The sequence below is a fragment of the Bradyrhizobium sp. S3.12.5 genome (assembly GCF_040548225.1).
Classification (GTDB): Bacteria; Pseudomonadota; Alphaproteobacteria; order Rhizobiales; family Xanthobacteraceae; genus Bradyrhizobium; species Bradyrhizobium cytisi.
Window position 1 is genome coordinate 217418 of sequence record NZ_JBEPRF010000005.1, and the last position, 56090, is coordinate 273507.

At 64.1% G+C, this 56090-nt stretch carries 53 protein-coding genes, 1 tRNA gene, 1 pseudogene and 2 riboswitches (2 of these 57 running past the window's edge); of the genes and pseudogenes, 23 read left to right on the top strand and 32 right to left on the bottom strand.

What is annotated here, in order from left to right; translation table 11 throughout:
* From ABIC09_RS09010 to ABIC09_RS09030, 5 genes are all read right to left on the bottom strand, one after another.
* Nucleotides 1–184 carry the 5' end (the start) of an SDR family oxidoreductase gene (locus tag ABIC09_RS09010; RefSeq protein WP_148752841.1) on the bottom strand. 575 nt of this gene lie to the left of the window's left edge, so 184 of the gene's 759 nt are visible here — the first part of the coding sequence; it begins with the start codon at nucleotides 182–184; the stop codon falls past the left edge of the window.
* 24 nt (nucleotides 185–208) lie between these two features.
* Nucleotides 209–967, bottom strand: a complete 759-nt coding sequence (locus ABIC09_RS09015; protein WP_148752842.1) for a proteasome-type protease — start codon at nucleotides 965–967, stop codon at nucleotides 209–211.
* Between the two features lie 102 nt (nucleotides 968–1069).
* The gene (locus tag ABIC09_RS09020) at nucleotides 1070–1918 is read right to left on the bottom strand and encodes a transglutaminase family protein (protein WP_354109047.1); all 849 of its coding nucleotides are present in this window, start codon (nucleotides 1916–1918) and stop codon (nucleotides 1070–1072) included.
* Nucleotides 1919–2015: 97 nt separating this feature from the next.
* On the bottom strand, nucleotides 2016–2960 hold the full coding sequence (locus ABIC09_RS09025; RefSeq protein WP_148752844.1) for an alpha-E domain-containing protein: 945 nt from the start codon (nucleotides 2958–2960) through the stop codon (nucleotides 2016–2018).
* Between the two features lie 4 nt (nucleotides 2961–2964).
* Nucleotides 2965–4383 carry a circularly permuted type 2 ATP-grasp protein gene (locus tag ABIC09_RS09030; protein ID WP_354109048.1) on the bottom strand — a complete coding sequence of 473 codons (1419 nt, stop codon included), beginning with the start codon at nucleotides 4381–4383 and terminating at the stop codon, nucleotides 2965–2967.
* A gap of 276 nt (nucleotides 4384–4659) precedes the next feature.
* On the opposite strand from ABIC09_RS09030, the gene ABIC09_RS09035 reads away from it, so the two are divergent.
* From ABIC09_RS09035 to ABIC09_RS09045, 3 genes are all read left to right on the top strand, one after another.
* A complete protein-coding gene (locus ABIC09_RS09035; protein ID WP_148752846.1) occupies nucleotides 4660–5397 on the top strand; it encodes a competence/damage-inducible protein A in 738 nt (245 codons plus the stop codon).
* 37 nt (nucleotides 5398–5434) lie between these two features.
* Nucleotides 5435–5962: a xanthine phosphoribosyltransferase gene (gpt, locus tag ABIC09_RS09040; protein ID WP_187435030.1), complete on the top strand. Its 528-nt coding sequence runs from the start codon at nucleotides 5435–5437 to the stop codon at nucleotides 5960–5962.
* Nucleotides 5963–6063: 101 nt separating this feature from the next.
* Nucleotides 6064–6681, top strand: a complete 618-nt coding sequence (locus ABIC09_RS09045; protein WP_354033343.1) for a hypothetical protein — start codon at nucleotides 6064–6066, stop codon at nucleotides 6679–6681.
* Here ABIC09_RS09045 and ABIC09_RS09050 read toward each other — a convergent pair.
* The gene (locus ABIC09_RS09050; protein WP_354109128.1) at nucleotides 6678–6911 is read right to left on the bottom strand and encodes a hypothetical protein; all 234 of its coding nucleotides are present in this window, start codon (nucleotides 6909–6911) and stop codon (nucleotides 6678–6680) included. The two genes, ABIC09_RS09045 and ABIC09_RS09050, sit on opposite strands and share 4 nt — an antisense overlap.
* Nucleotides 6911–7933, bottom strand: coding sequence for a methionine synthase (locus tag ABIC09_RS09055; protein WP_354109049.1), 1023 nt, complete (start codon nucleotides 7931–7933; stop codon nucleotides 6911–6913). Before ABIC09_RS09055 ends, ABIC09_RS09050 begins: the two co-directional genes overlap by 1 nt.
* A 205-nt stretch (nucleotides 7934–8138) precedes the next feature.
* On the opposite strand from ABIC09_RS09055, the gene ABIC09_RS09060 reads away from it, so the two are divergent.
* Nucleotides 8139–8747, top strand: coding sequence for a 2-hydroxychromene-2-carboxylate isomerase (locus ABIC09_RS09060; RefSeq protein ID WP_148752850.1), 609 nt, complete (start codon nucleotides 8139–8141; stop codon nucleotides 8745–8747).
* Nucleotides 8747–9724: an NADPH:quinone oxidoreductase family protein gene (locus ABIC09_RS09065; protein ID WP_354109050.1), complete on the top strand. Its 978-nt coding sequence runs from the start codon at nucleotides 8747–8749 to the stop codon at nucleotides 9722–9724. The genes ABIC09_RS09060 and ABIC09_RS09065 overlap by 1 nt, the downstream gene beginning before the upstream one ends.
* A 118-nt stretch (nucleotides 9725–9842) precedes the next feature.
* On the opposite strand, the gene ABIC09_RS09070 is transcribed toward ABIC09_RS09065, so the two are convergent.
* The 9 genes from ABIC09_RS09070 to ABIC09_RS09110 form a co-directional block, all read right to left on the bottom strand.
* On the bottom strand, nucleotides 9843–10733 hold the full coding sequence (locus tag ABIC09_RS09070; protein WP_354109051.1) for a crotonase/enoyl-CoA hydratase family protein: 891 nt from the start codon (nucleotides 10731–10733) through the stop codon (nucleotides 9843–9845).
* Nucleotides 10734–10893: 160 nt separating this feature from the next.
* Nucleotides 10894–12315, bottom strand: coding sequence for an amidase (locus tag ABIC09_RS09075; RefSeq protein WP_354109052.1), 1422 nt, complete (start codon nucleotides 12313–12315; stop codon nucleotides 10894–10896).
* A gap of 2 nt (nucleotides 12316–12317) precedes the next feature.
* Nucleotides 12318–13481: a M20 aminoacylase family protein gene (locus ABIC09_RS09080; protein WP_148752854.1), complete on the bottom strand. Its 1164-nt coding sequence runs from the start codon at nucleotides 13479–13481 to the stop codon at nucleotides 12318–12320.
* A 13-nt stretch (nucleotides 13482–13494) separates the two neighbouring features.
* A complete protein-coding gene (locus ABIC09_RS09085) occupies nucleotides 13495–15000 on the bottom strand; it encodes a M81 family metallopeptidase (protein ID WP_354109053.1) in 1506 nt (501 codons plus the stop codon).
* 213 nt (nucleotides 15001–15213) lie between these two features.
* The gene (locus tag ABIC09_RS09090) at nucleotides 15214–16863 is read right to left on the bottom strand and encodes an ABC transporter ATP-binding protein (RefSeq protein ID WP_354109054.1); all 1650 of its coding nucleotides are present in this window, start codon (nucleotides 16861–16863) and stop codon (nucleotides 15214–15216) included.
* Nucleotides 16864–16991: 128 nt separating this feature from the next.
* Nucleotides 16992–17879: an ABC transporter permease gene (locus ABIC09_RS09095; protein ID WP_148752857.1), complete on the bottom strand. Its 888-nt coding sequence runs from the start codon at nucleotides 17877–17879 to the stop codon at nucleotides 16992–16994.
* 18 nt (nucleotides 17880–17897) lie between these two features.
* Nucleotides 17898–18839 carry an ABC transporter permease gene (locus ABIC09_RS09100; RefSeq protein WP_354083827.1) on the bottom strand — a complete coding sequence of 314 codons (942 nt, stop codon included), beginning with the start codon at nucleotides 18837–18839 and terminating at the stop codon, nucleotides 17898–17900.
* Between the two features lie 183 nt (nucleotides 18840–19022).
* Nucleotides 19023–20333 carry a D-amino acid dehydrogenase gene (locus ABIC09_RS09105; RefSeq protein WP_354109055.1) on the bottom strand — a complete coding sequence of 437 codons (1311 nt, stop codon included), beginning with the start codon at nucleotides 20331–20333 and terminating at the stop codon, nucleotides 19023–19025.
* A 68-nt stretch (nucleotides 20334–20401) separates the two neighbouring features.
* Nucleotides 20402–20529: riboswitch (glycine riboswitch) on the bottom strand.
* A gap of 3 nt (nucleotides 20530–20532) precedes the next feature.
* A riboswitch (glycine riboswitch) is annotated at nucleotides 20533–20637 on the bottom strand.
* Between the two features lie 94 nt (nucleotides 20638–20731).
* Nucleotides 20732–21862: a M20/M25/M40 family metallo-hydrolase gene (locus ABIC09_RS09110; protein ID WP_354083825.1), complete on the bottom strand. Its 1131-nt coding sequence runs from the start codon at nucleotides 21860–21862 to the stop codon at nucleotides 20732–20734.
* 269 nt (nucleotides 21863–22131) lie between these two features.
* Between ABIC09_RS09110 and ABIC09_RS09115 the strand changes: the two genes are divergently transcribed.
* The 3 genes from ABIC09_RS09115 (at nucleotide 22132) to ABIC09_RS09125 (ending at nucleotide 27331) form a co-directional block, all read left to right on the top strand.
* Nucleotides 22132–23742 carry an ABC transporter substrate-binding protein gene (locus ABIC09_RS09115; RefSeq protein WP_354109056.1) on the top strand — a complete coding sequence of 537 codons (1611 nt, stop codon included), beginning with the start codon at nucleotides 22132–22134 and terminating at the stop codon, nucleotides 23740–23742.
* A gap of 126 nt (nucleotides 23743–23868) precedes the next feature.
* Nucleotides 23869–25476: an ABC transporter substrate-binding protein gene (locus ABIC09_RS09120; protein ID WP_354109057.1), complete on the top strand. Its 1608-nt coding sequence runs from the start codon at nucleotides 23869–23871 to the stop codon at nucleotides 25474–25476.
* A gap of 223 nt (nucleotides 25477–25699) precedes the next feature.
* Nucleotides 25700–27331 (top strand): glycosyltransferase family 39 protein, encoded by a 1632-nt coding sequence (locus ABIC09_RS09125; protein WP_502917657.1) that lies wholly within the window; start codon nucleotides 25700–25702, stop codon nucleotides 27329–27331.
* A gap of 9 nt (nucleotides 27332–27340) precedes the next feature.
* Here the strand turns inward: ABIC09_RS09125 and ABIC09_RS09130 are convergent, their stop codons facing one another.
* Both ABIC09_RS09130 and ABIC09_RS09135 read right to left on the bottom strand, forming a co-directional pair.
* Complete coding sequence (locus ABIC09_RS09130; RefSeq protein ID WP_354109058.1) at nucleotides 27341–27481, bottom strand: hypothetical protein; 141 nt, start codon at nucleotides 27479–27481, stop codon at nucleotides 27341–27343.
* A gap of 53 nt (nucleotides 27482–27534) precedes the next feature.
* Nucleotides 27535–28785, bottom strand: coding sequence for a multidrug effflux MFS transporter (locus ABIC09_RS09135; RefSeq protein WP_354033393.1), 1251 nt, complete (start codon nucleotides 28783–28785; stop codon nucleotides 27535–27537).
* A gap of 329 nt (nucleotides 28786–29114) precedes the next feature.
* Between ABIC09_RS09135 and ABIC09_RS09140 the strand changes: the two genes are divergently transcribed.
* On the top strand, nucleotides 29115–30431 hold the full coding sequence (locus ABIC09_RS09140) for a hypothetical protein (protein WP_354109059.1): 1317 nt from the start codon (nucleotides 29115–29117) through the stop codon (nucleotides 30429–30431).
* 1114 nt (nucleotides 30432–31545) lie between these two features.
* Here the strand turns inward: ABIC09_RS09140 and ABIC09_RS09145 are convergent.
* Complete coding sequence (locus tag ABIC09_RS09145; protein WP_283812747.1) at nucleotides 31546–31674, bottom strand: hypothetical protein; 129 nt, start codon at nucleotides 31672–31674, stop codon at nucleotides 31546–31548.
* 59 nt (nucleotides 31675–31733) lie between these two features.
* Nucleotides 31734–31822: transfer RNA gene (locus ABIC09_RS09150), tRNA-Leu, on the bottom strand.
* A gap of 173 nt (nucleotides 31823–31995) precedes the next feature.
* Here ABIC09_RS09150 and ABIC09_RS09155 point away from each other — a divergent pair.
* Nucleotides 31996–32406, top strand: a complete 411-nt coding sequence (locus ABIC09_RS09155; protein ID WP_354033356.1) for a twin-arginine translocation pathway signal — start codon at nucleotides 31996–31998, stop codon at nucleotides 32404–32406.
* An 18-nt stretch (nucleotides 32407–32424) separates the two neighbouring features.
* Here ABIC09_RS09155 and ABIC09_RS09160 read toward each other — a convergent pair whose 3' ends face one another.
* Both ABIC09_RS09160 and ABIC09_RS09165 read right to left on the bottom strand, forming a co-directional pair.
* The gene (locus ABIC09_RS09160) at nucleotides 32425–33627 is read right to left on the bottom strand and encodes an FAD-dependent monooxygenase (protein WP_354109060.1); all 1203 of its coding nucleotides are present in this window, start codon (nucleotides 33625–33627) and stop codon (nucleotides 32425–32427) included.
* Between the two features lie 19 nt (nucleotides 33628–33646).
* On the bottom strand, nucleotides 33647–33892 hold the full coding sequence (locus ABIC09_RS09165; protein ID WP_007602543.1) for a zinc-finger domain-containing protein: 246 nt from the start codon (nucleotides 33890–33892) through the stop codon (nucleotides 33647–33649).
* 307 nt (nucleotides 33893–34199) lie between these two features.
* On the opposite strand from ABIC09_RS09165, the gene ABIC09_RS09170 reads away from it, so the two are divergent.
* Together ABIC09_RS09170 and ABIC09_RS09175 are read left to right on the top strand one after the other, a co-directional pair.
* Nucleotides 34200–35336 carry a hypothetical protein gene (locus ABIC09_RS09170; RefSeq protein ID WP_354109061.1) on the top strand — a complete coding sequence of 379 codons (1137 nt, stop codon included), beginning with the start codon at nucleotides 34200–34202 and terminating at the stop codon, nucleotides 35334–35336.
* A gap of 122 nt (nucleotides 35337–35458) precedes the next feature.
* Nucleotides 35459–36214 carry an alpha/beta fold hydrolase gene (locus ABIC09_RS09175; RefSeq protein WP_148752865.1) on the top strand — a complete coding sequence of 252 codons (756 nt, stop codon included), beginning with the start codon at nucleotides 35459–35461 and terminating at the stop codon, nucleotides 36212–36214.
* Here the strand turns inward: ABIC09_RS09175 and ABIC09_RS09180 are convergent.
* Nucleotides 36095–37576: a hypothetical protein gene (locus ABIC09_RS09180; RefSeq protein WP_354109062.1), complete on the bottom strand. Its 1482-nt coding sequence runs from the start codon at nucleotides 37574–37576 to the stop codon at nucleotides 36095–36097. The genes ABIC09_RS09175 and ABIC09_RS09180 overlap by 120 nt on opposite strands.
* Nucleotides 37577–37852: 276 nt before the next feature.
* On the opposite strand from ABIC09_RS09180, the gene cysE reads away from it, so the two are divergent.
* The 3 genes from cysE (at nucleotide 37853) to ABIC09_RS09195 (ending at nucleotide 40307) form a co-directional block, all read left to right on the top strand.
* The gene (gene cysE, locus ABIC09_RS09185) at nucleotides 37853–38677 is read left to right on the top strand and encodes a serine O-acetyltransferase (RefSeq protein ID WP_148752867.1); all 825 of its coding nucleotides are present in this window, start codon (nucleotides 37853–37855) and stop codon (nucleotides 38675–38677) included.
* 121 nt (nucleotides 38678–38798) lie between these two features.
* Nucleotides 38799–39017, top strand: coding sequence for a DUF3126 family protein (locus tag ABIC09_RS09190; RefSeq protein ID WP_148752868.1), 219 nt, complete (start codon nucleotides 38799–38801; stop codon nucleotides 39015–39017).
* A 96-nt stretch (nucleotides 39018–39113) separates the two neighbouring features.
* Nucleotides 39114–40307, top strand: a complete 1194-nt coding sequence (locus ABIC09_RS09195) for an FAD-binding domain (RefSeq protein ID WP_354109063.1) — start codon at nucleotides 39114–39116, stop codon at nucleotides 40305–40307.
* Nucleotides 40308–40448: 141 nt separating this feature from the next.
* Here ABIC09_RS09195 and ABIC09_RS09200 read toward each other — a convergent pair whose 3' ends face one another.
* Nucleotides 40449–42209 (bottom strand): winged helix-turn-helix domain-containing tetratricopeptide repeat protein, encoded by a 1761-nt coding sequence (locus ABIC09_RS09200; protein WP_354109064.1) that lies wholly within the window; start codon nucleotides 42207–42209, stop codon nucleotides 40449–40451.
* Nucleotides 42210–42457: 248 nt separating this feature from the next.
* Here ABIC09_RS09200 and ABIC09_RS09205 point away from each other — a divergent pair, with 248 nt between their 5' ends.
* Nucleotides 42458–43945, top strand: a complete 1488-nt coding sequence (locus ABIC09_RS09205; protein WP_354109130.1) for an amidase — start codon at nucleotides 42458–42460, stop codon at nucleotides 43943–43945.
* A gap of 249 nt (nucleotides 43946–44194) precedes the next feature.
* On the opposite strand, the gene ABIC09_RS09210 is transcribed toward ABIC09_RS09205, so the two are convergent.
* Nucleotides 44195–44914 carry a hypothetical protein gene (locus tag ABIC09_RS09210; protein ID WP_148752871.1) on the bottom strand — a complete coding sequence of 240 codons (720 nt, stop codon included), beginning with the start codon at nucleotides 44912–44914 and terminating at the stop codon, nucleotides 44195–44197.
* Nucleotides 44915–45139: 225 nt separating this feature from the next.
* On the opposite strand from ABIC09_RS09210, the gene ABIC09_RS09215 reads away from it, so the two are divergent.
* From ABIC09_RS09215 to ABIC09_RS09240, 5 genes and pseudogenes are all read left to right on the top strand, one after another.
* Entirely contained in the window at nucleotides 45140–45469 is a 330-nt protein-coding gene (locus ABIC09_RS09215; RefSeq protein WP_148752872.1) for a DUF6949 family protein, read from the top strand.
* 87 nt (nucleotides 45470–45556) lie between these two features.
* The gene (locus tag ABIC09_RS09220) at nucleotides 45557–46087 is read left to right on the top strand and encodes a gamma carbonic anhydrase family protein (RefSeq protein WP_354083817.1); all 531 of its coding nucleotides are present in this window, start codon (nucleotides 45557–45559) and stop codon (nucleotides 46085–46087) included.
* A 94-nt stretch (nucleotides 46088–46181) separates the two neighbouring features.
* A pseudogene (locus ABIC09_RS37420) lies at nucleotides 46182–47219 on the top strand (PAS-domain containing protein); the annotation flags it as partial.
* Between the two features lie 185 nt (nucleotides 47220–47404).
* Nucleotides 47405–47713, top strand: coding sequence for a hypothetical protein (locus ABIC09_RS09235; RefSeq protein ID WP_354109065.1), 309 nt, complete (start codon nucleotides 47405–47407; stop codon nucleotides 47711–47713).
* 103 nt (nucleotides 47714–47816) lie between these two features.
* Nucleotides 47817–48158 (top strand): hypothetical protein, encoded by a 342-nt coding sequence (locus ABIC09_RS09240; RefSeq protein ID WP_354033364.1) that lies wholly within the window; start codon nucleotides 47817–47819, stop codon nucleotides 48156–48158.
* 232 nt (nucleotides 48159–48390) lie between these two features.
* Here the strand turns inward: ABIC09_RS09240 and ABIC09_RS09245 are convergent, their stop codons facing one another.
* From ABIC09_RS09245 to ABIC09_RS09270, 6 genes are all read right to left on the bottom strand, one after another.
* Nucleotides 48391–48882, bottom strand: coding sequence for a hypothetical protein (locus ABIC09_RS09245; protein WP_354109066.1), 492 nt, complete (start codon nucleotides 48880–48882; stop codon nucleotides 48391–48393).
* 300 nt (nucleotides 48883–49182) lie between these two features.
* On the bottom strand, nucleotides 49183–49914 hold the full coding sequence (locus ABIC09_RS09250) for an aspartate/glutamate racemase family protein (RefSeq protein ID WP_354109067.1): 732 nt from the start codon (nucleotides 49912–49914) through the stop codon (nucleotides 49183–49185).
* A 5-nt stretch (nucleotides 49915–49919) separates the two neighbouring features.
* Nucleotides 49920–50798, bottom strand: a complete 879-nt coding sequence (locus tag ABIC09_RS09255) for an ABC transporter permease (RefSeq protein ID WP_234679077.1) — start codon at nucleotides 50796–50798, stop codon at nucleotides 49920–49922.
* Nucleotides 50799–50801: 3 nt separating this feature from the next.
* Nucleotides 50802–51761 carry an ABC transporter permease gene (locus tag ABIC09_RS09260; RefSeq protein WP_354109132.1) on the bottom strand — a complete coding sequence of 320 codons (960 nt, stop codon included), beginning with the start codon at nucleotides 51759–51761 and terminating at the stop codon, nucleotides 50802–50804.
* Nucleotides 51761–53050: an ABC transporter substrate-binding protein gene (locus ABIC09_RS09265; protein ID WP_354033368.1), complete on the bottom strand. Its 1290-nt coding sequence runs from the start codon at nucleotides 53048–53050 to the stop codon at nucleotides 51761–51763. Before ABIC09_RS09265 ends, ABIC09_RS09260 begins: the two co-directional genes overlap by 1 nt.
* Nucleotides 53051–53093: 43 nt before the next feature.
* Nucleotides 53094–54080, bottom strand: coding sequence for an ABC transporter ATP-binding protein (locus tag ABIC09_RS09270; protein ID WP_354033369.1), 987 nt, complete (start codon nucleotides 54078–54080; stop codon nucleotides 53094–53096).
* Between the two features lie 268 nt (nucleotides 54081–54348).
* Here ABIC09_RS09270 and ABIC09_RS09275 point away from each other — a divergent pair, with 268 nt between their 5' ends.
* Nucleotides 54349–55056, top strand: coding sequence for a GntR family transcriptional regulator (locus tag ABIC09_RS09275; protein ID WP_354083814.1), 708 nt, complete (start codon nucleotides 54349–54351; stop codon nucleotides 55054–55056).
* 18 nt (nucleotides 55057–55074) lie between these two features.
* Here the strand turns inward: ABIC09_RS09275 and ABIC09_RS09280 are convergent, their stop codons facing one another.
* Nucleotides 55075–55284 carry a hypothetical protein gene (locus ABIC09_RS09280; RefSeq protein WP_187435026.1) on the bottom strand — a complete coding sequence of 70 codons (210 nt, stop codon included), beginning with the start codon at nucleotides 55282–55284 and terminating at the stop codon, nucleotides 55075–55077.
* A gap of 378 nt (nucleotides 55285–55662) precedes the next feature.
* Here ABIC09_RS09280 and glsA point away from each other — a divergent pair, with 378 nt between their 5' ends.
* On the top strand, nucleotides 55663–56090 hold the 5' end (the start) of the coding sequence (gene glsA / locus ABIC09_RS09285; protein ID WP_354109068.1) for a glutaminase A. The gene runs 571 nt beyond the window's last position; 428 of the gene's 999 nt are visible here — the first part of the coding sequence; it begins with the start codon at nucleotides 55663–55665; its stop codon lies beyond the right edge, outside the window.

Sequence of the window (56090 nt, forward strand, 5' to 3'; positions counted from 1 at the left end):
TCATGTCGGCGGTGATGCACAGGCTCTTGCCTGCTGGGCCGAGCTTCGCGGTCTCCTCGAGCATGTCGAGCCGGCGCCCGACCAGCACCACGGTGAAGCCGATGTTCATCAGCGCCAGCGACGCGGCGCGCCCGACGCCGGTGCCCGCACCGGTCACCAATGCGATCTTTTTTGCTTCGCTCATCGTTTCCTGCCTTTTCTTCAGTTGTCAGGTTTTCGGTTCTTTTTCGTTCTTGTAGGGCGGACGCGGAATATTCTGATGCGCCGCGCGCAACGCCGCCGACCAGCGCGAGCGCAGGTCGTGGAAGTAGGGCTCGCCTGCCTCGATGCGATGGTTGAGATCGGCGTCGCATGCATCCGCGCGCACCACCAGCACGTCGATGGGGAGGCCGACGCCGAGGTTCGAGCGCATGGTCGAATCCATCGAGATCAGGCCGGTCTTCAGCGCCTCGTAGAGCTCGACGTCGTAATGCATGGCGCGGTCGAGCACCGGCTTGCCGTATTTGTGCTCGCCGATCTGCAGGTAGGGTGTATCGGTGGTGCACTCGATGAAATTGCCGGCGGTGTAGACCATGAACAGGCGCATGCGCGCACCCTTGATCTGGCCGCCGAACAGGAAGGAGACGTCGAAGGAGACGTCCTCGGATTTCAGCGCCGGCCCTTCGGTCGCGTGCACCGCCCGGATCGCCCGGCCGATGCGCTGGGCGGCCTGGAACATGGTCGGCGCGTTCATCAGCGTCTCGATCTCACCCGTGTCGGGGTCTTCCAGGCCCTCGGTCAGGGTGGAGAGCACCGACTGGCTGATGGCGAGGTTGCCGGCGCTGGCGATCGCCATGATGCGGTCGCCGGGCTTGGAGAAGATATGCAGCTTGCGGAAGGTCGAGACATTGTCGAGGCCGGCATTGGTGCGGGTGTCGGCGATCATGACCAGCCCGTCCCGAACCAGGATTCCACAACAATAGGTCATTTCCAGTCCCCGACGCGTTTTGGCTCAAGCAACAGCTAGTTGCGCGGAATTACTAGCCAATTTCAAAGGGCCGGTCCAATCCCAATGCGCCCCTGAATGAAGCTAGCTCTGCCGCTGCGACTGCGACTGCGATTGGCCGCCGCGGCCGGCCTGCTCGACCTTGACCGCGACCGTCAGCGTCTCCGCGCCGCCGCCATAGCGGGTGCCGCGCACCGGTGCTGCGCCGAGATAATCGAGCCCGATCGCGACGCGGACATGGGCGTCGGTGGTGCAGATGCTGTTGGCGGGATCGAAGCCGACCCAGCCGAGATCGGGAACATAGGCTTCCGCCCAGGCATGGCCGGCGTCCTGATGCACGGTGCCGTCGGAGCGCAGGAAGTGTCCGGAGACGAAGCGCGCCGGCACGCCGCCGGTGCGGGCGCAGGCGATGAAGATATGCGCGTAGTCCTGGCAGACGCCGCGCTTGAGCGTGAACGCCTCGGCCGCCGACGTGCCGCTGTTGGTTGGATCTTCGTCGAAGGTCATGTGGTCGCTGATTTGCGACATCAGCGTGTGCAGGAAGCCGAGCCTGTCGGTCTCGGCCTCGCTGCGCAACTGCCGCGCGACCGCTGACATCGCCGGATTGATAGTAGTGAGATCGGTGGTGCGCAGAAACATGTCGGCGGGAAAGCGCTCGTCGGCGCCGCGCAGCACACCGCCGGTATCGTGGGTCTCGATCAGCCCTTCGGCGGTGATCTTGATGTCGGAGACCGGCCCGCAGGACAGCACATGGGTGACATTGCCGAAGGCGTCCTCATGGATGTCGAGCTTGGTGTCGGTCGAGACGTCGATCTGCCATTCCGCCACATATTGCCCGTCATGACTGCCCGGCGTCATGCGCAGGATCTGGATCACGCTCGTCGCCGGCGGTTCGTAGCGATAGGTCGTGGTATGCAAAATTCGCAGGCGCATGGTGGACCATGGTTTCTATGCGTCATTCCGGGACGATGCGATAGCATCGCTCGAGATTCCGGGTCTGGTCCTTCGGACCATCCCGGAATGACGAAGGTCAGATCAAATACTGCTTCGTGATGATTTCGCCCAGCCTGGAATTGTCGGTGATGAATTCCTGAATGAATTCATGCACGCCATGCTGGAAAATGTCGTTCATGTTGCTGTGTTCCAGCCGGTTGCGGATGCCGCGGGCGTGGCGTTGCGCCGGGCCCTGGCGGCCATAGTCGACGCCAATCTGGTCGAGGTTGCGAACGAGATTGTCGTAGCAGCTGGCAAGCGAGCGCGGCAGCGTGCCGTTGAGAATCAGCAGATCGGCGACCAGCCAAGGTTTCAGCGTCTCGCGGTAGACCCAGTGATAGGCCGTCAGTGCCGACACCGAGCGCAGGATCGAGCTCCACTGATAGAAGTCGAGCGGACCGCCGACGTGCTCCTCTTCGGGCAGCAGCACGTGATACTTGACGTCGAGGATGCGTGCGGTGTTGTCGGCGCGCTCCAGATGCAGGCCGAGGCGCGAGAACCAGTAGGCGTCGTTGCGCAGCATGGTCCGGTAGGCCGAGCCGTCGAAGCGCAGCGAGGTCTCCTGCACGAAGCGCAGGAATTTTGCGAGGTCCTCGCGTGTGGAAGTGCCTTTGCTCCAGACCGCCTGAAGCTCGATCCAGGCCGAGTTGATCGTGTCCCACATCTCGCTGGTCAGCGCCGTGCGCACCGAACGCGAGTTCAGTCGCGCCGCCTCGATGCAGTTCCTGATCGAGGACGGGTTGTCGGCCGAGAACGAAAGGTAGTCGACGACGTTGTGCTCGTTGGCTTCCTCGTGGGTCTGATAGAAGCTTTCCGCGACGCCGGCGGTGAGCAACGCGGAGTCCCACTCGTTGGTCTTGCCGATATAGGCGGCGGGAAGCGCGGTGACGCGTAGGGTCGCATCGATGGTGCGCGCGAGGTATTCGGCCCGTTCGACATAGCGGGCGAGCCAGTAGAGGTTTTCGGCGGTACGCGACAGCATCTCTCTACTCGTCCAAAATCCAGGTGTCTTTGGTGCCGCCGCCCTGGCTCGAATTCACCACGAGCGAGCCTTCCTTCAGCGCAACACGTGTTAGCCCGCCCGGCACGATCGTCGTGCTCTTGCTGCCGGTGAGCACGAAGGGCCGCAGATCGACGTGGCGCGGGGCGAGGCCGGAGGCCGTGCAGGTCGGGCAGGTCGAGAGCGCCAGCGTCGGCTGGGCGATGAAACCTTCTGGTTCGCGCTTGAGCTTCTCGCGGAAGGCTTCGATCGTTGCTTTCGTCGCGGCAGGGCCGATCAGCATGCCGTAGCCGCCGGAGCCGTGCACTTCCTTCACGACGAGCTCGCTCAAATTATCCAGCACGTAGGCGAGATCCTTCGGCTCGCGGCAGCGCCAGGTCTGCACGTTCTTCAGGATCGGATCCTCGCCGAGATAGAATTTCACGATCTCCGGCATGTAGGAGTAGATCGCCTTGTCATCGGCGATGCCGGTGCCGACCGCGTTGGCGAGCGTGATGTTGCCGGCCGCGTAGGCCGACATCAGCCCGGGCACGCCGAGCGCCGAGTCGGGCCGGAAGGTGAGGGGATCGAGGAAATCGTCGTCGACGCGGCGATAGATCACATCGACCCGTTTCACGCCCTCGGTCGTCCGCATGAACACTTCGTTGTTCTTGACGATGAGGTCGCGGCCCTCGACCAGCTCGATGCCGAGCTTGTCGGCGAGGAAGGAGTGCTCGTAATAGGCGGAGTTGTAGACGCCGGGCGTGAGCAGCGCGACCGTCGGCTCGCCTGAGGCACTGTTCGGCGCGACCGAGCGAAGAGCGGAGAGCAGCTCGTCCGGATAGCGCTCGACCGGCGCCACCCTGTGGCGGGCGAACAGATCCGGAAACAACCGCATCATGATCTCGCGGTTTTCCAGCATGTAGGACACGCCGGACGGTGTGCGCGCATTGTCCTCCAGCACGATGAAGTCCTCGGCATCGACCCTGATGATGTCGATGCCGGCAATGTGCACGTAGACGTCGTGCGGCACCTGCTGGCCGTTCATCTCGGGGCGGAAGACCGGGTTCTGGAAGATCAGATCTTCGGGCACGATTTCGGCACGGAGGATGTCGCGGCCGTGATAGATGTCGCGCAGGAACAGGTTGAGCGCGCGCACGCGCTGCTTCAGGCCCTTCTCCAGCAGCGACCATTCCTTGCCGGACATGATGCGCGGGATCACGTCGAAGGGGATCAGGCGCTCGGTGGATTCGGAATCGCCATAGACGGCAAAGGTGATGCCGATGCGGCGGAACAGGAGCTCGGCCTCCTGGCGGCGATATTCGAGCGCCTCGGGAGGCGTCTCCTTGAGCCAGCGCGCCAGCTCCTGATAGGCGGGGCGAAGGTCCCCGCCGGGAATGTTCATTTCGTCAAACGCGACTGCCATAGATCCCGACTTGTCCCCGCAAGGCGTTGCGCCATTTGACAGGTCGTCAGGCCTTGGTGAAGACCGCAACGTCCTGGCCATGCGGCAAGAGTGCATGACTCTGAGGAGGTAGCAAGGGGCGGGCCAGCGCGATAAGCATGGAGAAAGGGCATTTGCCGGATATGGCCGGGAAGGTGCCTGAAAAAATGGCTGAGGACTGCTTATTTCGGCAGCAAAACCGCGTGACTTCAACGCGTTACCCCGGCAAATTCCGTGGGACAGCGAGGGACTTTAGGTATGAGCGAGATCGTCACGGCGGGTATTCTGGTCATCGGGGATGAAATCCTGTCCGGCCGGACCAAGGACAAGAATATCGGCTTCATCGCCGAATACCTGACCAATATCGGCATCGACCTGAAGGAAGTCCGGATTGTTTCCGACGACGAGGACGATATCATTGCCGCGTTGAATGCACTGCGGCATCGTTACAATTACGTATTCACCACCGGCGGCATCGGACCGACCCATGACGACATCACCGCCGACAGCGTCGCCAAGGCCTTTGGCGTGGGCATCGACCACCACCCCGAGGTGGTTGCCCGTTTCCGCGAGCGCTGGAGCGAGCAGGACCTCAACGAGGCCCGCCTGCGCATGGCCCGCATCCCCGACGGCGCCGAGCTGATTCAGAGCGCGACCATCCTCGCCCCCGGCTTCAAGATCGGCAATGTCATCGTGATGGCCGGTGTGCCCTCGATCATGCAGGCGATGATGGACATCGTCTCGCCCAAGCTGAAATCCGGCGTCCGCATGCTGTCCGAATCGGTCCGCGCCAATGCGCGGGAAGGCGACATCGGCAGCCCGCTGCGGGCGATCGCCGCCGCGCACCCCGACACCATCATCGGCAGCTATCCCTTCATGGACGAGGAGCAAAAGCCGAACACCAATCTGGTGGTGCGCTCGCGTGATGCGGATAAGCTGGCATCCGCGATGGCGGCGGTGAAGGAAATGCTGGCGGGGTTGAACATCACCCGGTAGCAAATGAACTGCCGGGAGACGAATGCAGGAGATGATGATGGCTGGTGAAGCACCGGAACTGAGCGCGCAGGAGCGCGCGGGCAAGGCCTTCCCCGTTTCGTGGGACCAGTTCCACCGGGATTGCCGGGCGCTGACCTGGCGGCTCAACGAGGTTGGCCCCTTTCACGCGGTGATCGCGATCACCCGCGGCGGTCTGGTGCCGGCGGCGATCGTGGCGCGCGAGCTTGGGGTACGCGTGATCGATACGGTCTGTATCGCCAGTTACGATCACACCAAGCAGGGCGATCTCCAGGTCCTCAAGGGCATCTCGGATCAGGCGATGAAGCTCGGGGGCGGTACCGGCAAGGGACTCCTGATCGTCGATGACCTCGTCGACACCGGCAAGACCGGCAAGCTGGTGCGCGAGATGCTGCCCGACGCGCATTTCGCCACAGTCTACGCCAAGCCGAAGGGGCGCCCGCTGGTCGACACCTTCATCACGGAAGTCTCGCAGGACACCTGGATCTTCTTTCCCTGGGACACCGCGCTCTCCTACCACCCGCCGCTCCGCGACGGGGCGGCGTAAGTATCGCCGTCATTGCGAGCGAAGCGAAGCAATCCAGACTGCTTCCGCGGAGACATTTCTGGATTGCCTCGCTTCGCTCGCAATGACGGGCGGAGCCAGCCATGCCCCTGCAAAACCGCGTCACGCCGACCGGCGAGATCATCGCCACCACGCATCGCGGGCTGTTCACCGGCAATCGCGGCATCATCCATGATCCCGCGACGAAGACGCTGCTGAAGAAGCGCTGGTCGTCGCCGGCTTGGCTCACCTGCACCTGCGAATTCCGCGGCCGCCGCCGCGAGGTGATGGCGCAGCAGAGCTGGACCGAGCTGTTCTTTCTCGATGAAGCCACCGCGCTCGCCGCCGGGCATCGTCCCTGCTTCTATTGTCGACGCGACGATGCCAATCGCTTCCGCGCCGCGTGGGAGAAGGGCAACCGCGTGCACGACGTCCGCATGCACGACATCGACACGGTGCTGCACCACGAGCGGCTCAATCACGGCAAGAAGCGGCTTCACACTCTGCTGGTGCCGGTCGCTCAGCTTCCCGACGGCGCGATGCTGCAGCAGGGCGACAAGAGTTATTTGATCACGCAGGGCAGGGCGCTGCTGTGGTCGGCTGCCGGTTATGTTGCGGTGGAGCAGCATCCGGACGAAGCAACGCTGCTGACGCCGCCATCGACGCTACGCACGATGAATGCCGGCTTCCGGCCCGTGCTGCATCCGACCGCGTTGCCTTAGCGCAGCGGCTTACCCTCTTCATCCACCGTCGTCCGCGCATCGCGCAGTGCCCATTCGCGGATCACCTGGCGACAGCGGGCGAGCTCGGCCTCGCTCGCCGCATCCGGACCCTTCAAAGCGCGTTCCACCATCGCCTTGCAGATCAGCAGAACGGAGCGGTCCTCCGCATGCGTCGGCGGCGCAAGCGCAGCCAGAGTGGCGGCGACGAGCACAGGTCGGATCACCACCATCACCCGAGCTTGTCGCGCGCGAGCGCGGCGCCGGCGCCGAGCGCCATCAGCTTGGCTTCCGCGATCTCGCGGCGCATCGGCGCCATGCCGCAATTGGTGGTGGCGATGATGTTGCTCTTGGGCACGAACTTCGAGACCGCGTCGATCACCTTGACGACGTCCTCGGCCGTCTCCACCGTATCGCTGGCGACATCGATCACCCCGGCCTGCACGATCTTGTTTTTCAGCAGCGCGAGCAGATCAAGCGGCACTTTGGAATTGCGGCACTCGATCGCAACCTGCTGGATCGGGCTCGCATCGATCGCCGGAAAAATCTGCTCATACTGCCGCCACTGCGCGCCGAGCGTCTCCTTCCAGTCGGTGTTGGCCTTGATGCCGTAACCGTAGCAGATGTGCACGGCGGTGGCGCAGGTGAGCCCCAGCGCGGCGCGCTCCAGCGCCTTGATGCCCCAGTCGTTGACCTCGTCCATGTAGACGTTGAAGGCGGGCTCGTCGAACTGCACGAGATCGACACCGTCGGCTTGCAACGCCTTGGCTTCCTCGTTCAAAAGCTCGGCGAAGGCGAACGCCATTTTCACCCGATCGCCATAGTAACGATCGGCGATGGTGTCGATGATGGTCATCGGGCCGGGCAGGGTGAATTTCAGTTTCTTCCTCGTGTGCGTGCGCGCCACGCGCGCCTCGTCGGCATGGACGCGGCCCTTCAGGCGGAGCGGCGCGACCACCTGCGGCACCATCGCCTTGTAGCGATCTTTCCGGATGCCCATCTCGACCTTGTGGGCGAAATCGATGCCCTCGATCTTCTCCAGAAAACCGTGCACGAAATGCTGCCGGGCCTGCTCGCCCTCGGTGACGATGTCGATCCCGGCGTCCTCCTGGACCTTCACCGCAAGCATCGTCGCGTCGCGCTTGGCGCGTGCAAGCTCGTCACCTTGCGACTTCCAGGGCGCCCAGAGCATGTTGGGCTCGGCGAGCCATTCCGGCTTGGGCAAGGAGCCCGCGATCGTCGTTGGAAACAGCATGGGTCCCTCCCGGCGGGTTGTGATTGCGCCTCTGTCTGCCATGTCTTAACGTCGAGGTACAGAACAACAAAAGTCGCCCCCGCCGTGCGTCATTGCGAGCGCAGCGAAGCAATCCAGAAACTTTCCGCGGCGGCAGTCTGGATTGCTTCGCTGCGCTCGCAATGACGGAGGAGAGAGCGTACCGAATACAAACAAAGGAAACGCCATGATCGAATTCTTCTTCGACTGCTCCAGCCCGTGGACCTATCTCGCCTTCCACAATATCCAGCCGCTGGCCAAGGAGCTAGGCGCCGAGATCATCTGGCGGCCGATCCTGGTCGGCGGCATCTTCAACACCGTCAATCCGAGCGTCTACGCGCAGCGGGAGACGCCGGTGCCGCTAAAGGCGCGCTACATGAAGAAGGACCTTCAGGACTGGGCGCGCTCGACGGGCCTAGCGATCAAGATGCCGCCGACGGTGTTTCCGGTGAACAGCGTCAAGGCGATGCGCGGCTGCATCTGGTTGGGCAAGGCGATGGTGCCGTTCGCAACCGCCTTGTTCGAGACCTATTGGGGCGACGACAAGGACATCTCGCAGGACGCGGTGCTGGCCGAGATCTGCACGAAGGTCGGCGTCGACGAGCAGAAATTCTTTGCTGGCATCTCGGAGCAGGCGATCAAGGACCAGCTCAAAACCAATACGGAAGAGGTCGTCGCGCGCGGCGGGTTCGGTTCGCCGACGATTTTCGTCAACAAGACCGACATGTATTTTGGCAATGATCGCCTGCCGCTGATCCGCGAGGCGCTGCTGCGTAACAAGGCGAGCGCGGCCTGATGGTGCGGGCTGTCGTCTGCCGCGCGCTCGGCGCACCCGAAATGTTGCGGTTGGAAGAGTTTCCCTCGCGCGCCCTGAAGCCGGGCGAGGTTCGGGTCGCGATCCGCGCCGCCGGGTTGAACTTTCCGGATGTACTGATGGCGGCCGGCGAGTACCAGCTCAAGCCCGAGCTGCCGTTCACGCCTGGCATGGAAGCCGCCGGCGACGTGACCGAACTCGGCGCAGAGGTGAAGGGCGTCGCTGTCGGCGACAAGGTCATCGTCAGGATGCGCCACGGTGCCTTCACCGATGAAGCCTTGGTGACGCCGTCGCAACTCACGCCGATGCCCTCGACCTTCGACTATGCGGAAGCGGCGACCTATCTCGCCGGCCACGGTACCGCCTATCACGCGCTGATCGATCGCGGCCGGGTCGAGCCGGGCCAGGTGTTGCTGGTGCATGGCGCCGGCGGTGGCGTCGGTCTCGCGGCGGTGGAGATCGGCAAGATGCTGGGCGCGACCGTGATCGCGACGGCGTCGAGTGACGAGAAGCTGGCGATTGCGAAGTCGCGCGGCGCCGATCATCTCGTGCGCTACGACCGCGAACCGTTTCGCGACGCGGTCAAGCGCATCACCGACGGCCGCGGCGCCGACGTGGTGTTCGACCCCGTCGGCGGCGAGGTGTTTGAGAATTCGATGCGTTGCATCGCCTGGGGGGCGCGGCTGCTGGTCATCGGATTCACCGGGGGCATCGGCTCGGCGAAAACCAATCTGCTGCTGATCAAGGGCGCCAGCGTGCTCGGCGTGCGCGCGGGAGAAGCGGTGCGGAAGAATCCCGCACTTGGCGAGATGCGCCTGAAGGCGCTGCTGCAATGGGCGGAGCAGGGCAAGCTGCGCCCCAACATCTCGCATCGCCTGCCGCTGGAGGATTGCGCCAAGGCAATGCGGCTGCTGATCGACCGCAAGGCGATCGGGCGGGTCGCGCTGGTGATGGAGTGACGTGCCGTGGTGACGGTGCCGTAGGGTGGGCAAAGGCGCTCGTGCGCCGTGCCCACCACCTATCTGCGAGTGAAACGAAATGGTGGGCACGCTTCGCTTTGCCCACCCTACGAGAGCCTCACTTATACTCCGGCTCTGTCCACCACGGAAAATAATCCGGCATATCGCTGGACACCTTGTTCTTGAACTGCGCCGGCCGCTTCTCCAGGAACGACACCACGCCTTCCTTGACGTCGTCCGAGCGGCCGCGGGCGTAGATGCCGCGGCTGTCGACCTTGTGGGCTTCCATGGGATCGTCGGCGCCCATCATGCGCCACATCATCTGGCGGATCAGCGCCACCGACACCGGCGCGGTCTTGGCCGCGAATTCCTTGGCGAGCGCGCGGGCGGTCGGCAGCAGATCATCGGGGGCGACGACCTTGCTGACGAGGCGGCCGGCGAGCGCTTCCTGCGCCGGGAAGACGCGGCCCGAATAGCACCATTCCAGCGCCTGCGAGATGCCGACGATGCGGGGCAGGAACCAGCTCGATGCCGCCTCCGGCACGATGCCGCGCTGGGAGAACACGAAGCCGAAACGCGCGGCGTCCGATGCGATGCGGACGTCCATCGCGAGCTGCATGGTGACGCCGATGCCGACGGCAGGACCGTTCACCGCGGCGATCACGGGCTTCAGGCACTTGAATATGCGCAAGGTCACCTGACCGCCGCCGTCGCGGACCTGCGGATCGCTGTAGTCGACCTTGCCGTCGGCAAAACGCTTCACCGGGCCGCGACGCGCGTCGCGATCAAACGTGTCTGCACCGGACGAAAGGTCCGCGCCCGCGCAAAAGCCGCGGCCTGCGCCGGTGACGATGATGGCGCGGACGTTGTCGTCCTTGTCGGCGGCGTCGAACGCGTCGATCAGCTCGGCTTGCATCTGCGCGTTGAAGGCGTTGAGCTTGTCGGGCCGGTTCAGCGTGATGGTGAGGATCTGCTCGGCGACCTCGTATTTGATCGTCTCATACGCCATGGGTGGTTTCCTTCCCTTGTCTCTTTGACGTTCTCTCTAGCACGTCATTCCGGGGCGCGCGAAGCGCGAAGCCGGAATCCATTTCTCCACACCACTTGTGCGGATGAATGGATTCCGGGCTTGCGCCAAGAGGGCGCAACCCGGAATGACGAGAGTGTGTTTACTCCGCCGGCGGCTTGGGCCAGGGCTTCTGCGCGCCGCGCAGGCTCTCAAACGCCTTGGCCATGCCAAGCACGCCGATATCGTCGAAGCGGCGCCCGACGATCTGCACGCCGATGGGAAAACCCTTGGCGTCGAAGCCGCCATTGATCGAGACCGCCGGGTTCTCCGACATATTCCACGGCACGGTATAGCAGATGTGCTCGAACGGCTTCATCGGATCGTTGGTGGGCGAGGCCCAGTCCGCCGCATAGTTCACATTCGGCGCGGTCGGCGAGATCACGTAATCAATCTCGCAGAACAGCTTTGACGCCGCCGCACGGATCGCCATGGTCTGATTGAAGCCACGGATGACATCGACGCCCGACAACTTTGCGCCGGACTCGCCCCATCTAAAAATATACGGCAGCACCTTTGCCTGTTCGGCCGCCATCAGCTTCGACAGATCGTCCCACATTCGTGCGCGCCAAAAGTTGTCGAGGCCGTCGAGCATCTCGCGCGTGAGGATGCCGTCGACTTCGGTGACGACGCTGCCTGCGGATTCGAACGCCTTTGCGGCCTTCACCGCGACCTCTCGCACGGGCCTCTCCAGCGCCATGCCGGTGCCGGGATCGAGCATCAGGCCGATGCGCAGCTTGCGCGGGGATTTTTCCAGACCCTTCCAGTTGAGCGGCTCGGCGGGCAGGCTCGTGCCGTCGCGCCGGTCGGGCTTTGCGATCACGCTCATCATCAGCGCGCAATCATCGACCGTGCGGGTCATGGGGCCGGCGACGCGGCCGACATAAGCGGGATCGATCGGCACGCGGCCAAAGCTTGGTTTCAACCCGACGAGACCGCACCAGCCCGCGGGCAGGCGCACCGAGCCGCCGATATCGGTGCCGAGATGCAGCGGGCCATAGCCGGCTGCGGCTGCGGCGCCCGCACCGGCGCTGGAGCCGCCGGGATTCTTGGAGAGGTCCCAGGGATTGCGCGCGAGCGCGTGGAAGGAGGAGAGCCCCGAGGACAGCATGCCGTAATCGGGCATGGTGGTCTTCGCGAACATGATTGCGCCGGCCTCACGCAGCCGCGCGGCGGGCGGAGCGTCCTTCTCGGCCGGGACGAGCTTGACACTGGCAGCCCCCAGCGGCACCGGCACTCCCTTGGTCGCGATGTTATCCTTGATCGTCACCGGCACGCCGTCGAGCGCCCCGGAGGGCTCGCCGCCTGACCAGCGCGCGGTCGAGGCCGCGGCCACCTCTCGCGCGCTGTCGGGATCGAATGCATAGAGCGCCCTAAGGTGTGGTTCCCACGCAGCGACATGCGCGAGCACGTCCTCCAGCACCTCGCTCGGCGAGAACTGCTTGGCGCGATAGCCTGCGATCAGATCGACCGCGGAGAGATCGTGCAGCGAGGTGACCGCCTCTTCGACGCCCTTCTTGTGCATCGCTAAACTACCGGCATGCGCGTTTCGATGATCCGGGCGAACATGCTGGCGCCGATCGGCAGGATCTTGTCGTCGAGCACATAGCCGGGATTGTGCACCGGCACGGAGCCCTCATGCCCGACCCAGAAATAGGCGCCCGGAATGGTCTGCAGCATGTCGGCAAAGTCCTCGCTGCCCATCTTCGGCTGGCTGCGGGTGATCACCTTGGCAGGATCGACGATGGTGCGCGCAACGTCCTCGACCACCTTGGACTGCTCGACCTGGTTGACCAGCACACCAAAGGTGTCGCGGATGTCGACGTCGATCTCGCACTGATAGGCGCTGGCGATGCCGGCGCAGATCGTGCGGACGCGTTGGCTGATCAGGGCGCGGACTTCATCCGAGAAGGTGCGGATGGTGCCGCAAAGATGCGCTTCGCCGGGAATGACATTGTAGGCGGAGCCGGCATGGATCTGCGTGATGGACACCACGGCGGCCTGGAGCGGCTCGACATTGCGGCTGACGATGGTCTGGATCGCCTGCGCCAGCGTGGTCGCGATGATCACCGCGTCCTTGGAGCGCTCCGGCATTGCGCCATGCGCGCCATAGCCGGTGATGCGGAGATCGAAGAAGTCGGCGCCGGCCATCGCCGGGCCGGGCAGGATCGCAATCTCGCCGAGATTGAGGTCGGGCGCGTTGTGCAGGCCGTAGAGCTCGTCGCAGGGGAATTTCTCGAACAGGCCGTCCTTGATCATGGCGCGGGCGCCGCCGAGGCCTTCCTCGGCCGGCTGGAAGATCAGGTGCACGGTGCCGTCGAAGTTCCTCGTTTCCGCGAGGTAGCGCGCGGTGCCGAGCAGCATGGTGGTGTGGCCGTCATGGCCGCAGCCGTGGAAGCGGCCGGGGATTTTCGAGCTCCATTTCAGATTGGTGTTCTCTTCCATCGGCAGCGCGTCCATATCGGCGCGCAAGCCGATGCGCTTGCCGCTCGCGCCCTTGCCCTTGATGACGCCGATCACGCCGGTGCCGCCGAGGCCGCGATGCACCTCGATGCCCCAGCCCTTCAGCTTGTCGGCGACGATGCCGGAGGTGCGGACCTCCTCGAAGCCGATCTCGGGATGGGCGTGGAGGTCGCGGCGGATGGCGGTGAGTTCGTCGGCATAGCCGTCGATGCGGTCAATGGTGGGCATGTGTCCTGTCCGGTTAGCGTGATGGGGGCGTGAAAACGGGGCCGTTCGGCTTGATGCGGATACCCGGCCGCAGGCGCGTCCAGGGCAGCGAGGCGGTATCGGCCGGCATCGCGCCGGGCGCGGCGCAGATCATCAGCTTTTCCGCGATCGGCTCGAAATCGGCGCGGAAATGCACCGAGCTCTTGTTGACCAGAATCTTCTCCGCCGTCGGCTCGATGCCGACATAGCGGTACATCGCCTGATCGGCGAGCTGCGCCTTGTGCGAGGAGACGACGACACGGACATCGCCGATGCGCAAGGCCGCGGAGGGGCCCATCTCCATCTCGCGGCCGCCATAATAGGGGCCGGGCGCGATGAAGCGGCCGTCGGAGAGCTTTTCGACGACAAAGGTCTCGGTATAGGGCTCGTCGCCGGGAATGCCGGACTTGCCGCCGAGCGCGAGCGTGATGGTGGCGCCGACGCCGGCCGCATGCGCGGCCTTGGCCGACGCCGGATCGTAGATCGCGCCGGTCGCGGCGCTCGCCTTGTTGCGCACCAGCGCGCGCAGCATGCCGGTGGTGTCGGAATCGCCGCCGGCGCCGGGATTGTCCTGAGTATCGGCGATGATGATCGGCTTGCTCGCGCTCTTCGAAAGCTCCATGGCGTGGCGGACGCCATCATCAGGCGACCAGATCTTGCCGTCGAAATCGTTCTCGTGGCTTTCGATCAGCTTGGCGATCGTATCCGCTGCACGGTCGGCATCTCCTTGCGTCTTGCCATAGGCGAACACGCTCGGCCCGCAATCGCAGAAATCGGCCGCCGGGAAGCCCGGCGCGAAAGAGAGCGTCGGAACCGCGTCGCTCTCGAGCGCGGCGAGCTTTTCATAGATGCCCTTGGTGGGAAAGTCGTTGGTGCATTGCCAGCTGATCGCGATCAGGAAGGGCAATTGGCGGAACGACTTTGCAAAGGGCTGCTTGGTCTTCAGCAGCAATGCGAGGTGCCTTGCAGAGGCGCGGCCGGTCTCGGCCATGTCGACATGCGGATAGGTGCGGTAGGCAATCAGCGCGTCCGCATGCTCCATCATCTCGGGCGTGACGTTGGCGTGGAGGTCGAGGCTCGCGACCAGCGGAATGTCTTTGCCGATGACGCGGCGCACGCGCGCCAGAATCTCGCCTTCGCCGTCGTCGAGATGCTCGGTGACCATCGCGCCATGCAGATCGAGATAGACCGCGTCGATCGGGCCCGCGGCCGCGATGCCGTCGACCATCACCTTCACGATGCGCTCGAAGGCGTCCTTGGTGACATGCGCCGAGGGGCTTGCACCACAGGCGATCGTCGGAACGAGTTCCCAGCCATTGGCCTCAGTGCTGTCGACGAAGCCGGCAAGGCCGACATTGATGCGCCGCATCACCTTCAGCACGTCGGCACCTTCCGTCATCGCCGGCCAGCCGCCGCCATGCTGGAAGTCAGCGAACGTCGCCTTCGTCGGAGCGAAGGTGTTGGTCTCGTGCAGGAAGCCGCCGACGGCGATACGTGTCATCAATGCAAGTCCAGCGATTGAAAGTTCGCGACGTTAGCCTTGGCGCTCAGGCGAGGGCAAGGTGGGAAGCCCATGTCGCCGCGCATGGCTTTAAGTCATTTTCGAATGCTGGTGATCGCTCCCGTCATTGCGAGCGAAGCGAAGCAATCCAGAATCTTTCCGTTGCGGCAGTCTGGATTGCTTCGCTCCGCTCGCAATGACGGAGTATGTGGATCAAGCCGTCGCCGCCACACCGTCCGACACCGGCCGGAAATTCGCAAAATCCCAGCCGCGGCCCGGCGCTGCTTCGAGCAAGGCCCGCGTGTAGGCCTCCTGCGGATGCGTCAGCACCGCGCCGGCCGGGCCCTGCTCGACGACGCGGCCGTGCTGCATCACCACGACCTCGTCGCAGATTTGGGCGGCGACGCGCAGATCGTGGGTGATGAACAGGATGGCGATGCCGAGCCGCTTCTGGATCTCGTGCAGGAGTTCCAGCACCTGCGCCTGCACGGACACGTCGAGCGCGGAGACGGCTTCGTCCGCGACCAGCACATCGGGATCGAGTGCGAGCGCGCGCGCAATGGCGATACGCTGGCGCTGGCCGCCGGAGAACTGGTGCGGATAACGCGACACCGCGTCGGCCGGCAGGCCGACCAGCTCGAGCAGCTCGCGGGCGCGCTTCATGGCATCGGCATGCGAGACGCCGTAATTGATCGGGCCTTCCGCGATGCTCTCGCCGACGGTGACACGCGGGTTGAGCGAGCGGTAGGGATCCTGGAACACGATCTGGATCTTCTGCCGGTGCGGCTGCAGCAGGCGGCGCGAGATGTCGGAGATCTCGCGGCCGGCCAGCCGCACGCCGCCGGAGGTCGGATCGATCAGGCGCACGATGCAGCGCGCGACCGTCGACTTGCCCGAGCCGCTTTCGCCGACGATGCCGAGCGTGCGGCCCTTGCGCAGGGTGAGCGTCACCTTGTCGGCGGCAACGACCTCGCGGCCTTTGCCGAAGAACGCGCGCTCTTTATAGACCTTGCTGAGCTCGTTGGCCTCCAGCACCACCGGTTCCTTGGTCTCGGGCCGTGCTGCCCGGGGCACCAGGCTCGGCACCGCAGAGAGCAGGTTGCGGGTGTACTCCATGGTCGGATTGCGCAGCACGGTGTCGAGCGGGCCGGTTTCAACCAGACGCCCCTGCCGCATCACCGCGACGCGGTCCGCGATCTCGGCGACCACGCCCATGTCGTGGGTAATGAACAGCACGGCGGTGCCGTGATCGCGCTGGAGGTCACGGATCAGGGTCAAGATCTGCTTCTGCGTGGTGACGTCAAGCGCGGTGGTCGGCTCGTCGGCAATCAGCAGCTTCGGCTCCAGCACCAGCGCCATCGCGATCATGATGCGCTGGCGCTGGCCACCGGAGAGGCGGTGCGGGTAGGAGGCGAAGATGCGCTCGACCTGGGGCAGGCGCACCTGCTCCATCATGTCGAGGATCCGCTTCTTGCGTGCCCTGGCATCGAGATCGGTGTGGGCGCGCAAGACTTCGTCGATCTGGCGGCCGACGGGCACGACCGGATTGAGCGCGGTCATCGGCTCCTGGAAAATCATCGCCATCTGCGTCGCGCGCAGCTGGCGCAGGCGGCGGTCGGTCGCGGTGAGGATCTCCTCGCCGACCAGCTTGACGCTGCCGCTGGTCGGAACCAGCGTGCCCTTCGGCAGCAGGCCCATCGTGGTGAGCGAGGTCACCGACTTGCCCGAGCCGCTTTCGCCGACGAGGCACAGCGTCTCGCCCTGGTGCACCTGGACCGAGATGCCGTCGATGATCTTGGGCCCGCCCGGCTTCTTGCCGACGGAGACGACGAGGTTGTTGATGTCGAGAATGGGGTTGGTCATCAGGTCACTCCGTCGTCATTGCGAGGAGCGAAGCGACGAAGCAATCCAGAAATCTTTCCGCGGAGGCAGACTGGATTGCTTCGCTTCGCTCGCAATGACGGAACAAGGGGCACGGCTGGCGAGACAAATCACTTGCCCTCCCGCTGCTTCATGCGGGGATCGAGTGCGTCGCGGGCGGCGTCGCCGATCAGATTGATGCTGAGGATGGCGATCGAGAGCAGCAGGCCCGGCCAGAAGATCAGCGTCGGCTTGAGCTGAAAATACTGGCGGCCCTCGGCCATGATGTTGCCCCAGGTCGGCGTCTCCGGCGAGATGCCGGCGCCGAGGAAGGAGAGGATGGCCTCGGTGAGGATGGCGGAGGCGCAGACATAGGTGCCCTGGACGATCAGCGGCGCGATCGTGTTCGGCATCAGATGCCGCCACATGATTTTTGGCAGCGACGAGCCGACCGAGATCGCCGCTTCGACATAAGGCTCTTCGCGCGCCGACAGCACCACCGAGCGCACCAGGCGCGCCACGCGCGGGATCTCGGGAATGGTGATCGCGATCAGCACGGTCCAGATGCTGGCGCCGGACAGCGAAACCACGGCGATGGCGAGCAAGATGCTCGGCATCGCCATCAGGCCGTCCATGACGCGCATCAGGACGGAATCGATCAGCTTGAAGAAGCCGGAGACAAGACCGATCGCAAGGCCAATGACGATCGAGAGGATCGCCGAGCCGATGCCGATCAGAAGCGAGATTCGGCCGCCATAGATGACGCGCGACAGCAGGTCGCGGCCGTAGGCGTCGGTGCCGAGCAGGAATTGCGCCGAGGAGGGCTTCAGCCGCAGTGACGGTGCAAGCTGGATCGGATCATGCGGCGCGATCAGCGGCGCCAGGACCGAGATTAGCACGATCAGCGCGAGCAACACCGTCGCCGTGGCGATGATCGGTGTCGAGGTGAGGAAGCCGAAACGCGGCCGCAGCGGCGACGTGATCGGAATGGATGACTGGGGAAGGGTATCGACTGACATTTTGTTGTTGTCCTAGCCTCAGTACCGGATCCGGGGATCGAGCAGCGTGTAGGCGACGTCGATCAGGAGATTGACGACGACGTAGATCAGCGAGGTCAGCAGGATCATCGCCTGGATCACCGGATAGTCGCGCGCCAGCACCGCATCGACGGTGAGGCGGCCGATGCCTGGGATGTTGAACACGCTCTCGGTCACGACGACGCCGGAGATCAGTAGCGCGAAGCCGGTACCGATCACGGTGATCACGGGCACAGCGGCGTTGCGCAGCGCGTGCCGCATCATCACCGCGACCTCGTTGATGCCCTTGGCGCGTGCCGTTCGCACGTAATCTTCGCCGAGCACATCGAGCATCGCCGCGCGCGTCATGCGCGCGATCAGCGCGATGTAGATGAAGGAGAGCGCGCAGGTCGGCAGGATGATGCGCTCGAAGAAGGCGCCGAAGCCGGTCGAGATGCTCTTGAAGCCCTGCACCGGCACCCAGCGCAGGTCGATCGCAAAGACCTCGATCAGGACATAGCCGACCACGAACACCGGCACCGAGAAGCCGAGCACGGAGAGGCCCATCACGAAACGGTCGATCCAGGTGCCGTGCTTCCAGGCCGCGATCACCCCCAAGGGCACGGCGACGATGACGGCGAGGATGATGGTCGACAGCGCGATCGAGATCGACGGCTCGACGCGCTGGCCGATCATCTTCATGACCGGCAGGTTGGAGATCAGCGACGTGCCGAGATCGCCGTGCAAGAGCTTGCCGACCCAGGTGATGAACTGCACGATCAGCGGCTCGTTGAGGCCGAGCGAGGCGCGAATCCGCTCCAGCCGCTCCGGCGTCGCATTGTCGCCGGCGAGGATCGCGGCCGGGTCGCCGGGCGTCAGCCGCAGCAACAGGAACACGAACAGCGCGACGACGCCCATCACGGGCACCGCAGCCAGAACGCGGCGAATGAGATAACCTAGCATGAACCTATCTCCGGCTGCGGAACTTGCGACGCCCAGAGGGCACCCGTGGATTCGATCGTGTCTATCATGCGTGCCTGTCGTTCGGGCTGGAAAAGCCGGCCGGAGAACCGTCGTCTCGGGGCAAATTGTGTGCCAAGGGCAGGGCGGTCGCAAGAGGCCGCCCCGCATCGGTTTTGCGACCACTCAGGATGCACAGCGCATCTCGCGCTCAACCGCAAGTTCGCCCCGAAGCGAAGGGACGGTTGGCGGCGCATTGAGCCCGCGCCAGCCGTCGATGGTTGCGGCAATCATTTGCGCGGTCGCGGCCGATAACGTCCAGCCGAGATGGCCGTGGCCGGTGTTGAAGAACACGCCGGGCATCCGGCCTGCTCGCACCACCGGCATCATGTCGGGCATCATCGGACGCAGCCCGGCCCACGGAATAATGCGAGACGTCTCGACCGCCGGGAAATTGCTGCGCACCCAGTCGATCAATGGCTGCACGCGGTCGGCGCGGATGTCGCGGTTGAAGTCGTTGAACTCGGCCGTGCCGGCAACGCGAAAACGATCCGCGCCGAGCCGGCTGGTGACGATCTTGGCGGCTTCGTCGAGCAGGCTGACGGTCGGCGTCGCGCTACGGCTTTCGTCGGTATCGAGGTGCACGGTGATCGAATAGCCCTTCACCGGATAGACGTTGACGCGCTCGTCGAGCATGGCGGCGAAGTGACGGCTGGCAACGCCGGCGCAGACCACGACGCCATCAACCTTCAGCACGCCGCGCGCGGAGGCGACCGCGTCGCTTGCGGACAGATCAGCCCAGCCGATGACAAAGCCTCCGCCGGCCGGGGCGACGGAATCGATATTGGCCTCATGGATGAAGGTTGCGCCGCGACGCTTGCAGGCGTCCGCCAGCCCGCGCGTGAACTTATGAATGTCGCCGGTCGCATCCGACGGCGTGTAGAAGCCGTAATAATCCTTGCGCAGCGTCGGCTCGATCGTGCGGATTTCCTCCGAAGTCACCGGGCGCCGATCGAGCCCACCTTCCTGCAGCAGTGCGTTGACGCGCAGGCCGGACTCGAAACCCTTCCTGTCGTTATAGATATGGAGGATGCCGCGACGTTCGAGATCGAAGTCGATGCCTTCGCGTGCCGCAATCTCGAACAGGTGCTTGCGGGCTTCGATCGCGAGCCGCGTGGTCAGAATCGTGTTGGCGCGGTAGTTTCCGATATTGGCGACGAACTCGCTCATCCAGGAATATTTGTGCCAGTTCGGCCGCGGGTTCATCAGCAGCGGCGCGTCGCGCCGGAACATCCAGCGCAGGCCTTTCAGGATCGTGGCGGTGCTATTCCACACCTCGGCATTGCTGGCGGAGAGCTGCCCGCCGTTCGCAAACGAGGTCTCCATCGCGGCGTAGCGATGCTTGTCGAGCACCGTCACCTCAAAGCCGCGTTCGAGCAGGGCATAGGCAGTCGTTACGCCGGTGATGCCGGCGCCAATGATGGCGATATGAGTCATGATGAAGTCGGGGCTCCCGTGAGTTAGAGTCGGCTAACCGCCGGCCCGAAAGCCGTTGGCGGCGCCCCATCTGTCACGGTTACCTGAGAGCTTGATCCGACACGGACCTCGGCGAGGGCGGACCTCACAAGGCCAATACGGACTATCCCCTTCGGTGGACGTCACGATGTCTCATTCGTGCCGTCTCTCTCCAGATCGTCCTGACGATACAGTCCTTTTGCCTGAGAGTTTCCGGGGCGGTTGCTCCGTCGGCGCCGCAATGAAAGCTGGAAGCCTTCATTGCGATCTCTCCCGCATCGTCGCGTGGACCATCGAGCAGTACGATGCGCCTTATTTTTAGACAAGGCTAAATTTGAACCGCGCCTGCCAACGCATTGTGCAGTGCGAAGTTGATTCAATTACTCCAGCGTCGCAAGCAACCCAGCCATCAAGCGCCCGCGTTCAACCAGGCTCTCGACCTCGATGAACTCCTCGAGCGTGTGGCCATTGCCGCCGCGCACGCCGAGACCGTCGAGCGTCGGAATTCCCATCGCGCCCGTAAAGTTGCCGTCGGAGCCTCCGCCGGAGCTCGCATGCGGTAATTCCGCGCCGAGAGATTTGGCGATGCCGCGCGCCTTTTCATACAGCGCCATGGTGCCGGCATCCGCCTCCCACACCGGCCGCGTCACGCCACGCGTCACCTTGAAGTTGACGTCGTTCGCGGTGCCCGACAGGGCCAGCATCCGCTCGACGCCGCGGTCGAGATCGGCCTGGCGCTTCGCCATGGAGAGCGCTTCGCCGGTGGCAGTCGTTGCAACGCAGTTGACCCACTGCCCGCCATGCACGACGCCGACCGAGAAAGTGCAGTCTTCCGTCGTCATCGCGTCGATCGCAAGAATCTGCCTTGCCATCTCGCGGATTGCCGAGCGTCCCGCCGATAGGGTCGCGCCGGCGTGGCTCGGCCGCCCCGTCGCTTCCAGATTGAATCGCGCGATGGCGTAACGTCCGGTCGTGACGCCGTTGTCGGCGCGGCCGGGCTCGGGCACGAGCACATATTTGTTGCGCGCAGCTTCCGCCTCGATGATGTCGCGCGTCGAGGGCGTGCCGACTTCCTCGTCCGGCGTAAACAGGATGGTGACCGGCAGCGGCGTGGTGAAGGACGCGCGCGCCAGCTGCCGGATCGCTTCCAGCGAGAGATAGTTGCCGCCCTTCATGTCGTAGATGCCCGGGCCGTAGCACTTATTGCCCTCGCGCCGCCATTTGAGCTTCTCGATGGTGCCGACCGGGTGGACGGTATCCACGTGCCCGGCGATCAGGATGCCCGGCTCGCCCTGCTTTGGATGCGGGAAGCGCGCGCGGACGACGCCGCCAAAGCCCTGACGGCCGGCGATGCGCTCGATGGTCGCACCCATGATCGCCATATCCCGCGCTGCGATATCGAGCATACGGTTGACCGCTCCTGCGTCCCAGGTCGGGCTCTCGCATTCCACCCAGGTGCGCAGGCCCTCGAGCATCGCCTCGGAATCGAAGGGAAGATTGGCTGGATTCATCTTGATGTCTCTCAAGCTTCAAAAGATGGAATGCGCATTGCATCGGCGCGGGCAGGACAAGCGGGAAGAGTTGTAGAGCCAAACCGGTCATTGTGGAGCCCGTGCGCGCGATGCCATGGGCTGCACCGAAACCGGATTGACGCGCTCAACACTGTCTGCAAGTCTCGAAAAGATAAAGGCATTGCATGAGGTTAGTTCGCCTAAGGAACGAACCGAATGCCCAACCAATAACCTGCCTTTGAACAGTTTCACGCCAGGAGAAACTTTCTATGTTGAGCTTGATGCGCCGGGGGCGACGCGCGTTCGCCTCCACACTCGCGCTGTCGGTCGTCGCGCTTGCGACGGCGATGGCCTCGCCGGTGTTTGCGGCCGGCAAGACCATCACCGCGGTGATGCATTCGGATCTGCGCATCATCGATCCGATCTTCACCACCGCCTACATCACGCGTGACCATGGCTACATGGTCTATGACACGCTGATCACGACGGATGCGAACTTCAAGATCCAGCCGCAGATGGCGGACTGGAAGATCTCGGACGACAAGCTCACCTACACCTTCACGCTGCGCGATGGACTGAAGTGGCACGACGGCGCGCCGGTGACGGCGGAAGACTGCGTCGCCTCGCTGAAGCGCTGGGCCGCCGTCGACGGCATGGGCCAGCAGATGATGACCTTCACGGCCAGCATCGAGGCGACCGACGCCAAGACCATCACGCTGAAGCTGAAGGAGCCGTACGCGCTCGTGCTGGAATCGATCGGCAAGCCGTCCTCGCGCGTGCCCTTCATGATGCCGAAGCGCCTCGCCGAGACGCCGCCGGACAAGCAGATTCCGGAGCAGATCGGCTCCGGTCCGTTCAAGTTCGTGCAGGGCGAATTCCAGCCCGGCGTGAAGGCGGTCTACGTCAAGAACACCGACTACGTGCCGCGCAAGGAGCCGGCGAGCTGGACCGCCGGCGGCAAGGTGGTGAAGGTCGACCGCGTCGAGTGGATCACCATGCCGGACTCGCAGACCGCGGTGAACGCGCTGCAGTCGGGCGACATCGACTTCATGGAAGTGCCACCGTGGGATCTGCTGCCGGTGCTTGAAGGCAATCCCGACCTCAAGGTCGATACGCTGAACAAGTTCGGCTACCAAACGCTTGGCCGCATGAACTTCCTCTATCCGCCCTTCGACAATCCGAAGATCCGTCGTGCGGCCTTCCTGGCGATGAACCAGAAGGACGTGCTCGACGCGCTGGTCGGCAACCCGAAGTACTACAAGGTCTGCGGCGCCTTCTTCATCTGCGACACCCCGTTCGCAACCGACGTCGGCTCCGAGACGCTGGTCAAGGGCAACGGCATGACGGAAGCCAAGAAGGCTCTCGCCGAGTCCGGCTATGACGGCACGCCCGTCGTGGTCATGGTGCCCGGCGATGTCGTCACGCTGAAGGCGCAGCCGACCGTCGCGGTGCAGCTGCTCCGCGAAGCCGGCTTCAAGGTCGACGCGCAAGCGACCGACTGGCAGACGGTGGTGAGCCGTCGCGCCAGCCAGAAGCCCCCGAAGGAGGGCGGCTGGAACATGTTCTTCACCAACTGGGTCAGCGCTGACGTCTCCAACCCGATCTCCAATCTCTCGATCGGCGGTCAGGGCAAGAAGGGCGGCTGGTTCGGCTGGGCGGAAGACGCCAAGATCGAGAAGCTCAAGGACGACTTCGTCCGCGCTGCCTCGCTCGACGATCAGAAGAAGATCGCGACCGAGATCCAGAAGGAAGCCTATGACCAGGTGATCTACGTGCCGCTCGGCCAGTATCTGGCGCCGAGCGCATGGCGGAAGTCGCTCTCCGGCGTGCTCGACGGCCCGGCGACCCCGGTGTTCTGGAACATCGACAAGTCCGAGTAAGGCCAAGCCCGAAGGCGAAGGCGCGTGTTAGCGCGCCTTCTGTCCCAATCATCACGCGGCGCCGCTGTCATCAGTGGCGCCGCTCGCCGGGAGAGCTTGTCGGCAGAACTCGTCAGGAGAACTTCAATGTTCCAACTCATGCGCCGGGGGCGTCGGGCGTTCGTCTCCAGACTTGCGATTTCAGTCGTGGCGCTCTCGGCACTGGCCTCGCCAGTTCTTGCCGCAGGTAAGACCATTACCGCCGTGATGCATTCGGATCTGCGCATCCTCGATCCGATCTTCACCAGCGCCTACATCGCGCGTGATCATGGTTACATGGTCTATGACACGCTGATCGCGACGGATGCGAATTTCAAGATCCAGCCGCAGATGGCGGACTGGAAGATCTCCGACGACAAGCTGACCTACACCTTCACGCTGCGCGACGGCCTGAAGTGGCATGACGGTACGCCGGTCACCGCGGAAGACTGCGTTGCCTCCCTGAAGCGCTGGGCCGCTGTCGATGGCATGGGGCAGCAGATGATGCTGTTCACCGCCAGCATCGAGGCGACCGATCCCAAGACCATCACGCTGAAGCTGAAGGAGCCGTACGCGCTCGTGCTGGAATCGATCGGCAAGCCGTCCTCGCGGGTCGCTTTCATGATGCCGAAGCGTCTCGCCGAGACGCCGCCGGAGAAGCAGATTCCCGAGCAGATCGGCTCCGGGCCCTTCAAGTTCGTGCAGGCCGAATTCCAGCCCGGGGTGAAGTCGGTCTACGTCAAGAACACGGACTACCTGCCGCGCAAGGAGCCGGCGAGCTGGACCACCGGCGGCAAGGTGGTGAAGGTCGATCGCGTCGAATGGATCACGATGCCGGATGCGCAGACCGCATTGAACGCGCTGCAGTCGGGCGACATCGATTTCATGGAAAATCCTGCCTTCGAAATGTTGCCCAGCATCGAAGCCGACAAGGAGCTCAAACTCGAGATCCTGAACAAGTTCGGCTTCCAGACCGGCGCGCGGATGAACTTCCTCCATCCGCCATTCGATAACGTCAAGGTCCGCCGCGCAGCACTGCTGGCGGTCAACCAGAAGGACGTGCTCGATGCGCTGATCGGCAATCCCAAATACTACAGGACTTGCGCCGCGGTCTTCATCTGCGACACGCCGTTCGCGACGGATATCGGCGGTGAGACCCTCGCGAAGGGCGGCGACATTGCTGCGGCCAGGAAGGCGCTCGCCGAATCCGGTTACGACGGGACACCAATTGTGCTCATGGCGCCGGGCGACGTGCTGACGCTGAAGGCTCAACCGATCGTGGTGGCCCAGCAACTGCGCGAAGCCGGCTTCAAGGTCGATCTGCAGGCGACCGACTGGCAGACGGTGGTGAGCCGGCGCGCCAGCCAGAAGCCCCCGAAGGAGGGCGGCTGGAACATGTTCATCACAAACTGGGTCAGCGCCGACGTGGTCAATCCGATCTCCAATGTCGCTGTCGGCGGGCAGGGCAAGAAGGGCGGCTGGTTCGGCTGGGCGGAGGACGCCAGGGTCGAGCAGCTCAAGGACGCCTTCGTTCGCGCGGCCTCGCTCGATGATCAGAAGAAAGTGGCAACCGAGATCCAGAAAGAGACCTATGATCAGGTGCTCTATGTCCCGCTCGGTCAGTATCAGGCGCCAAGCGCGTGGCGGAAGTCGCTCTCCGGCGTGCTCGACGGCCCGGCGACGCCGGTGTTCTGGAACATCGACAAGTCCGAGTAAGGCAAGTCGGAACAGGGAAAGATGTTTCCCTGCACCTTTCGTCCAATCATCACGCGGCGCCGCCATCATCAGCGGCGCCGTTGTCGTTTGGCGGTCCTGCGTCGGCGAAATCCGCCGAACTTTAAGTCTTCCAGACTCCAATCATTGCTATTTGTTTCCGAACTGAAATAGATGGTTGGTCCTCGGACATCACTTTCCCTTCCATCGATTTGAATCCGTTGGTTTGATTCCCTTGCCCGATTTTGCATTGCAGGCGATGGCCGAACGGTCGGATCGCGCGCCGTCGCGCTGGCGCCGGCCATTGCTGCGCTGGCTGGATGGCGTTGAGGCAGGCTGGGCCGTGCCGCTCCTCATCGCGTGCTTCGTTGCGATCTGGGCGCTGTACCTCGCCATCGCCTATGCCGGCGGCGGGCTGCATCCCGACACGCTCGAGGCCTGGACGCTGGGACGCAATTTCGCCTTCGGCTATCACAAGCATCCGCCGCTGATGGGCTGGATCGCGGCTGCATGGACCGCCGTCTTCCCGCCCAGCGACTGGTCGCTGCAACTGATGGCGATGGTGAATGCGGGCCTCGCGCTGGTCTTCGTCGATTGCGTCGCGCGGCAATTCGTGACCGGCCACAAGCGCATCCTGGTGCTCCTGCTCCTCATGCTGACGCCGGCCTATCAATTCCACGCCCAGCGCTTCAACGCCAATGCCGTGCTGCTCGCGATCTGGCCGCTTGCCATATGGTGTTTTCTACGCGCGTTCGAGACCAGGTCCGCTGTCTGGGCGGTCGCGCTTGGATGCACCACGGCGCTCGCCATGGCCGGAAAATACTACTCGATCTTCCTGGTCACGAGCTTTGCATTCGCCGCGCTGGCGCATCCGGCGCGGCGCGCCTATTTCAGCTCGGCGTCGCCCTGGATTTCGGTCGTCACCGGGCTCGCGGCGCTGTCACCGCACATCTACTGGCTCGCGACCACGGGCGCATCGACCTTCACCTACGCGCTGAACCACGCCAACGGCAATGCCGTCAGCTCGCTCGGTGACGTCAGGAATTTTCTGCTGGGACTGCTGGCAGCCATCAGCGTCGCCGCCGTGATCTGGGTGCTCGTCGCGGGTACGCGGCTCAAGCAGTTTCCGGCCGACTTCGCCGCGATGAGCCCGGGCCTTCGGCTTCTCTTCTACGTTGCCATCGGCACGATTGCTCTGCCGGTCCTGACGTCGCTCGCGATGGGCACGGATCTGCCGTCGCTATGGGGCTTGCAGGGATTGTTCCTGTTCGTCGTGCTGATCGTCTGCGGCGCGCGTTATCCCGTCGAACGGTTCTACACCGTCAATGTGGCGGTCATTGTCGCCGGCGTTGCGCTTGTCGCCATCCTGGTCGCCGCGCCGATCCATGCCGTCTATCGCAATAGCCACGGTTATGAAGAGGGACGGAATCTTTACGCGCAGGCAGCTGGCGAGCTCACCCGGCAATGGCGCGACCTGACCGGCGAGCCGCTCGGAGCCGTCAGTGGTGACGATTCGCTCGCTTTCGCCACGGCCTTCTACAGTCCCGATCATCCGCATTATTCGCGGCCGTTCGAGCACCAGTACGATTGGGGCCTGCCGCGCCAGACGACGCTCGACCGGGGTTGGGCAGCGCTCTGTTTCCGTGATCAGGATGATTGCGGCCGCTGGATGGAATGGGTGTCCGCGCGCGCCGAAAACTTTGTCAGGCGGGAATTCACCGTGCAGGCCTCGCTGTGGGGCCGGCCGGGCCTGAGCCGGAACGTGGTCGTGCTGATGGTGCCGCCACGCGCGAGCAGCGGCGCATCGCCCGAAAGCGCAGCGCAGGATTTCAGCGCCAGCAGGCGCAATCCGGAATAGGCGCGTCGCTCAGCAATGGCTGTCGCGCACCCGTTCAAGGCCTTCGCTTGCGAAGGCCGGTGTGGAGGCGGGCCGCTTTGCGTCAGCAGCCTTTCGCTGCGCCTCAGTCTGTTCCGACGCGTGATCGGTTTCGTTGCGTTTCGGTTCCATGAGGCATCTCTCGAAAATGCTGCAGGACAACATCGAGGCGCCTGCGAAGTTCCTCACACGATGGGGCGATGATGCGGCTTGAACAGCCGTCCCTTCTCCACCACCAGAACGATCGCGAGCGCTGCAAGCGTCGACAGGAAGAATCCGATCGAGAACGGCAGCAGCGTGCCGTCAAAGCTCTGGCCGATCGCGGTTCCGACCGCGATGCCGATCAGCGTCGTGATCGAGCCGTAGAGCGAGGAGGCGGTGCCGGCGATGTGGCCCTGCGGCTCCATCGCGAGCGCGGTGAAATTGGCGACCATCATGCCGAACGAGAACATCATCAGCGCCGACAGCACCATGAACAGCGGAAGCGGCAGCACACCTAGGATCTCGGTCAGCAGCATCACGCCGGCCACTGCGGTGTAGAGCGTCAGCGCGCCGTGTGAGATCACGCGCATGCCGAGCGTGCCGACAAATCTGGCGTTGAGGAAACCGGCAATGGCGGTGCCGGCCGCGATCGCCGCAAAGGCGAGCGGGAAATAGTGGCCGAGGTGATAGATGCCGGTGAACACCTGCTGCGCGGAGAATACGAAGGCGAACAGCGCGCCCATGACGGCGCCGGCGGCCGTTGCATAGCCGATGGTCTGGCGGTTGGTGACGGTCTGGCGGAAGGCCGAGAGCACGTCGGCCGGCGCCAGCGATCTGCGTTCGGACTCGGGGAGGGTTTCGGGCAGTCGCAGCACGCTCCATGCGAGCGCGAGCACGCCGTAGAGCATCAGCACGACGAAAATGCCGCGCCATTGCGTGACCAGCAGCACGGCCTGTCCGAACGAGGGCGCAATCACGGGCACGGCGATGAAAATCATCATGGCAAGCGACATCACGCTCGCCATGCGGCGGCCGGCATAGCAGTCGCGCACGATCGAGGTCGCGATCACGCGCGTCGCCGAGGTGCCGAGGCCCTGAAGCGCACGGGCGAGCAGTAGCGTCTCGAACGAGGGCGCAGCGACCGCCAGCACGCTCGCCACCGCATAGACCGCCATGCCGCCGAGCAGCACCGGCCGGCGCCCGAACCGGTCGGACAAGGGACCCATGACGAACTGTCCCGCGCCGAAGCCGATCAGGAAGGTCGACAGCACGAGCTGAAGATGGTTGGCGTTGGGAATGCCGAAGGCCGCGCCGATATTGGGCAGCGCGGGCAGCATCATGTCCATCGCGAGCGGATTTAGCGCCATGATGGACGCGATCACGACAACGAATTCGGGAAAACCCATCGGACGGTGCCCGGAGGACACCCAGTCGTCGGCATTGACGTCGGACAAGCAGCTCACCTTTGATTCCAGAGCGCACATCTAAGGCCCATGCTGCATCGCACAACCCATGTTTTGGGATGGCTGTCAGGCGGGACCGGGAGGGACAACAAATGGTGAAGAGGTCGCCGGCTCAGGCAGATCGAGATCGTCGCCGCCGTCACGCGCGACTGGCCGCCCGCGCGTCGCGCCAGGCACAAGTTTGAAACCAGGGATTCACCATAACACCGGGGACAACCAGTCGGGGAGATGAATCCGCAACGCATCCTGTCCAATGTGGCCTGACCGGACGCCGATCAGGCGGCGTTGAGGGGATATAGCGAGCAGGCAGGGTATCAGGGGTGTCGGACGTCACCGGAACAGCACGATGGTCGGGACCGTCGGCCGAGATGGCCGGCCAGCGCAACGCCCGGCTTGCCTGCCTGATCGCACTGGTGGCGGTGCTGGTGCTCTGCAATCTCGCCAACTATGCCGCGCCCGATATGAATTACGGCTGGGACGTCCGCGTCAACTGCGCCGCGGTCGAGGCGCATGTCGACGGGCTCGATCCGTACTACGTGAAAAATCTGAAGGGCACCCGGTTCTCTTATCCCTATCTGCCGGCGACGCTGGACGCCTTTCGTCCGTTGTGCGCAGGCGGCTTTCTTGTCGACCATCGCCGCGGCGTCTTTCTCGCCATCGCCGTGCTCTGTAGCCTGTTGCTGCCCGGGATCGGCCGGACACGCAGCTTGCGCGACGTGGCGCTGAGGGGACTTTACGTGCTCGGCGCGTTCGTTGGTTTCGAATGGGTGCTGGCCTCGGGCAATTTCGCGATCCTCGGCGGCGGACTGACCGCCGCAGCACTTGCCCTTCTGCTTCGCCCCGTGAAGCCCGAGGCAGGCCACGATCGGAATGACGCGCCTCGTGTCGCGGGTGCCGCGTTGCTCGGCCTTGTCATGTCGTTCAAGCTTGTCTTCTGCCCGGTACTGGCCGCGCTCTATTTCCTGCCGCTGCCGCGGCGGCGGAAACTTGTCCTGATGACGGTGGCGGGCCTTGGCTTCGCGCTGCCGATCCTGGTTTCGGTCGTCTTCTATCCAGACTTGTTCTCGAGCTGGTTGCTCGCGATCACGGGCGGGATCCCCGGTCAGCATTCTGTCCAGATCGAGGAAACCAATCCGTCGCTGCTGCTGTGGGCACAGACCATCGTGGACCGCGTTGGACTTGCCGACAGCAAGCCGCTCGTGTTCGCCATTTACGCGCTGGCGGCGAGTGCGCTCGTGCTCGCGCCACTCGGCTGTTCGCTGCTGCGCGCGGTCCGCAACAATGAGGGATCGTTACTGGGACGCCTCGACCGCTGGCTGATCGATCATCCCCAGGCCGCGATGCGGATCACGGTGCTTGCGATGTACGGCCTCTATCTCTGCTCGCCGCGCCTGAAGGAATATGCGTTCTTCGAGCTCGCGGTTTACGCCGCCGTCCTGATCGTCGATCTTCCGGCTGCAGCCCTTGCAGCGGTCCTGACCATCGGCGTTGCCGTTCCGACGCTGGTCTCGATCACGGGGGTTACGATCGAAGGTGGCTTTGTCCAGCTCGCGGTCGCACTGATGTGCTTCTGGATCCTCTTGCTCGATTTTCGAGCCGAGCCGGAACGCCTCGAGCAGAAGGCCGTGCGTCCATGACGAGCGTCGCCTCGTCCGCAGACGCAGGAGCGGAGCGGTCGCTTGCCGCGGGGGCGCCGCGGAGGAGCCGGCTGAGCCGCTTCCTGCTGATCTTGGCCGTATTGCTCCCCACGGCCGTCGCCGTCGATCTCAGCGTCAACAACACTTTCGGCGCGGACGTGCGGGTCAACTGTGCGGCGGTGGATGCCCATCGCGAGGGACGCGATCCCTATTTCGTCAGGAACCTGAAGGGCACTGATCTTTCCTATCCCTATCTTCCGGTCACCCTCGATGCCTTTCGGCCGCTCTGTGCCGGCGGCTTTCTCGTCGCGCATTACAAGGCCATCTATCTCGTGCTTGGGCTGATCTGCGTGCTGCTGCTGCCCGGTCTCGGCAGGGGCCGCGAGGGCCTGCGCGACGTCGTGCTGCGTGGCGTGTTCGCGCTTGGGGGTTTTCTCGGGTTCGAATGGGTCCTGGCGAGCGGCAATTTCGCGATGCTAAGCGGCCTGCTGACGGCTGCATCGCTTGCGCTGCTGCTGCGTCCGGCGCAGTCCGAAGGGCGCAAGGATGCGGGCTTCGTGCCGCAGCTCGCCGGCGCGGCCCTGCTCGGCCTCGTCACCTCGTTCAAGCTGGTGTTTGTCCCGGTCCTTGCCGCGCTCTATCTCCTGCCGCAGCCGAGACGTCGCAGGCTTGTCCTGATCGCGGTAGCGGCGGGCATGTTCGCGCTGCCGATTCTGGTTTCAATGGTGTTCTATCCCGAGCTGTTTTCAAGCTGGTTGAGCGCGATCTTCGGCCAGATTCCCGGACAGCATTCGCCGGGAAGCGAGGATAATCCGTCTCTGCTCTTCTTCGCCCAGACACTTGCCGACCGCGTGTCGCTCGCCGGCAGCAAGCCGGTCGTTGCCGTGCTCTATGGGCTCATCGCGGTCGCGCTCGTGCTCGCGCCGCTCGGCATTTTCGTGTGGCGCATGGTCAGGGCACGGGGCAGGGGCGCGAACATCTCGCCGCTTCAGGCCCTCGACGACTGGTTGATGGATCATCCCGACACCGCGCTGCGCATCACCGTGCTCGCGATGTACGCGCTCTATCTCTGCGCGCCGAGACTGAAGGTCTATGCCTTTTTCGAGGCGGCGCTTTATGCCGCCGTTCTGATCGTCGACCTGCCTGCGGTGATGGTGGCGATCGTGCTGACGATCGCGATCGCCATTCCGTTCGTGGTGGCGGTCTCCGGCATTGCGTTCGTGGACGGATTCGACCTGCTCACGGTCGCGATCGTCTGCTTCTGGATCCTGCTGTGGGCGCAGTCGGCGTCGTCAGCTCAAATGGTGCGGGCAGCCGGGGTCGAACCGGCACAGCGCTTGCGCACCGAGGGATTTTAAGTCCCTTGCGTCTACCAATTCCGCCATGCCCGCTTGATCCAAAGAGATCAAACACTTAAGTCCCGTCCAGCCGTCTGGAATTGGCGCTTGCCGTGCTGGGCGGGCGGTTCTTCCTTAAGCGAGCCGGCGGCACAAGGCAAAGCCTCAATCCGGACATTTGGCCCTGCTTTAGGCATTCTCAATTCACGGGGACTATTTTTCCGGCCATGGCTGCTTCGCTTTCCTCTTCCCTGCGCGCCTGCTGCGCGGTTGCCGCGCTGGTCGCGGCCGGCTTCGCGCTGTCCGGCTGCGCCGGCGTGAGCGAGACGATCGCTCCGGGCTTTGCCGATCCCGCCAAATACGAATTGTACGACTGCAAGCAGCTCGAAGGGGAGCGCAAGGCGCTCGCCGCCCGCACCGCCGAATTGCAGAAGCTGATGGACAAGGCGGAGACAGGGACCGGCGGCGCGGTCGTGTCCGAGCTCGCCTATCGCAACGATTACGTCGCGGTCCGTGGCTCGGCGCAGTTGGCCGACGACGCCTGGCGCAGCAATCGGTGCCGGGAAACGCCGCCCAATGCGGCGCCGGCGACCACTGTGCCGCAGCGGCCGGACATCAAGCCCGCTCCGAAACGCTAGGGCGCTGCGGCTCCCGCGTCAGGGCCGCCAGCCGTAGATCCAGTCCTGCCGCGCCAGCATACGGTCCGGCCCGAGTGCGCGGATCGCGAGATCGCGCGCGAGCGCGAACGGGCCGCCGAGATGATAGATCCGGCCTTGCTGCCGCGCGGTGCGCTGCACCTTCCTGACACGGGCCTGACGTATCAGGCCATATTGCTTCAGCGCAGCCGCGACGCCGGCTGCATTCTCGGCAGCCTCGACGCTCAGGTGCCGGGCGAGCACGGCTGTATCCTCGATCGCCATGCCGGCGCCCTGGGCTGCGAACGGCAGCATCGCGTGCACGGCGTCGCCGAGCAGCGCGACCTGACCCTCGCTCCAGGGGCATCCGTCCGGAACGGCGAACAGCGCCCATTTGCGCCAGCTGTCGACGGCGGCGAGCATCATCCGCGCCGTCGGCGGCCAGCGCGGCGCTGCGAACGCGTCCATCACCTCGAGAGGATCGCCGGGCGTGCTCCAACCCGGCCTGTTCCAGGTGCCCGGCAGCACCGCGACCACGTTGAGCTGGCGGCCGCCGGCGATCGGGTAGGCGACGAGATGGGCGTTTGAGCCCATCCAGAGCTGGACCCGCCGCGCGGTGTACTCCTTGGGCAGCTGCGTGGCATCGAGCGTGCCGCGCCAGGCGATCAACCCGGAGAAGCGCGGCTGCACCTCGGGAAACAAATGCTGGCGGACTGTCGACCAGATGCCGTCGGCACCGATCAGGGCGCTGGCGAGATCGCTACGGCGGATGGTTCCGCTGCGATGGACGACCGTCAGTCCCCTGGCATGGGGAGCGACATCCTCGAACGTCGCGCCCAACTTCAAGTCGATATCGGGATGGTCCGCGATCGCGCCGGCGAGCGCGGATTGCAGGTCGGCGCGATGGACCACCCAATAGGGGGCGCCGGCGCGATGGGCCGCGGGTTCGCCGAGCGGCATCCGCAAAAGTTCGCCGCCGGCCCGCGCGCTCATGATCGAGACCGCGTCCGGGACGACCGCGCGCAGCTTCAGCCGTTCCGTCAGACCGAGCTCGACCAGCACGCGGCTGGCATTGGGGGAGAGTTGCAGGCCGGCGCCGACGTCCTCGAGCCGCTCGGCCTTTTCCAGCACGACGATGCGAAAGCCGCGGGCGGCCAGCGCAAGCGCAGCCGTCAGTCCTCCGATTCCGGCACCGGCGATGACGATCGTTCGCGGGAGGGCCACCCCTGACCGAGGTGAACGGTCAGGCCACCTTGTCCTTCAGCACGCATTCCGGCGGACGGGCTTCGCCCGCCTTCAGGTCGGCCGCGAAGCGGTACAGCGTCGAGCAGTACGGGCAGATGATCTCGTTGTCATTGCCGAGATCGAGGAAGACGTGCGGATGATCGAACGGAGGGTTGGCGCCGACGCACATGAACTCTTGCGAGCCGATCTCGATGACGGGGACACCGGCATCGTTATGGAAGTGCGGGACGACATGGTCGGACATCGTAACTCATCCTGGAGTGGCAATGGTGGCAGACACAATCACGAACTGACGCGGCATCATTAAGGCGCCGCGGACCATACTGATGGGTGCAGGTGATTGCTAGTCCAGCGGAACCGAAAGCTCCGCAATTGCCCCATGCTCATTTGCTCATGCAAATTCGACACAATCTTGCGGCCTGAGAGAAGCCCTTCTTTCGTCGGGGACGTTGTGTCGCAATTTTGGCATACTATGTCTGCGGACGCGTACAATTGCGGCAAAAGACGAACCATCAGGCGCAACTGATCTTAGGACCGTCCAGGCTTTCAGCATGAAGTGGCTGCGAATCAGCTCAGCATTGACCGGGATCGCCGCATGCAGCCTTGTGCTCGTGCAGGTAGCACCGCATGCCCGCGAGGCCGGCGCGATTCTCGCCGCCCGGGACGATCCCGCGGCCCTGTCGGAACTCAAGCTCGATGCGGCTCTCGCGCACAACGACCGCCTGGTTCAGGACAATATCGAGGCAGCGCTCGCGGCCGGGGATGGCGATCTCGCCGACAGTTTTGTCACGCTCGCGCATGACCGCAACATCGCGCTGCCCGACGATCTCCTGAGCCGGGTCAGCGATGCCGTCAAAACTGAAAATTCCACATCGCATTTCGCCAGGCGCTTTGCCACCGGGCTCGTCACCGGCAATGCCGATGATGTCGCGAGCCTGTCCGGGACCGTTGCCGGCGATCTCTTCGTGATCGGCGATATCAGGGACGTCGTCCGCGAAGGCAAGCATCTCGCCATGGGCGAGGACACCGACCGCCTCGTGCTCGGCCTGGCCACCGCGGGCCTCGCGGTGACGGCCGTGACCTATGTGTCGGCCGGCGGTGCCGCGCCGGTGCGCGCCGGGCTGACGCTGGTGAAGGATGCCCGCAAGGTCGGACGGCTCGGCGAAGGTCTCGCCGCATGGGCCGGCCGGTCGGCGCGCGAAGTGGTCGACACGCCGATGCTCCAGAATGCGGTCGCCTCCGGCTCGGTACTGCGGCCGGGTGAGACGGTGAGCGCGATCAAGGCCGCGTTCCGCGTCGAGAAGGCTGGCGCGCTGGTCCGGCTCGGCAAGGACGTCACCCGCGTGGCCGAGAAGACCGGCACGCGCGGCGCCATGGACACGCTGCGCATAGCCGAAGGCCCCAAGGATGTCGCGCGCGCGGCGCGGCTTGCGGAAGCGCAAGGCGGCAAGACACGCGCGATCATGAAGCTGCTCGGCCGCGGTGCGCTGCTGCTCATCGGCGGCGCATTCGATCTCACGCTGTGGCTGCTCGGCGCGGCCTTGACGCTGTTCGGCCTGTTGTCCTCGATCAAGGCGACCACCGAGCGCCTGACGCAAGCCTGGTGCGATCGCCGGCGACGCCGCCGGCTCCGCCGGGCGCGGCTGGCCGCCGACGCCGCTCTGGCAAACACGGCCGTCACGGCCTAAAGCGCGATCTTCGTCGCGCTTTAGGTTATTGTTTGAGCATGATCTTGCCGGAAAACCGCTACACACTTTTCCGGATCATGCTCTAAGATCAATCTTTCCCCACAAACACTGCGGAACTGCTGATGCCGAGCTTTCACAACGGCGCCGTTGAAATTGCCTACCTCGACGAAGGCGAGGGCGATCCGATCATCCTGCTGCACGGCTTTGCCTCGAGCAAGAACGTGAACTGGGTCTACCCGACCTGGGTCTCGGAGCTGCGCAAGAACGGCCGCCGTGCCATTGCGCTGGACAATCGCGGCCATGGCGACAGCGCAAAGCTCTACGAGCCCGCGCAATATTCGATTCCGACCATGGCCGGCGACGTGCTCGCGCTGATGGACCATCTCGCCATCCCGCAGGCCGACATCATGGGCTATTCGATGGGCGGGCGGATGACGGCCTGGCTCGGGCTGAACGAGCCGCAGCGGCTGCGCTCGGCGATCCTCGGCGGCATCGGCATCGGCGGCCTGATCGAGGGCACCGGGCCCGGCGAGAACGTGGCGAAAGCGCTGGAAGCTCCTTCGCTCGACGACGTCACCGATCCCGTCGGCCGCACGTTTCGTGCGTTTGCAGACCAAACCCGTTCCGATCGCCGTGCGCTCGCCGCCTGCCTGCGTGGCACGCGCGATCTCATGACCAGGGACGAGGCCGCGCGCATCGACGTGCCCGTGCTGATCGCGGTCGGTTCGACCGATGACGTCGCGGGTTCGGCCAGCGCGTTAGGAGCGATCATCCCCGGTTCGGAAGTGCTCGACATTCCGGGCCGCGACCACATGCGCGCGGTCGGCGACAAGGTCTACAAGACCGGCGTGCTGGATTTCCTGGCACGGCGCGGCTGAGGTCTCTTCCGCCGGCTCGTCGTCGCCAGACGAGCCGAATAGCGCCATCAGCACCACGAAGGTCGCGACCCACACCATGCGCGCGCCATAGCGGTCGTGCGGGCCCGAGATCACGCCGCAGATGAAGGCATTGCCGAGCAGGGCCAGCGTCACGGTCGCCGCCAGCAGCGTCAGATCGTCCAGTCGGCGATTTGCGACTGCGTGTCCGAGGAGCCCGACCAGCGCCAGCATCGAGACCAGCGCGACGGGGACGTGCAGCCAGTTGACGTAGTCGAAATTGACGCCCCGGTTTTGCTGGCGCGCCGCGCGCATCGGCGCCACTTGCGCAGGGATGTAGCGTTCGATGATGCCGTAGGTGTGCGGGATCCAGACACTGGCGCCTTCGCCGGTTGCGACATGCAGCAATTGCTGGCCCATCGCCCGCAGCGCTGCACCGGCCTGCCACGCAGGATAGTCGGCGAGTGAGTGCATGACGATGTTGCCCATCTCGTCGTTGAGCCCCTCGAAGCGGCCCAGCGTGTTGAACATGCTGGTGCCCCACAGGAACTCGTCGGCGGTCGCCGGCAGCTCGTTACGATAGGGACAGAGCTTGAAGCTCTCATGCGGGCAGTGATCGCCAAGATAGCGCGCGACGATGCCGTCCTGCATCATGCGGCCGAAGGCGACGCCATAGCCGCCGGGCGTCCAGGCCCATTTGCCCGACAGCGCGTGGTTCGCCGAGATCAGCATCAGGCCGCCCACGACGATTGTCAGGCTCGCCTTGGCCAGTCCGGCAATCGGGAGGCGACGCCCGAGGAACGGCCGCGCCATCCAGCCGGCGACGCAGAGCCCGAGCAGCACGCCGAGCGTGGCGCTGTGGGTCGCGGCGGCAAAGGCGGTGAAGCCGAACAGCGAGACTTTTTCGAGCACCGAAGTCCGGCTTGCACCAGTGATCAGCAGGAACAGCGACAGGATCGAAAGACCCGCAAAGATGTCGGTGAGCAGCATGCTGGCGAGCCAGGGCAGCGCGGTCGACAGCATCAGCAGCAGGCTGATCGCGACGAAGCGGAATGTCTGCATCAGCCCCAGCACGCGCAGCGTCAGCTGCAACAGCCATAGCGTCGCCAGCGACTGGACCGCGAGGTTGATCCAGAAGCCGAAATTCTCGCCGTAATGCAGATAGAGGCCGAACACGGTGGAGCGGCTGGGGACGAGATAACCTTCGTACCAGCGCGCCAGATAGCCGCCGGTATCCCATTGCAATAGCGGATAGCCGTTCCAGAACGCCGGCGCGATCATGAGGAGGGGCAGAGCCACCGCCGCCAGCCGCAGCCAAAACGTACCCGCGGCGCGCGCGCGCAATTGATCGGTTGTGATGCTCAAATCCGCTCCGTCCCTGTCCGGACCATGCCCGCAATCACGGTTGGGGCGAAATTCACCAATAGTTTGACGTCGCCCGGCTTGAATTTGGCGAGACTCTGACCATTTTGAGCCGACCTTGCCGCCTGGGGGCGTTCTGAGAAACCGTTGTGTTTCAACGTGTTGGCGGGCTCTCACGGGGCAAGGCACTGTTCACTCTCAGGCAAGCCCGTCAGGACTTTGTCGCCTAGACTGTGTTATAGAACCAGCCAAACGAGCCAATTCGAAAGAGCAGATCCCATGGCAGTGCATCAGGTCAATCCGGGAGCAAAGCTTGCGTCGCTCGATCCGATCTGGGAGCGGATCCGGGGCGAGGCGGAGGACATTGTCCATCGCGAGCCCGAGCTTGCGACCTTCATTTATTCGACGGTGCTGCATCACAGCCGCCTGGAAGACTCGGTGATCCACCGTCTCGCCGACCGGCTCGATCATGCCGCGCTGTCGGGCGATCTGGTGCGCCAGACCTATGACGAGGCGCTGCGCGACGATCCCGATCTCGGCAACGCCTTCCGCGCCGATCTCGTCGCCGTCTACGACCGCGATCCCGCGACCTCGCGCTTCATCGACCCCTTGCTCTACTTCAAGGGCTTTCACGCGATCCAGACCCATCGCCTCGCGCACTGGCTCTTGCTGAAGGGCCGCAAGGATTTTGCCTATTACCTCCAGAGCCGCGCATCGGCGGTGTTCCAGACCGACATCAATCCCGCCGCGCGTATCGGCCGCGGCATCTTCCTCGACCATGCCACCGGCTTCGTCTGCGGCGAGACCGCTGTCATCGAGGACGACGTCTCGATCCTGCACGGCGTCACGCTCGGCGGCACCGGCAAGGAGAACGAGGACCGCCATCCCAAGATTCGCCACGGCGTGCTGATCGGCGCCGGCGCAAAGATCCTCGGCAACATCGAGATCGGCCATTGCGCGCGCATCGCGGCCGGCTCGGTCGTGGTCAAGCCGGTGCCGCACAACGTCACGGTTGCGGGCGTGCCCGCCAAGATCGTCGGCGAGGCCGGCTGCGCCGAGCCGTCGCGCACCATGGACCAGATGATCAACGCGATGGGGCTTTAGAGGCGCGTTAAGGGCCGGATTTTCCGGCCCTTTCCGTCCCCAAATTCTTTGGCAATTCATGCTGGCGGTTCGCCGCGTCTCGTCCTAAAACCCGCCGACCAATTTTGATCGGAGACTTGCCGTGGACGTCAAAGAAGTCAGAAAGCTCGATGCGTATCTGAAGCGCGTATTCGGCAATCCCAAGATCCGCGTCGTGCCGCGGCCGAAGAAGGACGACTCCGCCGAGGTCTATATCGGCGAGGAGTTCATCGGCGTGCTCTTCGTCGACGACGAGGACGACGATCGCTCGTTCCAGTTCCAGATGGCGATCCTGGAAGACGATCTGGTCGAGCAGGAATAGGCGCGGGGCATTCCGTAAGCGGGGGACCTCTGGCCCTCACGAATTGGTGTCTGCGGCGGCAATGCGATCTGTTGTCCGTCCGCCTACATCCCGCTCATGAGAGCCGTGCTGATCTCGGGAGCAGGGATTGCGGGTCCCACCCTTGCATTCTGGCTGAAGGCCGCCGGTTACGAGCCGACGTTGGTCGAACGTGCGGCTGCGCCGCGCAGTGGAGGCTATGTCATCGACTTCTGGGGACTCGGCTACGATATCGCCGAGCGGATGGGACTGATCCCGGCCATCACCGCCGCCGGCTACCACGTCCAGGAGATGCGGATCGTCGGAGTTGACGGTCGCCGGATCGCAGGCTTCGGCACCACGGTTTTCAACGAACTCACTGGCGGCAGATACGTGACGCTCGCGCGAAGCGATCTGTCCCGACTTCTGCTGGAGAAGATCAGCGGGTCGACCGAAGTCATTTTTGACGACCAGATCGTCGCCATGGAGGAGCAAGCCGACGGCGTCCGGGTCCGGCTGCGAGGTGGCGGTGAGCGTCGATATGATCTGGTTGTCGGGGCCGATGGATTGCATTCGTCGGTTCGACGGCTGGCGTTCGGACCGCAAGAGTCGTTCGAGAAGCGTCTCGGCTACGCCGTCGCGGCGTTTCAGACCAGCGGTTATCGGCCGCGCGACGAGAACGCCTACATCATATACGGACAGCCGGGGCGGATGATCGGGCGCTTTGCGCTACGAGACGATCGCACCCTGTTTCTCTTCGTGTTCGCGGCCGATATTGATGATGTCGCCATCTCTCCTGGCGAACACAACGCGGTTATCCATCGCGTCTATGGCAAGTGCGGCTGGGAATGTCCGCGCATCCTCGCGGCTTTGGATGCTGCGAATGAACTGTATTTTGACCGCGTAAGCCAGATCCGAATGCAAAGATGGTCGCGCGGCCGCACGGTTCTGATCGGCGATGCTGCGTTCTGCGTTTCTCTCCTCGCCGGCCAGGGCTCGGCGCTCGCGATGATCTCAGCGTATGTTCTTGCCGGTGAGTTGCTGAAGGCAGACGGAGATTACCAGCATGCTTTCGGCGCCTACGAATGCCGCCTTCGCGTCTATATCGGTCGCAAGCAGCAAGGTGCCGAGCGCTTCGCCGCCGCCTTCGCGCCGAAGACCCGATCCGGGCTGTGGTTCCGCAACCAGGTCGTCAGGGCATTCGCATTGTCAGGTGTTGCAAAGCTCGCAATCGGCAGGGACATCGCCGATCGGTTGGATCTTCCCGCCTATGCCTGGCGCTTCCCCGGATAGGTAGATCTCGGCCCACGTGCTGCAACTCGATGGGCGCGCAGAATCGGCGGCGCAAGGCCCCGGAGGATGCAGCAGTTTCGGCTGTGAGACGCTCGCCAGGATTCCAGAAGCGAAGTGGCGGGCTGGAATCCCTTGGGACCGTTATTCTGGCAGACCCGCCATCCTCAGACCTTTATAGAAGCGATTACGCTCCTGCCAGAACGCAGCGTTGCGCGAGGATTCCGATGCTTTCAGGCCGCTGACCGTGTGGCCGGGAATGCGCTTCTGGTATTCGACGAGATTGTTCCTGGCCTGCTCGCTGCGCCCGTGCAGGGCGTCGATCGCCGCCAGCCATTGCCAGGCAAAGCCATTTTGCGGACTGTTGATCGTCGCCTGGCGCATGTGCGCGTAGGCCGCCTCGTCATGACGCAGGTGGAATTCGGCCATTCCCAGCGTGAACTGGCCAAGGCTGACCTGTTCGGCATCGAGTGGATCAAGACGTAGCGATAGCATGACTGGCGCGGCTACTTCTTCCGGACGGCCCTGTTGCAACCTCAGAAAACCTAGCCGCTGCAGCGCCCGCGGCTGGTTCGGATAAAGTGACAGCACGCGTTGGATCGCCTGGTCTGCTTCGTCGATCCGACCTTGCGCGGACAGCACCAGGCTTCGCACGTAGTTTGCGCGGGGATCGTTTGGCTGCAGCGCCAATGAACGCTCGATCGCTTGCGCGGCGAACGCGGTCTGGATGTCCGGCGCGTTGCTCCAGCGCGTCAGCACCTCGGTGATGTGACTAAGCGCAAGTCCCGCCAGTGCAGAGGCGGAGTCGGGGTCTATCTGTAACGCCTGCTCGAACAGGGCGCGCGCCCGCTGCGGCTCCTCTCGCGTATGGATCCGCTTCAGCAGGCGCCAGCCCCGAAGCGCGGGATCGATAGCGGCAAACATGCGCCCGGCATAAGGCCTGTCGAAGGGCGTCTCGGCCTCGTCAATGCGTACTTTCAGCTCGTTGGCAATGCGCGCCGTGACGTCCCGGCGCCAATTCCACCCGGCTTGTTCTGCATAGTCGAACCGGCCCGACCACAACAGCGCGCCGGTGGCACTCGCCTGCAGTTTCAGCGCGATCGAGACGGCTTCGCCCTGCCTCTCAACGCTGCCACTCAAAACGTAGGCGACCCCCAGTCGGCGGCCGACACCCTGTGCGTCGCCATCGTCACCAGCCGGCAAATGGCCAGTTGGGTATCCGATCACGAGCGTGTCGGGCAGGCGCGACACTTCAATGGTGACATCCTCGGTCACGGCCTCAGCGAGGTCAGCGGCGTTGTCACCACCGACACCGACAAGCGGCAAAACCGTGATCGTGTTCTTGCTGACGACCGCGTCGTTTTGGCCGCGATGCGCAAACCCGAACCAGAGTACTCCGGTAAGCGACACGGTACACACGGTGACGAATGCAGACAGCCACAGCACTGATCCACGGCGCGGCGGCACCCGCGAAGAGCCGTGACGGTCGACGGTACCCGCACCGCGTTCGACCGCTTCATCGGCAGACGGCGTATCGACAGGAAGCGCGTCCAGCAAATAGCCACGGCGAGGTACGGTCTTGATCCGGCGTTGATCGCCGTCTCCAAATACGGCTCGCAGTTCGCTGATGCATTGAACCAGGGAATCATCGGTTACCGCCACGTCGGGCCAAACCGCTTCAATGAGCTCGTCCTTGGTCAACAGCCGGCCGGGGTGACGGGCGAGGTAAACCAGCAGCGCAAAGCTCTTCGGACGCAAGGCAATTACGCTGCCGCCGACACGCAATTCGCCACGGTCCATGTCGACGTCAAAATCGGCAAAGCGAAGAACGCCACGGGGAATCGGGCCCAGTTCGTCGCCACCAGCCGCGCGCGGCTCGGTTTTCGTGCCAATTTCGGCGTTCATTCGGCACTCTTTCGGGTGTCGTGGCGCCAACGCGCCTAGGCTCGGCCATCGACACAGAACGCGGCGCTGCCCACGTCATGCTGACCCGCGATGCTAGTCCAAATCGAGGGTCGCGGGAATGGCGTGCCGGATCGGCGCGGAGGGAGCCAACCATGACAATGAACCGACGTTTCCTTCTAGGGGCAGCCGCCAGCACGGTCGCGACCATGACCGTGGCCCCGTTCACCCCAACTTTCGGCCAAAAGGCCATGCGCTCGTCCGCTTCCGAGCCAGGTCTGGACTATGCCAATGCAAGCGAGTTGCGGGCGCTGCTCGACGCACGCAAGATTTCGGCGACCGAATTGTTCGAGCACGCGGTTGGCCGGATCGAGGCACTCGATTCCCGCATCAATGCCGTGGTTGTGCGCGACTTCGACCGCGCCCGGGCGGTTGCGCGCGAAGCCGATGCCGCGCTCGCCCGCGGCGAACGCCGGCCGTTGCTCGGAATACCGATGACAGTCAAGGAAGCGTTCAATGTCGGGGGCTTGCCGACCACCTGGGGCTTGCCAATGGGCCGCGACTGGCGGGCCGCCGAAGACGCCGTTGCGGTCGCCCGCCTCAAGGCCGCGGGAGCCGTGATCCTGGGCAAGACCAATCTCGCCACCGCGATCGCCGACTGGCAAAGCTTCAATCCGATTTACGGCACCACCAACAATCCCTGGGACCTCACGCGCACGCCCGGTGGCTCCTCCGGCGGATCGGCGGCCGCGTTGGCGGCCGGATATGTGCCGTTGGAGCTTGGCTCCGACATAAGCGGCTCGCTGCGAGTGCCCGCGCATTTGTGCGGAGTGTTCGCTCACAAGCCCACGTCCAATCTGGTCCCCCAGCGCGGTCACGCGCCGCCTCGTTCACCAGCATTGGCGACCGACCTGACCAGCGGGCTTGGTGTTTGCGGACCGATGGCCCGCACCGCCGCTGATCTTTCGACCACGCTCGACGTGATCGCCGGTCCCGACGAATACGAGGCGCGCGCTTACCAGCTTGCGCTTCCCGCGCCGCGACATGAAGCGCTACGGGACTTCCGCGTGCTTGTGCTGGATAGTCATCCTCTGTTGCCGGTGGCGAGCGAGATACGGGCCGCACTCGATCAGCTTGCGGGCCGGCTCACGGCGACCGGCGCGAAAGTCGCACGGTCCAGTCCGCTCGTCCCGGATCTCGCTGAGTCTGCACGCCTGCATACCCGCATGGTGCGCAACTTTAACGCATTCGGCCGGTCCCCCGAATTCTTCACGAAAATTCGAGAGGACGCCGCAGCGCTGAAGCCGGATGACGATAGTCTCAAGGCGTGGCGAACACGCGCGCCACTGCTGAGCCACCACGAGTGGATGGCCGCGGAAATCGCGCGGGCCCGCCTGCGCCAGAAATGGGCCGGTCTGTTCCGGGAATACGACGTCGTTCTCTGTCCGCCGTTTTCCGTGACGGCGTTCCCGCACGACCAAACGCCGGATATGGAGGATCGAACGATCGATATCGACGGCGAGGCTCACCCCTATCCGTCGCTGATTGTCTGGGCGACGGTCGCGACGCCTCCGGGCCTGCCTGCGACGGTGATGCCGGTCGGCCGTTCGAAGGCAGGGCTTCCCATTGGCGCGCAAATCATCGGCCCATTGTTCGAAGACCGCACTCCGCTTGCCTTCGCTCAACTGCTCGAAAGAGAGTACGGGGGATTTGCAAGGCCGCCCGAAATCCCGCTTTGATTTGCCTCGCGACAGCAGCTGCCGCGACGAGCGACAGCAAGATCAAAGCGACGGTGCCGCTCCATGAACGCGCGGCAAGGCATCTGGATGTGCGGCCGCATCGTTCAAATCGATCGCGCCCACGATGCCATTGTGCCTCTGTTTTGCCCGACGGGTCAAGCCTGATTTCGTAGAAAGAGAATTCAGGCCGATGCTCGGCTACTGTGCATGGGGTTGTTTTCGATTTTTTCTATTGCGGTGGGTCCGCGCTCAGCGTCGCGGCCCGCCCAATTGCGCCGTCAGCTTCTCCATCGCGTCCGCGACGTCGCGCCATTGCGACAGCCAGCTGCGCGGAAAGCGGAAGGTGAGGTCGGCGCCGCCGACGCGGCGCTCGGCGAGGCACATGCCGGGCGTGGCACCATCGCGCGTGCAGCGCGCAGTGAGCGCGGGGCTCGTCGCGGAATAAAAATCCTCGCTGCCATAGGGCGTGTCGCTGCGGAACATCCGCATCGTCAGCCCGTCGTCCGGTGTCGCCGCAGCCTGGTCGAAATAGCGCGGATAGATCGTCGCGGTTCGCTGCTCGGGCGACAGCGCATCGTGATGCGCTGCGATGGAGAGGAAAATGCGGTCGATCGGCTGCATCGTCGTGTCCACCGTTTCAGCGGTCACGTGCCTCGGTCCATTGGGCGCTTCCAGCGAGGGATAGAGGAAATCGAGATCGATGCGCTCCTGCGGTCCCGAGTGCCGCTGGATCTTCATCCGGATCGCCGGGATCGGCAGGTTGAACAGCGTTCCGCCGACGCTGACCGGCAGCTTGTCCGGCGCGTCCGCGCCGCCCGTGCTCCAGGTCGGCCACAGCAGATAGGCAACCAGCGCGATTGCGCTCGCCGCGAATGCGCCGGTGAGCGCAAACGGCACGAGATGCGCCCGGGTGCGCATCCTTGCGCTTGTCCTGGATGAACGGGGAGAGGTTACCGAAAACACCGTCATGACGTCGCGCAAATGGGCCCCGGGGGTCGGCCGGTGGCCGACGAATCACCGGCGAATATGCCACGTGGCGGCGATATCGCAGAGGGTTCCCGGCTACCAGGAACGGGTGAGGGCTCTGCGTGGGCCGGACGGCAGCGTTAACCTTCGCTTAAGGATAATGTAGCGTTAACCGGCACGATTTGTCACAGGAAGGCTCCTCGCGTTGCGTATGGGCGGACTGTTCCGATGACACCTGAAGCTTTCAATACTCTCTTCTCGATCGGCATCGGCTTCGCGCTCGCGGGCGCGCTCGCAAACGGATACCAGGCGATGTCGCAACGGCCCGCCGGTTTCGGGCTGTTGCAGGAGGGCGTGGCTCCCAGGACGTTTGCGGCGGTGCCGTTCCTGGTGTTCGCGGCGCCCTTCATCATCATGCGCAACACGCTGCGCGGCATGCGGCTGGAAAGCCGCCGCTTCGAGTTCGTGATGATGGCGACCGTCATCGCCGGCTTCTGGAGCATGATGAGCGGCACCTTCTTCCTGATGACGCTGCGCGCCACCGGCGTGCTGGGCTGACGCCTTGCAGGGCTGCGTGGCGCGGCGGCCCTTTGCCTCCGCGCCGTCGTTTCGCTATGGCTGGGGTTGACGCGACAGGAGACCTCCATGGCGATCTACGAGCTCGACGGGCAGGCGCCCGATCTTCCCTCTGACGGCAATTACTTCATCGCGGAGACTGCGACCGTGATCGGCCGCGTGCGCCTGAAGCCGGGCGCGAGCGTCTGGTTCGGCGCGGTGCTGCGCGGCGACAACGAGTGGATCGAGATCGGCGAGGGCGCCAACGTGCAGGACGGCTCGACCTGCCACACCGATCTCGGCTTTCCCCTGGTGATCGGCAAGAACTGCACCGTCGGCCACAACGTCATCCTGCACGGCTGCACCATCGAAGAGGGCGCGCTGATCGGCATGGGCTCGATCGTGATGAACGGCGCGAGGATCGGCCGCAACAGCATCGTCGGCGCCGGCTCCGTCATCACCGAGGGCAAGGAGTTTCCCGAACGCTCGCTGATCATCGGCTCGCCCGCGCGCGTGATCCGCACGCTCGACGATGCCCAGGTGCAGAAGATGGGAAGTGCCGCGCGGTTCTACGTCGCCAACGGTCCGCGCTTCAAGAACGGCCTGAAGCGGATCGGCTGACGCCGGCCCTCTGCCGGGCGCGCATCACCGCGGTTCCCGAACAGTAAAATTACCGCCTGGAATTTTAAGCCCCCGCTAGCGCTGCAGTGCCTATCTGTTTCATGCTCGGTCTCGTCGCGCTCATTCTCGCCGGCCTCAATGTCGTCGTGATGCGGAGCTCGGCGGTCGGCGCGCTGGCCGAGATCACGCAGGCGACCGACCGGATTGCGGACGGAGACGTCAAGAGCGAGGTGCCGCATCTGCGCCGTCATGACGAGATCGGACATCTTGCGCGCGCCGTGCAGCACTTCCGCGACACGGTGGCGCGTGTCTTCGAGCTCGAGGAGCTCGGCACCGCGCAGGCCCGCGATGCCGCGATGACCGAGCGCGACCGGTTCAACGACAAGTACCAGGCCAAAAAGTGGCAGCTCTCGGCAGCGATCAACAGCATGCCGCAGGGCCTGATCATGCTCGACAGCAAGGCGGCCGTGGTCGCCATGAACGCCAATTACCGGCGGATCTATGACCTGCCCGAGACCATCCAGGCTGGATCGACGCTGGAGGAAATCCTCCAGCACCGGGTCAAGAGCGGGTTGTTCAGCGGCGACGTCGCAAAATACGTCGCGGCCGTTCTCGAGCGCATCGCCATGCGGCCAATGAGATCAGCCTGAACGACGGCCGCACCATCAAGATCTACGAGCGCCCGATGGATGGCGGCGGCTGGGTGTCGGTGCAGGAGGATGTCACCGAACAGCGCCAGCGTGAGCGCATTCTCGAACGCATGGAGCGCTTTCTCGCCACCATCATCGAGAACGTGACCGAGGGCATCATCGCCAAGGATGCACGCAACCAGCGCTACGTCTTCGTCAACAAGGCGGCCGAGAAGATGATCGGCATGTCGCGCGGCGAAATCATCGGCAAGACCGCGCGGGAATTGTTCTCCGCCGAGGCGGCCGAGCTGATCGAGCGGCGCGACCAGCAGCTTCTCGCGCAGAAGCAGCAGCTCGAACCGATCATCGACACCATCGACAATCCCACGCGCGGACGCCGCGTGATCTCGGCCCGCCGGGTCCAGATCGGAGGCGCCGGCGAGGAATCCCACATGTTCGTGACGATGGTCGAGGACCGCACCGAGAAGATGGTTGCCGCCGCATAAAACGTCGCCATCCTGTCGCGCCCCAATTGTTTCAGCTTGTCGAACGTGTCCTCGTCGAACGCGATCAGTTTGCCGCATGATCGTGGCTGCCTCCCTGTTTCAAGCGGATGTGACGGGATTTGCTCCGGAACCTGTCTTTGCCGCAACGGTTGATAGGGCAAATAGGGCAAGGAGAATTTCGGATGGGCAGATCGTCCGCAAGCGCTTCCATCAAGACGATGATCGTGATCTTCGCTCTCGCCGCGACGCCGGCGATTTCGTTCGCGCAAACCACGGGCGGCTCGACCGGATCAACGTCCGGCGTCGCCAATGCGCCGGCGCCGCCGCCTGGCACCAACAGCCTGGGCACGGCGCAATCCTCCGGCGCGAACAGGGCGCCTGGCGTGACCACCGGCTTAGCCTCGGGTGCGAACGCCAGCGCAGATGCTACGGTGAACGCCGAGAACCGGCAGCTCGACAAGAAGATGAAGAGCATCTGCCGCGGCTGCTGACGCTCGCGCGGAAGTGAGCCGCCGCGCCTATCATCGATGATCGAGTGACATTAGCTTGGCCTCTCTTTGGAATGTGGAGCGTTTCCACGCGGAGGTTGGGTTCATGCTACGCAAGATGATCGTGGTCGCACTGGCCATCGCGGCAGTCGGTCTCGCAACGCCCCAGGCGCAGGCGCGAGGAGGTGGCGGCGGCCATTGGGGCGGCGGTGGCGGCTGGGGCCACGGCTGGCACGGCGGCGGCTTCTGGCCCGGTGTCGCGATCGGCGCCGGCATCGCGGGCGCCGGCTATTATGGCGCCTATGGCTACGGCTATGGCGGCCCCTATTATTACGATTCCGGCGCCGGCTATGACGATGGCGGTTATGGCGCGCAGTGCTACCTCGCGCGGCAGCGCGTGATGACGCAATCGGGCTGGCGCGTCCGCCGCGTTCAGGTCTGTGAATAGGGGCTACGACTGGCGCGGGTGCTCGGCCGAGGCACCCAAATACCGCAGCAGTAAAAAAGCAGCAGTAAAAAACAAGGCCGTTGACGCAATATACCGTCAACGACCTTGCCAGCCCCGGATATTAAAATCGGCTCACGCCATCCGGTATGGGCAAGCATCGCGCGGAATCATACGGACGAGTGTGATCCATTTCACAAGTGGCAAAAATAAAAGGCGGTGGCGCGGGATCCAATCAGCCGCGTGAGCGTTTGGGGGCGCTGGCATGGCGGTGGCGCGCGGGTTTCCTCGGGGTAACCGAGGGCGTGTCGGCCTCGGTGGAGCGGACGCTGGCAAAGGATTGTCGCAGACCGTCGATGGATTCGTTCAAATTGGCGACCTGCTCGGACAGACGCTTGGTGTCGGCCTGCTGCGAGGCGAGCAGCCGCCTCATGGTCAAAAGCTGGTCTTGCACGACCTGGAGCTGGTCGATCGATTCCTGCTGGGTCGCCTCCAGCCCCTTGGTCTTCTCGACGAGCTGCTCGGAGGCCTGCGCCGTGCGCGCCTGAAGCTGCCGCGATGCGACCACCCGGTCGGTCTCGGGCGCTGCTCCGGTATAGGCGCGCCAGATCGCGATCGAGGTGACGCCGGCGATCAGCAGCAGCAGCGCTGCAGCCGTCAGGGCGATCGGCTGGGCACCGAGACGGAGGAGGGGATTGGACCGTGCGTCCTCTGCGAGATCGATCATCGCTGACAAAACCCAAATTGAAACTTGGTGAGTGGCGAAGAGCGGCAGCACGCGAACGCAGAACGAGGCGGCCGGGACGTCCCGAAAGCGTTACAGTTCAGCAACAAATGGGACGAAAAGGTGGCCGCCGGTGGAAAAAGCGCAATTGACCCAAGGCGACGGCTCTGGCGGGCGAGGGCGGCACGCCCAAAAGAAGTCCCTGTCAGGCCGAATTCGGGTTGAGCGGAGAGTATCACGGTACAGCCTATCGTGATGCGAAGGTGCCGCGGAGGCGGGCGGACTCATCGTCGACCGGAGGGCTTACGGCTGAAACGTCGCAAACTGGCCTGAATAGGTCTTCGAACGCGGCGCCGCGTAGGGGCCGAGTCGGGACGTCGTCAGCCCAAGCCGCACCAGTCCCTCGGCCAGCGTCACCGCCGCCGCAACGCCGTCGACCACCGGCAGGCCGTGGGTGGCGGAGAGCTCGGCGGCAAGATCGGCCATGCCGGCGCACCCCAACACGATGGCCTCGGCGCGGTCGTCGCGAATCGCGGCCGCGATTTCCGCGGAGATTTTGCCAAGGGCGTCTGCGTTGCGCTCCTCGAGCGCGAGCACAGGGACTTCGGCGGCGCGCACGCGGACGCAGCGCTCGGCGAGGCCGTACCTCCGCAAATTATGCTCGATCGGCACGATGGAGACACCGAGCGTCGTCACCACCGCAAAGCGCGCCGCGATCAGGCTCGCGACGTGAAAGCCGGCTTCGCCGATACCGATCACCGGCGCCTTCGCCACAGCGCGAGCGGCGTCGAGGCCGGTGTCGTCGAAGCACGCAATGATGTGGGCGTTCGCGCCGTCGCGGTCTGCGTCACGGATGCAGCCGAGCATGCCGGGGACGGCGAAGGCCTCGTCGTAAAATCCTTCGATCGAGACCGGCCCCATCGCGGGCTGGCGTGCGTCAATCACAGTGCCGGGCCGCGCGATCGCGCGCGCCGCCGCGGCGATCTTCGCCGTCATCGACGCGGTGGTGTTGGGATTGACGACGTGCAGTCGCATCGCAGTTAGACAAGCCCTTTGCCGGCGTCCGAGCCCTTGGCCGCCTGCCGCTTGTTGAGCATGTGGATGGTGCCGAGCGCAAGCGTGATCACCGCGAAGGACACCGCGGAGATGATGGTGCCGAGCGCATAGATGTCCGGGTTCGTCACGGTCGTGGTGAGGCCCTGGAGATCAAGCGGCAATGTATTCACCGCGCCGATCGCCTGGCTGGAGCGCGCGAGCTCGTCCCAGGACAGAGTGAAGCCGAACAGGCCGATGCCGATCACCGAAGGCAGGATGATCGGCAGCACGACATGGCGGAAGGCCTGCCACGGCGTCGCACCGAGATCGCGCGCGGCTTCCTCGAGCCGGGGATCAAAGCGGTTGAAGATCGCAAACATGATCAGGAGGCCGAACGGCAGCGTCCAGGTCAGATGCGCGCCGAGTCCGGAGGTGAGCAGGCCCATCGAGGTCTCGAAATTCTCGTTCCAGTGTGCCTTGATCAAATCGTCGATGATGCGGAATTCGAGCGAGATCCCGAGCGAGGTGATGATCGAAGGAACGATGAGGCTCGCGATTGCCGAGTAGAACAGGATGCTTTGCGCTTTGAACTTCCGGCGGAAGGCCATGCCGGCGGCGACCGACAGCACGACGGTGACTGCCATCACGATGACGCCAAGCAGCAGCGAGCGGCGGAAGGCTGCGCCGAGATCGACGATGCCGGTGCCCTGGAACAGCTTTGCCAACCAGAAGGTCGATACGCCGTTCATCGGGAAGGTGAGGCCGCCTTGCGGTCCCTGGAACGACAGCACGTAGATCGCGATCATCGGGCCATAGAGAAACAGCACATAGGCCGCGAAGAAGATCGCGAGCACGTAGAAAGAGCGCGGGCGTCCTTCCTTCATCGCCTACAGCTCCTTCTTGATGTCGACGATGCGCGACATCATGGTGATGATCAGGAAGGTGATGACGAGCAGGATGACGGCATTGGCGGCCGCGGCCGGGAATTGCAGCGCGTTCACCCGCGTCTCGATGATCTTGCCGGCAGAGGCAATCTGCTGGCCGCCCATCACGCCGATGGTGATGAAGTCGCCCATCACGATGGTGATCACGAAGATCGAGCCGATCACGATGCCGGGCTTGGCCAGGGGAATGATGACGTTGACCAGCGTCTGGAAGCCGGTGGCGCCGGCGTCATAGGCCGCCTCGATCAGCGACTTGTCGATGCGCACCATCGAATTGAAGATCGGCACCACCATAAAGAAGGTGAAAAGGTGCACCAGCGCCAGCACCACGGAGAATTCGGAGAACAGCAGCCATTCGAGCGGCTGGTTGATCAGCCCGCTCTTGACCAGGCCCGAGTTCACCAGGCCGTTGCGACCGAGCAGCGGGATCCAGGCGATCATGCGGATCACGTTGGAGGTCCAGAACGGGATCGTGCAAAGCAGCGACAAGCCCATCTGCCAGGTCTTTGACTTGACATGGAAGGCGAGGAAGTAAGCGACCCAGAAGCCGATGAAGAGCGTGATCGCCCAGACCATGACGCAGAGCTTCAGGGTCTTCACATAAGTTCGCCCGATCGTGCAGAGATCGGGGATCTGCGCGATGCAGCCTTCGAACGTGTCGGTGTAGCCGCGGCCCGAAAAAGTCGGCAGCAATTGATATTCGTTGTAATCCCAGAACGAGACGATGACGACGAAGACGAGCGGGATCAGGAAGAAGGCGAGAAATACCAGCATCATCGGCCCGGCCTGAAGCCAGGAGATGAAGGAGGGCGACAGGCGCGCCGCTTTCGCAGGGCGCGCCGTCTCCGATCCCCGGACGAGGTCCGGGGATGGCTGTTGCAGGATGTCTTCCGACGTATCCATCACGCGGCGATGAACTCGTTCCACTTGCGGACCATGTAGTCGTTCTCGTCCATCACGGCATTCCAGCACGCGACGCCGCCCATACGGTCCTCGTAGGAGCCGCCGTCACGCACCGCGCCTGCCTTCTCCAGCAGCGAGCCGTCGGGCGCCTTGATGTCCTTTTCGGCCGGCTTGCCTTCCATCCAGTAAGCCCACTCGTAGGGCTCCATGTTCGCCTTCGCGGTCGAGAGCACGGCCGAATAGTAGCCCTGGCGGTTGAGGTATGCGCCGGCGTAGCCGGACAGGAACCAGTTGACGAACTCATAGGCCCAGTCGAGCTTCGGACCCGAGACGCCCTTCGAGACGCAGAAGCCCGAGGCCCAGGAGCGATAGCCTTCCTTGAGCGGCTGGAAGGTGCAGGCGATGCCCATCGAGCGCACCTTCGTCACCGCCGGCGACCACATCGACTGGATGACGGTCTCACCTGACGCCATCAGGTTGACGCTCTCGTTGAAGTCCTTCCAGAACGCGCGGAACTGGCCGGCCTTCTTGGCCTCGGTCATCACCTTCATGGTGAGATCGATCTCTTCCTTGGTCATGTTGCCCTTGTCGGCATATTTGTACTTGCCGGTGGCTTCCACGACCATCGCGGCATCCATGATGCCGATCGAGGGGATGTTGAGGATCGAGGCCTTGCCCTTGAACTCGGGGTTGAGCAGTTCAGCCCAGGAGCTGATCGGGCGCTTGATGATGTCGGGACGGATGCCGAGCGTGTCGGCGTTGTACACGGTCGGGATCAGCGTGACGAATTCGGTTGCCGTCTTGGAGAAGGTCTTGGAGTCCTTGCCCTCGAGATAGAGCACCTTCCAGGGCGCGGTGCCCTGGCTGCCGATCTTCTTGCCGCCGGGCGTCTCGCCCTTGGTGAAGACCGGCGTGATGTTGTCGAATTCCTTGATCTTCTTGGAGTCGAGGGCAAGGATGTTGCCCGACGGCACCAGCTTCTTCAGCGAGAAATATTCGGTGTCCAGCACGTCGAAGGAGTTCGGCTGGGTCATCACGCGCTTGGTGACGTCGTCGGTGGTCGCGGTGATGTATTCGATCTTGATGCCGGTGTCTTTCAGGCACTGCTTTGAGATGTCGTCGCCCTCGTTCACGGCGGTGCCGAGATAGCGCAGCACCTTCGGCTCGGCCGACATCACGTAGGGGAAGCCGGTGATGGCGCCGGAGCCGGCGGCAAGGCCGGCGAGACCTGCGGTGCTCTTGAGTAGCGTGCGGCGGCTGACGCCGGTCTTTCTGGTGGTCTCGGTCATTCCAGTCACTCCTCTGTGTTGCGCATTTTCTATGATGACGGCGCTATTGCAGGCGTTGCGCCTTGACGGGATCCCAGGTGACCAGCACGCGATCGCCTGGACGAAACGGATGGACGTCGAAGGTGGCTTCGGGAACGTGGGAGAACAGGGCGGTGCCGTCGTCGAGCGTGAGCGAGACGGCGACATAGGAGCCCTGATACTCGGTCTGGGTCAGCAGCGCCGGTGCGCCAAACGCACCGTCAGTGACCGGCTTGATGCCAAGCTGATCGGCGCGCACGGCGATGAGTTTGCCGGCGTCGCTGAGGACGTTGTGACCGCCGATGAAGCGGGCCACGAATTCGGTGCGGGGATGGTGGAAGATGTCGCGGGCCGTGCCCTGCTGCTCGATCTTGCCCTGGTTCATCACCACGATGTGGTCGGCGAGCGCCATCGCCTCTTCCTGGCCGTGGGTGACCTGGATGAAGCTGATGCCGAGCTCGCGCTGCAGCCGCTTCAACTCGCCGCGCATCCTCACCCGCAGGAATGGATCGAGCGCCGACAGCGGCTCGTCGAGCAGGAGGATCTGCGGCTCGGTAATCAGCGCGCGGGCGAGCGCAACGCGCTGCTGCTGGCCGCCGGAGAGCTGGGCGGGCAGGCGGCCTGCATAGGGACTCATCGCCACCAGCTCCAGCAATTCGCCGGCCCGCTTATGCCGCGTCGCACGATCGACGCCGCGCATTTTCAGGGCAAACGCAACATTGTCGAGCACGCTCAGGTGCGGAAACAGCGCGTAGGACTGGAACATCATCGCCGTGCCGCGCTTGGCAGGCTCGAGGTCGGTGACGTTCTGGGGGCCCAGGATGATGTCGCCCTCGCTGACCGCCTCGTGGCCTGCGATCATGCGCAAGGTCGAGGTTTTGCCGCAGCCGGAGGGGCCGAGCAGGCAGCAATAGGTGCCGGCGGGAATCTTCAGATTGACGGTGTCGACCGCCAGCGTCGTGTCGTAGCGCTTGGTGACGGCGACCAGTTCGAGAGCGGCGGGAGTGGCCATGGCGTGTCCGCGAGAGGGGCGATCTTCCGTCTCTCTCCGCAAGGTCCGTGCCAACAGTGCAAATTTGGTCGAATTTTAAAACTGTGCAGCGGAGTCAGGTCGTTAGACCGAATCCGGCGCGGTTGTCCGGCGCACGGGCCGGGCAGGGATGTGCACACGAAATGGGCGAAGATTGTATAAAGTTTCGCCTGTGATTGGATACAGCTCGTCGACTACCATTCGAGACCTGATGTCGTAGACCGAGCCCTCAAACCAGTCCTTCGAACTGATGGCCGCCAAATCCCGCCCGAAATCCGATGTGCCCGACGCGAGCGATCGCGTCAGCCGGATCAGGGAGGGCGTGACTGCGGCCATCCTCGAGCATCGGCTGCTGCCGGGCACCAAGCTCGGCGAGGACGAGATCGGCGAGATCTATGGCGCGAGCCGCACGCTGGTCCGCACCGCGCTGCAGCAGCTCGCGCATGAGGGCATCGTCAACATCGAGAAGAACCGCGGTGCCTTCGTCGCGCGCCCGACGCCGGCGGACGCCCGCGAGGTGTTCGAGGCGCGCCGGCTGATCGAGCCCACCATCGTCGATCATGCTGTCGATGCCGTCTCGCCAGCATGGATCAATCGCCTTCAGCAACATCTGGCTGAAGAGCGCGAGGCCGAGCAGCGTGGCGACACGCGCGCCTCAGTCCGCCTCTCCGGCGAATTTCACCGGCTCATCGCCGAGATGAGCGGCCACAGCATCTATCTCGGTTTCCTGAAGGAGCTGATCGCGCGCTCCTCGCTGATCATCCTACTCTATCGCCGTCACGACACGCCCGCCTGCGGCACCGATCATCACGCCGGGATCGTCACCGCGATCCGCAAGCGCGACAACCAGACTGCGCGTGCGCAGATGCTGTCGCATCTGAACGAGATCGAGGCCGAGCTGTTCCTGAAGGATCCCGCCGCTGACGAGCTGCGGCTCGCCGACGTGTTGGGCGCGTAAGCGAATCGCACCGCTCGGCTAGGGCAGCGAAGATCCTTGGTTGCGCCTGACGATCTTCAGCACCAGCAAAACAGCACCGATGACCAGCAGCAGGACACCGACGAGAGTCGTGCCGCTGGATTCAAAGGTTACGCCGACCGCGGTCAGCAGGCATCCGATGATGATTGCGAAGAGCCCGCCGAGTTTCTTGATGAGCAGGACGTGTCCGTCACTTGTTTGTGCCACCATATTACGCCTCGCCACTTGATGTCGCGGCCTGCTTGCAAAGTTTGTCTCTCGCCCCATGATCTCTTGTTGCGCAGGCCGCACCGGATCGTACTCCTGTTAATGAGGGTTGCAATCTTGCGCTGATCGCGGGCCGAATCCGATGTCCGCCTTTTGACTAGAGTTCGATGCAAGTGAGGCAGCCGCGCTTACGCATTTTGCGGAGTAGAAATGTTCTGCTGCCACGACCAATGTATCTCTCATCGACTCGTATGGCTGACTTGCAGAATCTCCCTGTGGTTGTAAATTGACTCGACAGGATCATCGGCATCTATTGGTTGATGCGCGTCGAGTTCTAGAACCGAGCCGACACGAGTTGGATCCGTTCTGCGGAGTGGTGCGATGGCATCGCATTCAATCATCGATGAGCGGGAGTCGGCATACGTTTCGACCGGCCATCTTCCAAGTCCGGAGACTGTGCAGTCGCTGGTGAACGAGGCGCAGCGACGCTTCAAATCAAATCGCGATGGCGAGAATTCGCAGGTCTATCCGGCGCTTGCCCGGGTGCCGAGCGAGCTGTTCGGCGTCTGCGTCGTCGGCACCAGCGGCCATGTCTATGGCGCCGGAGACCTCGACTACGAATTCTCCATCATGAGCGTGTCAAAGCCGTTCTTGTTTGCGTTGGTCTGCGAGACCATCGGGCCCGAGGAAGCGCGCGCCAAGCTCGGAGCCAACGCGACCGGGCTTCCATTCAATTCGCTCGCCGCGATCGAACAGGGTAGCGGCCGCACCAATCCGATGGTCAATGCCGGCGCGATTGCGGCCACCAG

Bases quoted from the DNA above. Each gene is read 5' to 3' on its own strand.
- ABIC09_RS09015 (WP_148752842.1), bottom strand. From the start codon at position 967: ATGACCTATTGTTGTGGAATCCTGGTTCGGGACGGGCTGGTCATGATC.
- ABIC09_RS09020 (WP_354109047.1), bottom strand. From the start codon at position 1,918: ATGCGCCTGCGAATTTTGCATACCACGACCTATCGCTACGAACCGCCG.
- ABIC09_RS09025 (WP_148752844.1), bottom strand. From the start codon at position 2,960: ATGCTGTCGCGTACCGCCGAAAACCTCTACTGGCTCGCCCGCTATGTC.
- ABIC09_RS09030 (WP_354109048.1), bottom strand. From the start codon at position 4,383: ATGGCAGTCGCGTTTGACGAAATGAACATTCCCGGCGGGGACCTTCGC.
- ABIC09_RS09035 (WP_148752846.1), top strand. From the start codon at position 4,660: ATGAGCGAGATCGTCACGGCGGGTATTCTGGTCATCGGGGATGAAATC.
- gpt (WP_187435030.1), top strand. From the start codon at position 5,435: ATGGCTGGTGAAGCACCGGAACTGAGCGCGCAGGAGCGCGCGGGCAAG.
- ABIC09_RS09045 (WP_354033343.1), top strand. From the start codon at position 6,064: ATGCCCCTGCAAAACCGCGTCACGCCGACCGGCGAGATCATCGCCACC.
- ABIC09_RS09050 (WP_354109128.1), bottom strand. From the start codon at position 6,911: ATGGTGGTGATCCGACCTGTGCTCGTCGCCGCCACTCTGGCTGCGCTT.
- ABIC09_RS09055 (WP_354109049.1), bottom strand. From the start codon at position 7,933: ATGCTGTTTCCAACGACGATCGCGGGCTCCTTGCCCAAGCCGGAATGG.
- ABIC09_RS09060 (WP_148752850.1), top strand. From the start codon at position 8,139: ATGATCGAATTCTTCTTCGACTGCTCCAGCCCGTGGACCTATCTCGCC.
- ABIC09_RS09065 (WP_354109050.1), top strand. From the start codon at position 8,747: ATGGTGCGGGCTGTCGTCTGCCGCGCGCTCGGCGCACCCGAAATGTTG.
- ABIC09_RS09070 (WP_354109051.1), bottom strand. From the start codon at position 10,733: ATGGCGTATGAGACGATCAAATACGAGGTCGCCGAGCAGATCCTCACC.
- ABIC09_RS09075 (WP_354109052.1), bottom strand. From the start codon at position 12,315: ATGCACAAGAAGGGCGTCGAAGAGGCGGTCACCTCGCTGCACGATCTC.
- ABIC09_RS09080 (WP_148752854.1), bottom strand. From the start codon at position 13,481: ATGCCCACCATTGACCGCATCGACGGCTATGCCGACGAACTCACCGCC.
- ABIC09_RS09085 (WP_354109053.1), bottom strand. From the start codon at position 15,000: ATGACACGTATCGCCGTCGGCGGCTTCCTGCACGAGACCAACACCTTC.
- ABIC09_RS09090 (WP_354109054.1), bottom strand. From the start codon at position 16,863: ATGACCAACCCCATTCTCGACATCAACAACCTCGTCGTCTCCGTCGGC.
- ABIC09_RS09095 (WP_148752857.1), bottom strand. From the start codon at position 17,879: ATGTCAGTCGATACCCTTCCCCAGTCATCCATTCCGATCACGTCGCCG.
- ABIC09_RS09100 (WP_354083827.1), bottom strand. From the start codon at position 18,839: ATGCTAGGTTATCTCATTCGCCGCGTTCTGGCTGCGGTGCCCGTGATG.
- ABIC09_RS09105 (WP_354109055.1), bottom strand. From the start codon at position 20,333: ATGACTCATATCGCCATCATTGGCGCCGGCATCACCGGCGTAACGACT.
- ABIC09_RS09110 (WP_354083825.1), bottom strand. From the start codon at position 21,862: ATGAATCCAGCCAATCTTCCCTTCGATTCCGAGGCGATGCTCGAGGGC.
- ABIC09_RS09115 (WP_354109056.1), top strand. From the start codon at position 22,132: ATGTTGAGCTTGATGCGCCGGGGGCGACGCGCGTTCGCCTCCACACTC.
- ABIC09_RS09120 (WP_354109057.1), top strand. From the start codon at position 23,869: ATGTTCCAACTCATGCGCCGGGGGCGTCGGGCGTTCGTCTCCAGACTT.
- ABIC09_RS09130 (WP_354109058.1), bottom strand. From the start codon at position 27,481: ATGGAACCGAAACGCAACGAAACCGATCACGCGTCGGAACAGACTGAG.
- ABIC09_RS09155 (WP_354033356.1), top strand. From the start codon at position 31,996: ATGGCTGCTTCGCTTTCCTCTTCCCTGCGCGCCTGCTGCGCGGTTGCC.
- ABIC09_RS09165 (WP_007602543.1), bottom strand. From the start codon at position 33,892: ATGTCCGACCATGTCGTCCCGCACTTCCATAACGATGCCGGTGTCCCC.
- ABIC09_RS09170 (WP_354109061.1), top strand. From the start codon at position 34,200: ATGAAGTGGCTGCGAATCAGCTCAGCATTGACCGGGATCGCCGCATGC.
- ABIC09_RS09175 (WP_148752865.1), top strand. From the start codon at position 35,459: ATGCCGAGCTTTCACAACGGCGCCGTTGAAATTGCCTACCTCGACGAA.
- cysE (WP_148752867.1), top strand. From the start codon at position 37,853: ATGGCAGTGCATCAGGTCAATCCGGGAGCAAAGCTTGCGTCGCTCGAT.
- ABIC09_RS09195 (WP_354109063.1), top strand. From the start codon at position 39,114: ATGAGAGCCGTGCTGATCTCGGGAGCAGGGATTGCGGGTCCCACCCTT.
- ABIC09_RS09200 (WP_354109064.1), bottom strand. From the start codon at position 42,209: ATGAACGCCGAAATTGGCACGAAAACCGAGCCGCGCGCGGCTGGTGGC.
- ABIC09_RS09205 (WP_354109130.1), top strand. From the start codon at position 42,458: ATGCGCTCGTCCGCTTCCGAGCCAGGTCTGGACTATGCCAATGCAAGC.
- ABIC09_RS09210 (WP_148752871.1), bottom strand. From the start codon at position 44,914: ATGACGGTGTTTTCGGTAACCTCTCCCCGTTCATCCAGGACAAGCGCA.
- ABIC09_RS09215 (WP_148752872.1), top strand. From the start codon at position 45,140: ATGACACCTGAAGCTTTCAATACTCTCTTCTCGATCGGCATCGGCTTC.
- ABIC09_RS09220 (WP_354083817.1), top strand. From the start codon at position 45,557: ATGGCGATCTACGAGCTCGACGGGCAGGCGCCCGATCTTCCCTCTGAC.
- ABIC09_RS09235 (WP_354109065.1), top strand. From the start codon at position 47,405: ATGGGCAGATCGTCCGCAAGCGCTTCCATCAAGACGATGATCGTGATC.
- ABIC09_RS09240 (WP_354033364.1), top strand. From the start codon at position 47,817: ATGCTACGCAAGATGATCGTGGTCGCACTGGCCATCGCGGCAGTCGGT.
- ABIC09_RS09245 (WP_354109066.1), bottom strand. From the start codon at position 48,882: ATGATCGATCTCGCAGAGGACGCACGGTCCAATCCCCTCCTCCGTCTC.
- ABIC09_RS09250 (WP_354109067.1), bottom strand. From the start codon at position 49,914: ATGCGACTGCACGTCGTCAATCCCAACACCACCGCGTCGATGACGGCG.
- ABIC09_RS09255 (WP_234679077.1), bottom strand. From the start codon at position 50,798: ATGAAGGAAGGACGCCCGCGCTCTTTCTACGTGCTCGCGATCTTCTTC.
- ABIC09_RS09260 (WP_354109132.1), bottom strand. From the start codon at position 51,761: ATGGATACGTCGGAAGACATCCTGCAACAGCCATCCCCGGACCTCGTC.
- ABIC09_RS09265 (WP_354033368.1), bottom strand. From the start codon at position 53,050: ATGACCGAGACCACCAGAAAGACCGGCGTCAGCCGCCGCACGCTACTC.
- ABIC09_RS09270 (WP_354033369.1), bottom strand. From the start codon at position 54,080: ATGGCCACTCCCGCCGCTCTCGAACTGGTCGCCGTCACCAAGCGCTAC.
- ABIC09_RS09275 (WP_354083814.1), top strand. From the start codon at position 54,349: ATGGCCGCCAAATCCCGCCCGAAATCCGATGTGCCCGACGCGAGCGAT.
- ABIC09_RS09280 (WP_187435026.1), bottom strand. From the start codon at position 55,284: ATGGTGGCACAAACAAGTGACGGACACGTCCTGCTCATCAAGAAACTC.